The following is a 56,200-nucleotide window of genomic DNA, read 5'->3' as shown; positions in this document are numbered from 1 at the left end:
TCCGACGCCAGTCCGGAGATCTCGGCGAGTCCGGATTCCGTCGGTGTGCAGAGCGTTTCGAAACTCGCGTCCACGGCATCGGATCCACTCGCCGAACCGCTCGACCCGACCGATCCCTGTGCGAATGCAGGTGCCGCCGTGAGGATCGACGACCCGACGACGGTCATCGCGAGGACGGCCCAGCGGCGCAGCGCAGGCGTGGTCGATCCGGTCATCGTCGGGGACTCCTCTGCCGTGGGCGGCGCGCACCGCGCCTCTGCCCGGACAGTCTGCCTTCCGGCTCGTGTGACGACCCGGGAATTCGATGATTCGCATGGATACCCCGCCACTCACCAGTGGAATGGAGCAGACACCGCCGCGGGAAGCCGCGTGTGCGCGTCACCCCGCGCGGCCGCGATCTGGGGTTGCGTCAGATACAACGAGGCAGACAGGTCGGCGCCGGCCATCCGCGCGTCGCGTAGGTCCGCGCCGAGCAGGTCGACCGCGGTGAGATCGCTTTCGCGGAGGTCGGCACCGATGAGAACCGCGCCGCGCAGGTCGGCGCCGCACAGCCGGGTGCGACGCAGGTCGCATCCGGCGAGGTCGGCGCCGGGCCCGATTCGCGGATCGAGACCGCCGTCGTCGGCGAAGTACGAACCGCGGACCTCCGCACTGACCTCGACGAGGAGCGTCCGCACCGACGCGTGCACGCTGCCCATGTCGGCCGACCGCAGGTGCTCCACATTTCCGCGCGACAACGATTCGAGCGATTCCGTGAGGTCACGCACCTGCTGCCGGATGCCTGCGTCGTACGTTCGCTCCTGAGCCTCGGCGAGGTACCAGATCATCTCGTGCACCTGCTTCAGGACGCCGAACGCCGCGAACATGCGGTGTCGGGTGTCGGGGCGTTCCCGCCAGCTCACCCCCGAGAACAGTCGCTGCGAGACGGCCTGTCCCGCGCCGAAGCAGTCGAAGGCGGTGCATCCGCGAAATCCCCTGTCGCGCAGCACGGTATGGATGGTGCACGAATGCCGCTCGTCGAGGTGGCGGCACGGTGATCCTGCGGGTTTGTCCTCCGCGAAATCTGCCGATCGCGCGAAGCCGAATGCCGTACAGCACAGAGCGAAACAGCGGTCGCAGTCGGCGCGGAGCGCACTGCGCCGAAGGGACGGGTTTGTCGATGAGGTGACCACGTGATCTCCACGAGTTGATTCCGATGTAGGCGGAAGCCGGGGAACCCGACGACGGGTTCCCCCTCGAGGCGCACGGAATCACCGCCGCGCGCAGGCGCGGCTGACGGGTAGCGCGAAGGGTCTGGGTCACAGACGCGATGTGATGGTCACTGCCACGCAACCTACCAGGAGGTTCAAAGTGCAGTTCCGAGGAGGTGTGACGGCCACACCCTGCCCGGCGCGACAAGCCGGCCCGTGGGTACGTCAGTCCCGACGGCGCCGCACCAGGAGCAGCACTCCACCCAGCACGACCGCAACTCCTGCCGCCACCACGACAGCGCTGGTGACGTCGATCTGGATGGCGACGGACGAGGCGCCCTCGCCGTCGGGCATCGGTACGAGATCCGTTGCACCGCGGACGATCCGGATCGGCGCCAACGCACCCCCGTTGGACTCCGAGGCCGTCAGCAGGTCGCCGGTGTCGGTGAACGCGATGGCCTCGCCCTGCGGTTCGTTCGGCAGCGGGACCCGGATCGGTGTCGACTCGGTGAGCGCCGCCACGACGTCACCGTCGGGTGCCGCGAACAGGTAGGCGTCGGTGTAGGTGCGCAGCGCGACGACCCGGCCGTCGACGCTGACGGCTCCGCCCGTCACGAGAGACGAACCGACGGTCGGGAGTGGCCCGCCCGGGGTGTCCGTCGGACCGACGCCGATCGCGCCCGCTCGCCGCAACGGAGTCGGCCCCGGGCTCGGCAGATCGTCCACCGGAACGTCGGACACGTAGATGCCGGATTCCCCGAGAACGGTTTTCGAGACGATCACCGGACGTCCGTCGGCACCGATGAGCAACGCCTCGGCGTCCTGCGCGGTGTCGGGATAGGTCAGGCGGTGCAGTCCGCCTGCGCCCGACCCGGCATCCATCGACGTCAACGCGACCGTCTCCCGCCGATGATCGTTGTCGCCGGTGTCCGAGAGCCACAGCCCGCCGTCATGGACGGCGAGGTCTTCGACGTCGTACGAGTCGACCGGCACTGGCAGTGTCCCCGTCACCGCGCAGTCCCGATCGAGCACCCACACCGTCTGGTCGGCGCCGCTGTCGCCGATCGCGAAGATCCGGTCGCCGTCCACCGCCAGCCCCGACACCTCCGCGAGGCCCGGTTCGGTTGGCGTACACAGCGTCTCGATCTGGGCCTCGACCACGACCGGTGTCGACTCCTGCGCACCCGCGGGCGCTGCCCCGAGGACGGAAACCCCGACCGCGGCGATCGCCCCCACGGTGCGACGCCGCACCCCTCCCCCTGTCACCAAGTCAGACTGCGCTGTGCCGGTACTCGTCGAGCGCGGCTGCCAGCGCAGGCGGCACCTTCGCGCGGACCAGCGTGCCGTCCGCCTCGTGGGACGAGTCGAGGAGGCGTCCGTCCGCGTGGATCCGCGCGACCAGGTCGCCCCGGCTGTACGGCACCAGCACCTCGATCTCCAGTTCCGGCGGGCTCACCAGTTCGGCGAGCGTGGCCCGAAGCTCCTCGATGCCCTCGCCGGTGTGCGCGGACACGAACTCGGCGTCCGTCAGCAGGGCTCGCAGCTGCGTCAGCGTCACCGGATCCGCCGCGTCGATCTTGTTGACCACCAACAGCTCCGGCGGCGCCGGGGCATCCGACTCCCGCAGGACGTCGACGATGACCTCGCGCACCGCCTTGATCTGCTCGGTCGGCAGCGGATCGGACCCGTCCACCACGTGCAGGAGCAGGTCCGCGTCCGCGACCTCCTCCAGAGTCGACCGGAACGCCTCGATCAACTGCGTCGGCAGGTGCCGCACGAAACCGACGGTGTCGGTGAGCACGTACTGGCGACCGTCCGGGAACTCGGCCTTGCGGGTCGTCGGGTCCAACGTCGCGAACAGGGCGTCCTGCACCAGGACACCGGCACCGGTGAGCGCGTTGAGCAGGCTCGACTTGCCGGCGTTCGTGTAGCCGACGATCGCGACCGACGGGGTGTCGCTGCGCAGTCGGCGCGTGCGCTTGGTGTCGCGGGCGGCCTTCATGCCCTTGATCTCGCGGCGGAGCTTCGCCATCCGCTCACGAATACGGCGCCGGTCGGTCTCGATCTTCGTCTCACCCGGACCACGCAGGCCCACGCCGCCGTTGCTGCCGGCTCGACCACCGGCCTGCCGGGACATCGACTCACCCCAGCCGCGCAGCCGAGGCAGCATGTACTCCATCTGGGCTAGCGCGACCTGCGCCTTGCCCTCGCTGGACGTGGCGTGCTGAGCGAAGATGTCGAGGATCAACGCCGTCCGGTCGATCACCTTGACCTTGACGACCTTCTCCAACGCGGTCAGCTGCGCGGGCGTCAGTTCGCCGTCGCAGACCACGGTGTCGGCACCCGTCGCCAACACCACTTCACGCAGTTCCTCGGCCTTGCCGGAGCCGATGTAGGTGGCGGCATCCGGCTTGTCGCGGCGCTGCACCAGGCCTTCGAGCACCTCGGAACCCGCCGTCTCCGCAAGAGCGGCGAGTTCGGTCATGCTGGCCTCGGCCTGCGCGGCGGTTCCGGAGGTCCACACCCCCACCAGCACCACCCGTTCGAGGCGCAGCTGCCGGTACTCGACCTCGGTGACGTCGGTGAGTTCGGTGGACAGTCCGGCAACACGGCGCAGAGCGCTGCGATCGTCGAGTTGCAGTTCACCGACCGAGGGATCGTGACCGCTTCGGTCGAAGTCGGGCTCCCCGCGGTCGGCGCGGGACATGTCGGTCATTTCGTCTGATTTCGTCATACACCGCCATGATCCCACGCCCGGCCGCCGGGATGCACCCCCATTAACGCTCCGGGTGGCCAACTACCCGAGCGACGACCACCAGGACTCGTCGAGACTTCCCGACGCGACGAGCACCGACGGACCCCGGAGCGTCGCCATATCGTCGTCGATCGTCACCACGACCTCGCCGCCCGGCACCCGAACCCGCACCTCGCCCTCGGTTCGGCCATCGGCATGCAGCGCGGCCGCTGCCGCCGCGACGGTACCGGTGCCGCAGGAACGGGTCTCCCCGACGCCGCGTTCGTACACACGCATGTCGACTCCGCCGTCCCGGATCGGAGTCAGGATCTCGACGTTCACGCCGTGCTTGAAGAACGACGCGTCGAACTCCGGTGCCACGGTCAGGTCCAGCTCCGCCAACGCCTCGGCGGTCAGATCGTCCACGACACAGGCGAGATGCGGATTACCGACGTCGATCCCGATGCCGGTGAACTCACGACCGCCGACGGTCGCGGTCGACGGGCCCCGGTCCTTCACCTTCCCCATCTCGACGGTGACATCCGCGGTCGCACCCGTCACCGAATGGACGGTCACCGGGCGGGCGCCGGCACGCGATCCCACCACGAACTCGGACTCGAACTCCAGGCCCGACGCACGCAGGAAGTGCGCGAACACCCGGACGCCGTTGCCGCACATTTCCGCGATCGAGCCGTCGGCGTTGCGGTAGTCCATGAACCAGTGCTCGGCCTCGACACCCTTGGGCAGGGCATCGAGCACTCCCGCCTCCTTCAGGACCCCGGCCCGCGCGACGCGCAAGACGCCGTCCGCGCCGATGCCCCGTTTGCGGTCGCACAGCGCGGACACTCGAGCCTCGGTCAGGTCGATCGTCGCGTCGAGGTCCGGCAGCAGAACGAAGTCGTTCTCCGTGCCGTGACCCTTCCCGAACTGCATGGCAACCATGCTAGGCGCGCTGCTCATCGACGCCTCGGCGGCGCTGCGCATCGATGCCGCGACGCCGAACAGGCTCATCCGTGCGGCCAGGTGGTCGGCGAGGCTCATCGCGCACCACCCGTCGTCGCCCCGGCGCGCTGCCGCGTGACCTCGTACAGACAGACCGCACCCGCGGACGGCGCACCCAGCGAACTCGCCGCACCACCGATGGGAATGCTCACGGTCGCGTCACAGGCTCCTCGCCAGGCAGCACTCATGCCGCGCGTCTCGTTGCCGATCACCAGGATCGTTCCACCTCTCAAGTCGTGATCGAAAATCGTGGCGTCACCGTCCTCGTCGGTACCCACGATCTGGAGGTCCCTGCTCTGGCGGTCACGGAACGCAACCACCTCGCCGGGGTCGGCGGCGGTGAACACCGGCACCGCGAACAGTGAACCAGTGGACGCCCGCACGCACTGCGGATCGAACGGGTCGGCTGCGTGACCGGTCACGATCACGGCATCCGCTCCGAACGCGTCCGCACTGCGGATGAGGGTACCGAGATTGCCCGGAGATGACGGGCGGTCGAACACGAGAACCAAAGGTTCCTGCTCCCCGCGTCGCAGCGTCAGTCCCGCCAACGAGCGGGTACGGGCCTTCGCGACGGCGATCAACTCGGGAGCGGACTCCGACCGCTCACCCAGTTCGGCGAGCAGTTCGCCCGCGACACCGATCTTCTCACCGGCCCAGCCGTCGACGATTCCCCGCGCCCACTCCGACAGGACCGGACCGTCGACGCGGTACAGGATGGTCTCGATCGGCCAATCGTGTTCCAACGCCAATGTCAGCGGGCGCACACCCTGGATCAGGAACCGGCCGGCCTTGGTCCGCTTGGCCCGCGTGGTCAGGTACGACTGCCACTGCTGGAACCGCGCATTCCGCACCGTCACCTTCGGCACGCCACCCGCCGGCCGATGCGTACTCCGCTTCGTCACTGTTCCTCCACCGTTCCGCGCGCCACCGCGCTGCATGCCACCTCGACCAGATCCTCACGTGCCGCGTCCAACCAGTGCACGCGGGCATCGCGCCGGAACCACGACCGCTGCCTCCGCACATAGCGACGGGTTCCGATGAACGTCCGCTCCCGCGCCTCGGCCATGTCGTACTCACCGTCGAACGCCGCCAGCACCTGCGCGTACCCGATGGCGCGCGGCGCTGTGACACCGTCCCGCAGCCCCGCCGCCACCAGGGACTCGACCTCCTCGACGAGACCCGACTCGAACATGAGCCGCGTCCGGAGCTCGATCCGCTCGTCCAGTTCGGTGGTGTCGCGGTCGACACCGAGGATCACGGTTCCCCACCGCGCCTCCCCGATCGTCGGGGCGGACGCCGCGAACGGCCGACCCGTCAACTCCACGACCTCCAGCGCCCGCACCATCCGCCGTCCGTCGGTGGGCAGGATCGTTGCTGCCGCCTGCGGATCGACGCGTGTCAACTCCTCGTGAACACCGGCGACGCCACGCTCGGCAAGCACGGCCTCCCACTTCGCCCGCACGTCCGGATCGGTCGCCGGGAAGGACCAGTCGTCGAGCAGGGACTGCACGTACATCATCGATCCGCCGACGATCACCGGCACCGCGCCGCGAGCCGCGATCATCTCGACGTCGGCGCGCGCCGACTCCTGGTAACGCGCGACCGTCGCGGTCTCGGTGACGTCCAGGACGTCGAGTTGATGGTGCGGGATCCCGCGACGCTCCTCGACCGGCAGTTTCGCCGTGCCGATGTCCATGCCCCGGTACTGCTGCATGGCGTCGATGTTGACGATCTCGCCGCCCAACCGTTCGGCCAGCGAGAGCCCGAGGTCGGACTTGCCGCTCGCGGTGGGACCGACCACGGCGATCGGCCGGATCGCTGCCGTCACGGGAGCCACGTCCCGACGTGGTAGGCGACGCCGAACGGTGCGCCCTGATAGAGGGTCGTGGTCTGTCCCGGAGTGTCACCGAACAGCCCGGCGAGCACCTGCCAGGCCGCCCTGCCCTCGATGCCGAGCGACTCGCACTGCGCCGGGTCCAACTGACGCAGGTACTCGAGGTCGCCCGCGCCCAGGGCGCCGTCGAGCGCGGCCTGCACCTGCGGGGCGCGTTCGTCGAACGCACCGGGAGCCTTGGCCGTCAGTGTGTTCGCACCGTCCGCGACGACCAGGACGCCGTGCGGCTCGGCCTCCGCGTCGAGTTGTTTCCGCAGGTCTGCGCCGATGTCCGCACACTGCGCCGGCGCAGTGTCCGACGCGACGACGAGGCCGTCCGCGACCACCTCCCCCGGGCAGGCGCCACGCAACCACCCCCCGATCAGGATCGGCAGCGGCAGGTCCGGATCGACGGCAGTGCCGTCGGGTCCGCCGAGCCCGACACGGACATCCGCCCCGAATCCGACGAAACTGCCCAGCGTGTCCGGACCGAACACGCGGTCCCCAGCGCCGACACCCACGATCGTCCACCGGCTCGCCGACTCCGCCAGCCGGGCCGCCACCTGCGTCGACGCCTCACGCAGGTCGGCAGTTTCCAGCGCCGCAGCACCCGCCAGCTGGGGAATCAGCAGGGGTGGGCAGGAAACGAGGGCCGCAGCGGTGAACACACCGAGCAACGGTAGTCGCCGGGCAGCGGGACCCGTCACGAGGCACTCGCCCAGCGGCACGGGCCGCGCAATCCCAACTCTCATGGTCCAAGCTGTTTCAATGGTCGGAACACTTCGTTCCGGGTTGAATGGGACCAACGCGTGCCGATCCGGCGTGCGACGAACGAAGAGCGGCAGCCGTGACGCGCGGCAGAGATGAGGAATCATGACCGACAGCAGTGCACCCAAGCCCGGAGCTCCGAAGCCGGGCGCGCCCAAGCCCGGTGCCCCGAAGCCGGGCGCGCCGAAGCCCGGTGCCCCCAAGCCGGGCGCCGTCACCCCCTCTGCCGCCGCTGCCGTGCACCCACCGGCCGTTACCCCGCCAAGTGATCCCAGCCTGTTCGGCCGCGTCGACGACGACGGCACCGCCTGGGTGAAGACCGCCGACGGCGAACACCAGATCGGATCGTGGCAGGCAGGCGACGCCGCCGAGGGCCTCGCGCACTTCGGTCGCCGCTACGACGACCTGGCCACCGAGGTCGGGCTGCTCGAGGCACGTCTGACCTCGGGCACCGGCGACGCGCGCCGTACCCGCACCGCGGCCCTCGCCCTCGCGGAGTCGCTGCCGACGGCGGCGGTCATCGGCGACATCGACGCCCTCTCCGCCCGACTCGACGCCATCATCGCCAGCTCCGAGCAGGCGGCCGAGGCCGAGAAGGTCGAGCGCGAACACGAGCGCGAGGAGCACACCCACCGCAAGGAAGAGCTGGCCGCCGAGGCCGAGCAGATCGGTGCCGAGTCGACGCAATGGAAGGTGGCAGGCGACAGGCTCCGCGAGATCCTCGACGAGTGGAAGACCATCCGCGGTGTCGACCGGAAGCTGGACGACGCGCTGTGGAAGCGCTACTCGAAGGCTCGTGAGGCCTTCAACCGCCGACGTGGGGCGCACTTCGCCGAACTCGACCGGGAACGCGCCGCCGCGAAGACCCGCAAGGAAGAGTTGTGCGAACGCGCCGAGGAACTGCAGAACTCCACCGATTGGGGTCCGACCGCGGGCGCCTTCCGTGACCTGCTCGCCGAGTGGAAGGCAGCGGGCCGCGCACCGCGCGAAGCCGACGATGCGCTGTGGAAGCGGTTCAAGGCGGCGCAGGACGTGTTCTTCGGCGCCCGCAACGCCGCCTCGTCCGAGCGGGACGCCGAGTTCGAGAGCAACGCGACAGCAAAGGAGAAGCTGCTCGACGGTATCGACATCGATCCGTCGAAGGGCCTCGACTCGGCGCGCGCCGCACTGCGCGACCTCCAGGAGAAGTGGGACGAGATCGGCAAGGTCCCCCGCGACAAGATGCACGACCTCGAGGGTCGCCTGCACTCGATCGAGAAGAAGGTCCGGGACGCCGCCGACTCGCAGTGGCGCCGCACCGACCCCGAGGCGACCGCGCGCGCCGCACAGTTCCGTGAGCGCGTCGCCCAGTTCGAGGACCAGGCCGCGAAGGCAACCGCCGCGGGCAAGACGAAGGACGCCGAGAAGGCACTCGCCCAGGCCAAGCAGTGGCGCGAATGGGCCGACGCCGCCGAGGGTGCCGTCGAAGACAGGTGAGCGACTTCCGTCGCCGGGCGCACAGGCCCGGCGACGGTCGTCTACTGTCTGCGCGGTGACGGCTGACACGACTCGAATCGACCTCCGCACCCGGGTGGGTCACGACGAGGCCTTCGCCCGCGGCCAGGCACTACGTGACCTGGTTCCCACGTCTGCGCACCACCACGACCCGGCCGGCACAGCACGGCCGGACGTGCTCGAGTTCGTCGCGGCGAGCAACAGTGGCCGGCTCGGCCACCTCGTTCCACTGCGCATCGGGCGCATGATCGACTCCCCGTTCGCCTTCTTCCGTGGAGCGGCGGGCCTCATGGCAGCCGATCTCGCGGGCACGCCCGTCACCGGTATCACTGCACAGTTGTGCGGGGACGCGCACGCCGCGAACTTCGGGCTCTACGGCACGCCCGACGGCGAGATCGTCATGGACGTCAACGACTTCGACGAGACGGTGCCCGGCCCGTGGGAGTGGGATCTGAAACGACTGGCTGCGAGCCTGGTGCTCGCCGGACGCGAGGGCGGCGTGTCCGAAAGCGCCTGCGTCGAGGCCGCCGAGGACACCGTGCGTTCCTACCGGCGCACGATCCGGGAGCTCGCCGAGTTGCCATTCCTGGCGTCGTGGAACGCGCTGCCGGACAAGGCCGCGATCACGCGGGCCAAAGCCGACGAGTTGCTCGACGACTTCGACAAGGCGGCCCGGAAGGCGCGGCGCAACACCAGCGCGAAGGTCGCGGCGAAGTGGACCGAGCACCTCGACGACCACGTGACCGGGGTGCGTCAGCGCCGCTTCGTCGAGAACGCGCCGATCCTCACCCGAGTCGACGACGCCACCGCAGACGCGGTCGTCGACGGACTCGAATGCTATGTCGACACACTGCGGGAATCCCGCCGGACCTTGCTCGGGCGCTTCTCCGTCGCGGATGTCGCGTTCCGGATCGTGGGTACCGGCAGTGTGGGCCTGCGCAGCTACGTCGCGCTGCTGCTCGGCAACGGCGACGAGTCGCTGGTCCTGCAGATCAAGCAGGCGCAACCGTCTGCCCTCGCGCCATACCTGGATGCCGGCACGTTCCGCCCCGACGCCTTCGAGCACCAGGGCGAGCGGATCGTGCACGGGGCGCGACTCGTGCAGGCGGAGACGGACATCCTGCTCGGCTGGACCACGATCGAAGGGCAGCCGTACATCGTGCGGCAGTTCCGCAATCTGAAGGGCGACATCGACCCGACCGCGCTGGACGGCGACCACCTCGACGACTACGGCCGGCTCGCCGGAGCGCTGCTCGCCCGTGCGCACACCCGTTCACTCGACCCGCGACTGCTGGCCGGCTACTTCGAAGGGGACGGCGACCTCGATGAGGCGATCGGGAGGTACGCGGTCCGATACGCGGATCGCACCGAGGCCGACCACGAGGACCTGGAGCGTGCGGTCCGAACGGGCCTGATCGACGCCGTCGGCACCTGAGGAAGCGAGACGCCGGTCAGGCCCGCCGCACGGCGGCCACCAATCGTCGCGCGGAGGCGACGAGCATGATCGTGCCGACGAGGACCGCCGGCCACACCAGGATCCGGCCGATCGAGTGGAGGACCTCGAGTCCGGTTGCGGTGCCGACAGTCATGGCCGAGACCGCGGTCATACCCATCGGAAACACCGTCGACCATCGGCGGAGGTCGAACTGCAATCTCGGCTTCCACACCTCGCAGCACACCAGCAGCACATAGGCAGCGAGTTCGACGACCTCGATCATGGCCGCGACGTGTGGCAGGTATTCGGCCCAGCCGGTCCATCCGTCGGCGGCGACAGCGAGCACGATCCGCCCGGCCGCGAGCGCACTGATGGCCAACGCCCCTGCCGAGACCCAGTGGTCACCTGCGCCCACCACCAGTTGGTTCGGCGAGAATCGCATCAGCACCGCGGCATAACATCCGATGCCGATCACGAAGAAGCCCATCGACGGGACGATCAGCCACGACCAGGCCGCGGACGCGGCGACAGTCGCGCCGAGCACGGCCACCCCCTGCGTCGCGACGCACAGCAGGAAACCCGCGCCCACGGTCGGAGCGGTCCATCCTCGGATCACCGACGGCATCAGGAGCAGCCACACCGCCACCGCACCGCCGAGTGCGACCAGCGCGACCGCGGTCCAGCCGAGCAGTGCCAGTCGCGTCCCGAGGACCGTGGTCGCAGCAACGCCGGTCAGCGCGGCTGGCGTACGCGATTCGTGGAGCAGGCGTGGTCGGTCCAGTGCGAACCGGCCAAGGACGACCGCCGCCAGCGCGAGCCACGTGACGACTCCCAGCACAAGCCAGGCGAGCGAGAACAGCTCGAATCCGACCAGGTGCAGACCGATCGACACGATGCCGAACGACATCGCCGCCGCGCCCATGACAGGGCGCACCGAGTGAGCGACGCGGATCGCGGTCACCCACCCCGGTCGAATCAGCGATCACCCCAGAGGAGTCGACCTTCGGTCTCGGCGGTGCGCTGCCTGCGCTCCTCCTCCGCGGCCAGCTGGATGGCCGTTCGCTGCCACACCACGTGCAGCCAGTGGAACGTCAGGACCATGATCAGGATCCATCCCAGGATCAATCCGAGTCCGGGTCCGGCGCCCGGCGAGCCCGCGTCGAGTGTTTGCCGCGACCAGATCGCCAGCATCCCGAAGACGCTCGCGACGGCCGAACCGGCAACCGCGATCCACGCGAGTGCCCACCGCCGGGTGGCGAGCGCGAGCATGCCGATGACGATGCCGAACACCAACGTCAGCCATACGAACACCCGTGACGGCAGCGCGATGTCCTCGGCGAGCGCCACGTCGTTGCCGACCAGCACGTCCCACCCCGTCGCGTCCCCCGTGTGCGGCAGCGCGAACGTCCCGACCAACGCCAGCATGCCGATCGCGACGACGAGTGCGCGCAGCCCGGGATCGATCTCGCGGGCGACCTTCTTCTCGGCGGCGTCGATGTCCTTGCGGTACTGCTCGAGGGAATCTTCGGGCTTGTAGGTGCTCATACTCCACATCCGGTGACGGTGGGCAGCGGTGCGGGTGCACCGATCTGCGGGAGACCGAGACCGACGCCGATCGGCGGGGTCTTCGGGGTGATGCCGCGTTCGTGGGAGTCGCCGGCGCGGGTCCTGCGGTGCGTCAGCACCGGCCCGTCGGCGATGAGGTGGTGGGGCGCGGCACCGGTGACGACGGCGGTGATCACGTCACCGGGCCGGACGTCGCCGTCCAGCCTGCCCTCGGGCCGGAAGTGCACGAGCCTGCCGTCGCGGGCCCGGCCGCTCATTCGCCGCGTCTCGGCGTTCTTGCGTCCCTCGCCCGCCGCGACCAGCAACTCGACCTCGGTGCCGACCAGCTTGCGATTCTCGTCGAGGGTGATCTCCTCCTGCAGCGCGATCAGCCGGTCGTAGCGTTCCTGCACGACCTCCTTCGGGAGCTGATCGGGCAGGTCGGCGGCAGGCGTGCCGGGCCGCTTCGAGTACTGGAACGTGAACGCGCTGGTGAACCGCGCCTGCCGGACCACGTCGAGGGTGGCCTGGAAGTCCTCCTCGGTCTCGCCGGGGAAACCGACGATGATGTCGGTGGTGATGGCGGCGTGCGGCATCGCGGCGCGCACCTTCTCGATGATGCCGAGGAACTTGGTGCTGCGATACGACCGGCGCATCTCCTTCAGGAGGCGATCCGACCCGGACTGCAGCGGCATGTGCAGCTGCGGGCACACGTTCGGTGTCGCGGCCATCGCCTCGATCACGTCGTCGGTGAACTCGGCCGGGTGCGGCGACGTGAACCGGACCCGCTCGAGTCCGTCGATCTCGCCGCACGCGCGCAGCAGCTTCGCGAACGCGCCGCGGTCGCGGGGCAGTTCGGGGTCGGCGAAGGACACGCCGTAGGAGTTGACGTTCTGTCCGAGCAGGGTCACCTCGAGGACACCCTCGTTCACGAGCGCCTGCACCTCGGCGAGGATGTCGCCGGGCCTGCGGTCGACCTCCTTGCCGCGAAGCGACGGCACGATGCAGAACGTGCAGGTGTTGTTGCAGCCGACCGAGATCGACACCCATCCCGCATAGGCCGATTCCCGCTTCGCGGGCAGCGTCGACGGGAACGCCTCGAGGGAGTCGAGGATCTCGACCTGGGCTTCCTCGTTGTGCCGCGCACGCTCGAGGAGCACCGGCAGCGAACCGATGTTGTGCGTACCGAAGACCACGTCCACCCACGGCGCCTTCTTGACGACGGTGTCGCGGTCCTTCTGCGCGAGGCAGCCGCCGACGGCGATCTGCATGCCCGGATTCGTGTCCTTCGTGGGACGCAGATTGCCGAGTGTCCCGTACAGCTTGTTGTCCGCGTTCTCGCGGACCGCGCAGGTGTTGAACACCAGCAGGTCGGGGTCGGCGCCGGGCGTGGCCTTCGTGTAACCCGCCTCCTCGAGGAGCCCCGAGAGTCGCTCCGAGTCGTGCACGTTCATCTGACACCCGAAGGTGCGTACCTCGTAGCTGCGTGTACCCGCATTGGGGAGCGCGGCCGAGGTCTCGGGGTCTATCGTATCCACCCCACCAGCGTACGGCCCCGCCGAGAGTGCCCTTCACCACGTTCCGGCACCGCGCATGGGCCGGGGTTCAGAACGGATTCCACCACCGGACGAATGCGGCGTACAGGTTGGTCGGGAAGAACATCTCCCAGTCCAGTCCGCCGGACGGCAGGTCGGGCAGGTGTCCTTGCATACGTCGCCTCCTCGCGTCAGTCCCCGGACCCGGCCGGGACCTGCACCGAGGCGTGGCCCCGTCCAGCGTGCGACTCTGCGCGCAGCCGGTCGTGCATGTGCGGGTAGTGCAGTTCGAACGCGGGGCGCTCGGACCGGATGCGGGGCAGCTCGGTGAAGTTGTGGCGCGGCGGCGGGCAGGTCGTCGCCCACTCAAGTGAGTTGCCGTAACCCCATGGGTCGTCGACCGTGACGACCTCGCCGTAGCGGTAGCTCTTGAAGACGTTCCAGAGGAACGGCAGCGTCGACGCGCCGAGAACGAACGCGCCGATCGTGGAGACCGTGTTCAGCGTGGTGAACCCGTCGGACGGCAGGTAGTCGGCGTAGCGACGCGGCATGCCCTCGTTACCGAGCCAGTGCTGCACCAGGAATGTGGTGTGGAAACCGATGAAAGTGGTCCAGAAGTGCCACTTCGCGAGGCGCTCGTCCATCATTCGTCCGGTCATCTTCGGGAACCAGAAGTAGATGCCCGCGTAGGTGGCGAACACGATGGTGCCGAAGAGCACGTAGTGGAAGTGCGCGACGACGAAGTACGAGTCGGTGACGTGGAAGTCGAGCGGCGGGCTGGCGAGCAGGACGCCGGACAGGCCACCGAAGAGGAAGGTGATGATGAAGCCGACCGAGAACAGCATCGGCGACTCGAACGTGAGCTGCCCCTTCCACATGGTGCCGATCCAGTTGAAGAACTTCACCCCGGTCGGGATGGCGATGAGGAACGTCATGAACGAGAAGAACGGCAGCAGGATCGCGCCGGTGGCGTACATGTGGTGTGCCCACACCGCCATCGACAGCGCCGCGATCGACATCGTCGCGTACACCATGCCGCTGTACCCGAACAGCGGTTTGCGGCTGAACACCGGGATCACCTCGGTGATGATCCCGAAGAACGGCAACGCGACGATGTACACCTCGGGGTGACCGAAGAACCAGAACAGGTGCTGCCACAGCATGTTTCCACCGTTGGCGGGGTCGAAGAGGTGGGCACCGAGGTGACGGTCGACGAACACCCCCAGCAACGCCGCGGTCAGGATCGGGAACGCCAGCAGCACCAGGATCATCGTGATGAAGATGTTCCAGGTGAAGATCGGCATCCGGAACATCGTCATACCGGGGGCGCGCAGACACACGACGGTGGTGATCATGTTGACGCCGCCGAGGATCGTCCCGACACCGGCGACGGCGAGGCCCATGATCCACAGGTCCGCGCCGACGCCCGGCGTGTGCACGGCGTCGGTCAGCGGACTGTAGGCGGTCCACCCGAAGTCGGCGGCTCCGCCCGGGGTGACGAACCCGGCCATCACGACCAGAGCCCCGAACAGGTACAGCCAGTAGCTCAGCGCATTCAATCGCGGGAACGCGACGTCGGGGGCGCCGATCTGCAGCGGCATCACATAGTTCGCGAACCCGAACACGATCGGCGTCGCGTACAGCAGCAACATCACCGTGCCGTGCATCGTGAACAGCTGATTGAACTGCTCGTTCGACAGGAACTGCATGCCGGGTAGCGCCAGTTCGGCGCGCATCAGCAGTGCCATCAACCCACCGGCGAGGAAGAACGCGAACGACGTCACCAGATACATCACGCCGAGCATCTTCGGGTCGGTCGTCGTGACCATCCTGTAGACGGCCGAACCCTTGGGCCCCAGCCTGGCGGGGAACGGCCGCCTCGCCTCGACGCCGGGCTTCGGGGACACCGCAGTCATGCCCACCACCCCGCCCGGTGGACCCGGTCACACGTCGACATCGCGTACGTCATGGAGCCCCCTCGGCAGGCTGCGGTCGAACCCATCCAGTAAACACCCGGCCCGGCGTCCCGGCTCCGCTTCCAGCCCACCGCAGCCATTCCGTTGACTTGGTAAAGGTTCCGTTACGTCGACTGGCCGATGACGCGCAATGAACAGGATTCCCCCGGTCCAGCACCTAGGGTCGACGACTATGACGAACGCGGGTGAATCCGGCGCTGGTGCGTCGACCGCCACCACCACATCGATGATCTCCATGACCGGGGTCCAGAAACACTTCGGCGAGCTCCACGTCCTGCGCGACATCACGCTCGACGTCCCCGTCGGTCAGGTCGTGATCGTGGTGGGCCCGTCCGGCTCCGGGAAGTCGACGCTGTGTCGCACCATCAACCGACTCGAACCGGTCGACGAGGGCGTGATCACGGTCGACGGACGGGCACTGCCCGCCGAGGGCAAGGCGCTGGCCGCCCTGCGCGCCGACGTCGGCATGGTGTTCCAGTCGTTCAACCTGTTCGCCCACAAGACGATCCTCGAGAACGTCATGCTCGCCCCCGTCAAGGTCCGCAAGATGAGCAAATCCGATGCGAAGGCACGAGCCCTCGAACTCCTCGACCGGGTGGGCATCGCCAATCAGGCCGACAAGTACCCGGCGCAGCTGTCGGGTGGGCAGCAGCAGCGCGTCGCGATCGCCCGCGCGTTGGCGATGAACCCGAAGGTGATGCTGTTCGACGAACCCACCTCCGCGCTCGACCCGGAGATGGTCAGCGAGGTCCTCGACGTCATGACGTCACTCGCCAAGGAGGGCATGACGATGCTCGTCGTCACCCACGAGATGGGATTCGCCCGCAAGGCGGGCGACCGGGTGTTGTTCATGGCGGACGGCCAGATCGTCGAGGACACCGAACCCGATACCTTCTTCACCGCGCCGAAATCGGATCGAGCGAAGGACTTCCTCGGGAAGATCCTCGGCCACTGACCCCACCGAGCCCCCGCCAACGAGAGGAACACCATGAGGATCACCCGAGCGCTGCGAGCCGGGATCGGCCTGGTCGCAGTCGCCGTCGTTGCCACCGCCTGCGGAGGCGACGAGACCAAGAGCGCCAGCGAGAGCGCCGAGTCCGGCACGCTGACCGTCGGCATCAAGTTCGACCAGCCCGGCCTCGGCCTGCGCAACCCGGACGGCACGTTCAGCGGCTTCGACGTCGCCGTCGCCACCTACGTCGCAGAGAAGCTGGGCGTTCCGGAGTCCGGGATCACCTTCAAGGAGTCGCCGTCGGCGCAGCGCGAGACGCTGATCCAGAACGGTGAGGTCGACTACGTCGTCGCGACGTACTCGATCACCGACGCGCGCAAGGAGAAGGTCGACTTCGCGGGCCCGTACCTGACGACGGGGCAGTCGCTGCTGGTGCGGTCCGACAACACGGACATCACCGGACCGGAGTCGCTCAACGGGGGCAAGAAGTTGTGCTCGGTGACCGGTTCGACGCCGGCCCAGAAGGTCAAGGACACGTACGCGAACGACGTCCAGCTTCAGGAGTTCGACACCTACTCCGCTTGTGTCGAGGCGCTGCGCAACGGTGCGGTGGACGCGGTCACCACCGACGCCGTCATCCTCGCCGGTTACGCCTCGCAGTACCCGGGTGAGATGAAGGTCGTCGGTGAGCCGTTCACGGTCGAGAACTACGGCATCGGACTCGCCAAGGGCGACGACGAGACCCGCGCCAAGATCAACGACGCGATCGAGGCGATGATCGCGGACGGGTCGTGGCAGGCCGCCCTCGAGGAGAACGTCGGACCGTCCGGGTACCAGATCCCGGCGCCTCCGACCGTCGATCGCTACTAGGCGCGCTTCGCGCGCGTGAGTGATTGTCACCCCCGGTCGGGGTGGCAATCACTCACGGCGGCCGAGCCGCAGGAGGATTCCGTGGACCTGATCAACGAGTACGGGGACCAACTGATCTCCGCGTTCTGGACGACGATCCAGCTGACCGCACTGTCGGCGATCGGTGCGCTCGTCATCGGCACCGTGCTGGCCGGCATGCGGGTCTCCCCCGTGCCCGTCGCGCGGTGGCTCGGCGCGGGCTACGTGACGATCTTCCGGAACACTCCCCTGACGTTGATCATCATCTTCTGCTCGTTCGGTCTCTACCAGACGATGGGTGTCCACCTGGCTCCCGAAGACTCACCGACATTCCTGGTGGACAACAACTTCCGGCTGGCCGTCCTCGGCCTCAGCGTGTACACGGCGGCATTCGTGTGCGAGTCCCTGCGGTCCGGGATCAACACGGTGCACGTCGGGCAGGCGGAGGCCGGTCGATCACTGGGCCTGACCTTCGGCCAGAACCTTCGACTCATCGTGCTGCCCCAAGCCTTCCGCGCGGTGATCGCCCCGCTCGGCAGCGTCCTGATCGCCCTCACCAAGAACACCACCATCGCCTCGGTGATCGGCGTGGCGGAGGCGTCACTGCTGATGAAGACGATGATCGAGAACGAGGCCGCCATCTTCGCGATCGGCGGGATCTTCGCACTCGGCTTCGTGATCCTGACCCTGCCGATGGGTCTGCTCTTCGGCTATCTCGGCAAGCGGATGGAGGTCGCCCGATGAGCGCCGAGGCAACAGTCCTCTACGACGCCCCCGGCCCTCGCGCCCGAGCGATCTACCGCGTCGCCTCCGTCGCCGTCGCACTGCTCCTCCTCGCCGTCGGCTACCTGGTGTTCCAGGCACTCGACGACAAGGGCCAGCTGACCGCAGCGAAGTGGGATCCGTTCCTGGAGTCCACCTCGTGGACGACCTACCTGATTCCCGGCATCCGCGGCACCCTCGTCGCGGCCGCGATCTCGATCGTCCTCGCACTGATCCTGGGCGGACTGCTCGGCATCGGCCGTCTGTCCGATCACCGCGCCATCCGGATGGTGTCGGGTTTCGTCGTCGAACTGTTCCGCGCGATCCCGGTGCTGATCCTGATGATCTTCACCTACCAGGTGTACGCCGAGTACCAGGTGTTCAAGTCGACCTACCTCGCCCTGGCGGCGGTGGTGACGGGCCTGACGCTGTACAACGGCTCGGTGATTGCCGAGATCGTCCGCGCGGGCATCGTGTCGCTCCCGAAGGGCCAGACCGAGGCCGCGCAGGCGTTGGGTCTGCGCAAGAGCCAGCTCATGTTCACGATCCTGCTGCCACAGGCCGTCACGGCGATGCTGCCCGCGATCATCTCCCAGATGGTGGTGGCGCTGAAGGACTCGGCGCTCGGCTACGTCATCGGCTACGTCGAAGTGGTGCGCTCGGGCCAGCAACTCGGCGCGTTCTACGGCAACTACCTGCCCGCTCTGCTCGTCGTCGCGGCGATCATGATCGTCCTGAACTCCTCGCTGTCCGCGCTCGCCACCTACGTCGAGAAGCGTTTGCGCAGTGGGCGGAAGGGGCGCGCCGTACCGATCGTGCCTGCGGTGCCGCCGGCAGCGCCGGGTATGGACCTGACCGCAGGTGCATGACCCGCACGTGACGGTGCACACCGGTGCGCCCCGCTGGTGGCGTGCGACGACCGGGATCGCCGTTCCGTGCCTCGTTGCCGCCGCCTGTGGGGTGATGCTCTGGTCGTCCGCGGCCCCGGTCGTGGACTTCGTGTACTTCATGCTCGCCGGGTGGGCACTGGTGCTGCTCGGCATTGCCTGGCTCGTTCTCGTGGTGATCGGGTGGTTCCGCTACCGCACCGTGCGACGAACTCTGCTCGCGCCCGCGGTCGTCGCTCCCGCGTTCGTACTCGTCACCGCGGCGCTGGTCGTGGTGCAGGCACCGTTCCGACTCGGATTCCTGGTGTCGAAGCCCGCGCTGGCCGACGCCGCGGCCGATTGCACCTACTCCCTCGAGCACCGTCGAATCGGTGTCTACTCGGTGCGGTCGACACGGGAATTCGACGGCGGATGCCTGTTCTTCACGCAGGGCGGACTCATCGACTCCGTCGGTATCGCGTACCTACCGGAAGGCGTGCCACATCTCGGCGCACCCCGCCACGACGGGGACATCGGGTACGACCACATCGGCGGCGACTGGTACCGATTCGTGGAGCGGTTCTGAGCGCGACTGCTCAGTCGAGAAGTTCGTCGATCTCCGAGCCCGCTTGAGCGAGTTCGGTTTTCACGACGTCGAACGACATGCCCTGCGGGTAGCCGCGGCGGGCGAGCATCGACACCAGGCGGCGCACGAGGCGGTCCCGCTCGCTGCTCCGCCCACCCGGGCCGTCGACCTCGAAGTCCAGTGACGCGGTCCTGAGCTTGCGCCGTACCAACTCGGTGGCGCGGGCACGCTCGTCGTCGCCGTCGATCTCGTCCAACGCAGTGGCCGCCACCTCCGGCGCGACACCCTTGGTGCGCAACTCCATTGCCAGCGCGCGTTTGCCCTTGCCGGAATACGTGTGCCGTGAGTGGACCCACTGCGAGGCGAACGCGACGTCGTCGACCAGCTTCACCTCGGCGAGGCGATCCAGGACCCGGACGATCACATCGGGGGCGAACCCCTTGTCCGTCAACTTCTTCGACAGTTCCGCGCGACTGCGTGCGCGGTCCGTCAGGAGGCGCAGGCACAGGTCCTTGGCCTGCGCCTCCTGCTCGGCCGGAGCGAGGGAACCGACGTCGACGCCACGCCGCGGCTCGCGGCGGCGCTGCTCGCCTCCGTCATCGACACGGCGACGCGCCGGCCGGGAACGGTCGTCCGGTTCCATGCCGAGACCTAGAAGTCGACGGGCTCGTCGTCGGTGCCCTCGACGGTCACGTCGGCACCGATGCCCAGCTTCTCCTTGATCTTCTTCTCGATCTCGTCGCGAATGTCGGTGTTCTCCAGCAGGAACTTGCGGGCGTTCTCCTTGCCCTGCCCCAGCTGGTCGCCCTCATAGGTGAACCAGGAACCCGACTTGCGGATGAACCCGTGCTCGACACCCATGTCGATGAGCGAGCCCTCCTTCGAGATGCCCTGACCGTAGAGGATGTCGAACTCGGCCTGCTTGAACGGCGGGGACACCTTGTTCTTGACGACCTTGACGCGCGTGCGGTTGCCGACCGCGTCGCCGCCGTCCTTCAGGGTCTCGATACGCCGCACGTCCAGGCGCACCGAGGAGTAGAACTTGAGCGCCTTACCGCCGGTGGTGGTCTCCGGCGAACCGAACATCACGCCGATCTTCTCGCGCAGCTGGTTGATGAAGATGGCCGTGGTGCCCGAGTTGTTCAGGGCGCCCGTCATCTTCCGGAGTGCCTGGCTCATCAACCGGGCCTGCAGGCCGACGTGGCTGTCACCCATCTCGCCCTCGATCTCCGCGCGCGGCACGAGCGCGGCGACGGAGTCGATGACGATGATGTCGAGCGCACCGGAGCGGATCAGCATGTCGGCGATCTCGAGCGCCTGCTCACCGGTGTCGGGCTGGGAGACGAGGAGCGCATCGGTGTCGACACCGAGCTTGCGTGCGTACTCCGGGTCGAGTGCGTGCTCGGCGTCGATGAACGCGGCGATGCCGCCTGCCGCCTGTGCGTTCGCGACGGCGTGCAGCGCGACCGTCGTCTTACCCGAGGACTCCGGACCGTAGATCTCGACGACGCGGCCGCGCGGCAGACCGCCGATACCGAGTGCCACGTCCAGCGCGATGGAGCCGGTGGGGATCACCGAGATGGGCTGGCGAGCCTCCTCACCGAGACGCATCACGGAACCCTTGCCGAAGTTCTTGTCGATCTGCGCCAGTGCGAGCTCGAGCGCCTTGTCGCGATCGTGTGCCTGCGGTGCCATCGGTTCTCCTTAGTCAGCTGCTCGTGTCGAGTGACTCGCGAATCGAGCGGGTCTCACGGTGTTGTCGTCACCGTAGAGGGGGGCACCGACAAACTTTGCCGACGCGCTGGACGGGTACCCCCACAGCATAAGCGAACACCTGTTCGAGTCAATCGAGTGGGGCGGCGTGTCGGACACCGGAACGCCTGGTCCGCGCCCCTTCCGCGCCGACTACCAGCGGGATCGCGGGACGTCGAAATCGGCGCACAGCGCCCGCCACACCTCACGGGGCTCGTAGCCGGCCTCGATCGCCTGGGCAGCAGTTTTGCCGCCCAGGCTCAGCAGTACGTGGTCCACGAGCAGGGAGTCGCCATAGAGCCGGCCGAACTCGCCGTGTACCAGTTCGTTGAACTCGGTCAGTCGCACACGGCCACGGTAGTCGGGGCGACGGCGGCGACGTCAATCCAACGACGGCCGTGCCGTCCATCTACTCGACGGCGGTGCCGTCAGTTCCAGTTCCGGCGATCAGGACAGCGCGGCTGCGGCCACGGCCCGGCACACCGCCACGGGATCCTCGACGTCCGGGGCGGTCTGTGCCGCGCGCTGCGCCGCCTGCGCGAAGGACGGGTCACCGAGCACCTGCTGCACCGCGTCACGCAGCGCGTCCCGGCTCAGCGGCCGCACGACCACCGCGCTGCCCTGCCGGGCCGCCCGGTTGGCCAGCTCCCACTGATCGCCGCCACCGGGCACCGCGACCACGGGGACGCCGGCCAGGAGCGCCTTCGCGAGCATTCCGTGCCCTGCGCCGCACACGACGACCGACGCCGAGGCGAGCAGCGCGTCCTGGCGTCCGAGTCCGGCCCGCGCCCACGATGGCAGGTCGGCGGGCGGTGTGTCGAGCATGGAGGCGACGACCCGCACGCCGGCTCCGTCGAGTGCCGCCAGCGCGGTCTCGAGCATGCCTTCGGCTCCGGTGTGCGCGGTGGACGGCGCGATCATCACCAGCGGTTCGTCACCCGGCGGCACGTCGAGGAGGTCGGTGGTCGGTTCCCACAGCAGCGGCCCGACGACGTGCGCGTTCTCGGGCCAGTCGGGGCGGGGCACCTCGAGTGCGGGCAGCGTCGCGATCAGCCGGGCAGCCGGGCCGGGGTCCAGCGCGGGCAGGCCGACTCCGACCCGCGCTTCGGACCGTTGCCGCAGTCCCTGCCTGATCGACCGGCCGGTTGCCGCGCGCATCATGGAGTCACGCAGCCTGCCGCGCACGCCCTCACCCGGCGCGAGGCCGCTGCCGATCGGTGGGAGACCCACCGACGGTGAGTACAGCGGATGCGGGGACAGTTCCACCCAGGGGACGTCGAGACGTTCCGCGGCCATGCCGCCGCCTGCGGTGAGGATGTCGGAAACCACCAGCTCGGGCAGCATCGCGCTCAGGTCAGGCAGGATCTCGGTCGAGATGTAGGCGGCGCGGGAGTGGATTCGTGCGCCCGCGTCGAGGTCGTCGTCCTCCGGCCTGGGGGCGAGGCCCTTCAGCTTCCGGACGGAGATCCCCGCCTCACGGGCCGGGTCGAGCCAGCGGTCGCCGGTGAACAACACCGGATCATCGCCCGCGGCACCGAGTTTCAGGCACAGGGCGATGGCGGGGATGGCATGGCCGGGATCGGGTCCGGCGACAACGGCGACGCGCATCCGACCAGGGTGCCACACCCGCCGATCAGCCGGACACGAGTGGCCCGAGTGTGCGTCCGGCCAGTTCGACCATCCCGGGCTGGTGACCGTTGGTGACGAGGTTGATCACGACCCCGTCCACACCCTGGTCGAGGACGCGGCGCTGGATCTGCTCGGCGACGTCGTCCGGCGTCCCGACGAACTGGCGGTCGGTGGCGGCGGCTCGGGCGTCGTCCGAGAGCACATCGAGATCGATGCCGCGCGAGAGGAGGAACTCGCGCTGCGACTGCCTGGCCCGGTCGCCGTCTTCGTCGAGCATCACGAATGCCAGGAAGCTGGTGTCGAGAGTCGCTCGGTCGCGGCCGGCTTCCTCGCAGCGCTGAGCGAGGGCATCGAGTTTGCGTGGCAGTTCCGACGCGTTGCAGATGATGTTGAGATGGTCGGCGTACCGCGCGGCGTAGCCGAACGTCTTGCGTTCCCCGCCGCCCCCGAGCAGGACCGGAAGGGTGTCGCGGATCCGGGGCTCGTTGATCGCACCCTCCGCGCGATACCAGCGTCCGTCGACCGTGGGCCGCTGCCCGCGGAGCATCGGCACGATGATCTCGAGAGCCTCCCCGAGCCGGTCGAACCGATCGGTGAAGGTACCGAACTCGAATCCGAGTTGCCGATGCTCGAGTTCGAACCAGCCCGCACCGATCCCGAGAACGGCGCGACCCCCGCTGACGACGTCGAGGGTGGTGACGGTCTTCGCGAGCATCGCCGGGTTGCGATACGTGTTGCCGGTGACGAGTGCCGACAGCGCGATGTCGGTGGTGGCCATCGCCAGCGCGGACAGCGTGGTGTACGCCTCGAGCATCGGCTCGTCGGGTTCACCGATGCCGGGCAGTTGATAGAAATGGTCCATCACGAACGCGGTGTCGAAGCCCGCCGCCTCCGCCTCGCGGACCTGGGCGACGACGGTCGGGAACAACTCCCGCACCGGGGTTCCGTACGTGAAGTTGGGGATCTGGTATCCGAGGCGAATGCTCATGTCGCCCAAAGGTACTCCCGCGCGCCCGACCGCACTTCCCGCGCCGCGACGTATGCGAGGAATGTCCGGTCAGAACTCCATACCGGCGTCCGCGCCCATCTGCATGGTGGTGTTCGCGCCGTCGAGACTCTCTCGGATGATGTCCGCATGCCCCGCGTGCTGCGCGGTCTCCCGCAGCACGTGCATGAGGATCTTGCGAGCACTCCACCATTCCCGCTCCGGAGCCCACGGCGCCGTCGGCAGGGGGACGGCCAGGTCGAGGTCGAGGTCCGCGAGCAGCGCGTCGGTCTCCATCGCAACGGTCGCGTAGCCCGCCGTCAGCGACTCGACGGTGTCGTCCTCACCGACCGTCCACGACGCCATACCTTCCGCCATGTCGAACTGCGCGTTCTCGTCGCATTCACGGATGGTGCGCATCCAGTTGCGTTCGGTGAAGGACACGTGCTTGAGCAGCGCGATCAGCGTCAGTTCGCTTGCCGTGGTTCGGGACCGCGCGCCGACCTCGTCGAGTCCGCGGTACGCGATGAGGAACGTGCGACGCTGCTCGGCGAGCAGATCGAGGATGTCGGACTTCGCACTGCTGGAACGAGCAGCGCCGTTGGAAGAACTTGCGACCATGATGTGAACTCCCGAATGGGTCGGTGCAGCCTGGTGTACCGGACTCCCCCACACTACGACCGACCCCCGACAGGTTTCTCGGTCAGCCGAGCGCCTCCCGCGCCGCGTCGAGCGCACGCTCGCGATCCTGGGGGACGAGTCCGATCCGGGTTCGCCGATCGAGCAGGTCGTCGACGTCGAGCGCACCCTCGTGCGTGACCGCGAACGCGAGTTCGGCCCGGGTGACGTCGATTCCGTCGGCCACCGCTACGAGCTCCCCCGACTTCGCGACCGCCGCGGATTCGCCGCCGTAGCGGGCACGAAGCGACTGCGGCAGTCCGGCGGGCTCGGGACGGGTTCCGGCACCGACGAGCGGCAGGTTGGTCGTGACGCACGGTCCCGAGGTCAGTCCGCCGACTCGGACTGCGGTGTCGACCGCATCCTGGGCCATCTTCCGGTAGGTGGTCAGCTTGCCTCCGACGACACTGATGACCCCGCGGTCCGACGTCAGGACCGCGTGATTGCGGGACAGGTCGGCGGTGGCGCCGTCGCCGGTGTCGAGCAGTGGGCGCAGTCCCGCGTAGGTGGCGAGGACGTCGGTGCGGGTCAGTTCGACACCGAGCGCGGTGTTGACGGTCGTCAACAGGAAGTCGATCTCCGACTCGGTGGCAACCGGGACGTCGGGGATCTCCCCGGGCGCCGCCTCGTCCGTCAACCCCAGGTAGACGCGACCCAATTGCGCGGGCAGCGCGAACACGAAGCGGTTCGTCTCCCCCGGGATCGGGACGGTGAGTGCCGCCCGCGGATTGCCGAGCCGCTCCGAGTCCAGGACCAGGTGGGTCCCGCGACTCGGCTTGAGTGCGATGCTCGGGTCGACCTGCCCGGCCCACACGCCGGACGCGTTCACCACGGCGCGGGGACGCACGGTCGTCTCCTCGCCCGTCAACTCGTCCCGCAGTCGGACGGAGTCGCCGGTCACGTCGTATGCCCCGACCCGGGTGAGGATGCGCGCGCCGTGCCCGGCCGCGGTCCGCGCGATCGCGACAACGAGCCGCGCGTCGTCGATCAACTGTCCGTCGTACGCGAGCAGTCCCCCGCGCAGGCCGTCGCGCCGCACGGCGGGTGCGAGGTCGATCGTTTCAGCGGCGCCGATCCGGCGCGATCGCGGAAGCACCGACGACGAGGTCCGTGCCGTCGCACGCAACGCGTCCCCCGCGAGGAAACCCGTTCGCACCAGAGCCTTCTCGAATCGTCCGACGGACGGCAGCAGCGGAACCAGCTGCGGTAGGGCACGGATGAGGTGAGGCGCGGTTCGCGTCATGAGGATGCCGCGTTCGACGGCGCTCTCCCGGGCGATGCCGACGTTCCCGGTCGCGAGGTAGCGCAGACCGCCGTGCGCCAGTTTGGAACTCCACCGGCTGGTGCCGAACGCCAGATCACGGCGCTCGACGAGAACCGTCCGCAGGCCACGGGACGCGGCGTCGAGTGCCGCTCCGACTCCGGTGATACCGCCGCCGATCACCAGGACGTCGATCGGGTCTCCGTCTCCGAGACCGGACAGTTCCCGGGCGCGGCGGGTGGCGTCGAGCGCGGTCGGGGCGTGGGCGTGCACGGTGAGCTCCTAGTGGGTCAGGCGGACGGGGTCAGGTAGGCGTCGACGGCGGCGACGAACTCGACGAGGAGCGCCTCCGGCGCGACGAGTTCGGCGACCATTCCGGCGGACTGCACCGCGGACTGCATCATGAGCAGCACCGTGGCGCCGATCGCGACGGGGTCGCCGACGCGGATCGATCCGTCGGCCTGGCCCGCTTCGACAGCGGGCACCAGGTGGTCGAGGATCGCACGCTGGCTCGCGCCGAGCCGGCCGACGATGTAGGTGACGAGCAGTTCGGGGTCCGATCGCAGGATCTTCTCGAACAGCGGGTGGGTGCGGACGGTCTCCGACATCCCCGCGACCACCGCAACCAGCTGGGCGCGGGCACTGCCTCCGCCGGACGGCTGCGGCATCGCCGTACCGATCTCCCGGGTGAGGAGGTCGGCGACGATTGCCCCGGTGTCGGGCCAGCGCCGGTACACCGTCGGCCTGCTGACTCCTGCCCGACGCGCGATCTCGGCGAGGGTGGTGCGCCGCACACCGAACTCGACGACACAGGTGCGTGCCGCGTCGAGAATCTGGTCGTCGACGCTGCGCGCGGAGCTCTGCGCCCCGGAGGATTCTTCGTTACGGATAGACATCGTATGTAAGACTGTAACGCATGGAGACCATCGGATCACCCGAACGGCCGGCCACTGCGGCCCCGACCATGGAGTGGGACGCCTGGGGGCTCGGCGAGCACCGCAAGCAGCTCTCACCCCAGATTCTCGGCCTGCTGCGGGCCGCGCTCGGCGTCGACGCCGAGCAGACCGCGCCGCCCAGCGAATCGGACGTCACCCTGCGCCCGAGCGCCCTGACGGACGCGCACCGCGACGCCCTGGCATGGCTGCTCGGCGCAGACAACGTCCACACGGACGACGCCACACGCCTGCGCCGCGCCGGCGGAAAGTCGACCCCGGACCTGCTGCGCCGCAAGGCAACCGAGCCACAGGACGCACCGGACGCCGTTGTCATGCCCGCCTCGCACGACGAGGTTCTGGCGCTGCTGGAGTGGTGTGCCCGCACCGGCGTCGCCGTGGTTCCGTTCGGCGGAGGCACCTCAGTCGTGGGCGGGCTCGATCCGGTCCGCGGCGGCTTCGACGCCGTACTGGCGCTGGACCTGCGCCGCCTGGACGCCCTGGTCGACCTGGACCCGGTGTCCGGAATCGCCGTCCTGCAGGCCGGACTGACCGGCCCCCAGGCCGAGGCGCTCCTCGGCGCCCACGGCTTCTCGATCGGCCACTTCCCGCAGAGCTTCCAGTTCGCCACGATCGGCGGATTCGCCGCCACCCGCTCGTCCGGGCAGGCGTCCGCGGGCTACGGCCGCTTCGACGACATGGTCCAGCGACTGCGCGTCGCCACCCCGTCCGGTTCGCTGGACCTCGGACGCGGCCCGGCCTCGGCTGCAGGTCCCGACCTCCGGGAACTGTTCGTCGGATCGGAGGGCACCTTCGGCGTCATCACCGAGGTCGCGGTGCGCGTGCACCCGGTGCCCGAGACGACCGCGTACCGCGCATGGTCGTTCCCCGACTTCGAAACCGGCGCTGCCGCGCTTCGCACCGTCGTACAGACGGGCGCGGCACCGACCGTCATGCGACTGTCCGACGAGGCGGAAACCGGTCTCAACCTCGCACTGGCCGGCGACATCGGCGGCGACAGCCCGGCCGCCGGCTGCCTGGCGATCACCACCGTCGAGGGCACTGCGGCGCACGTCCGTGCGCGATCCGACGAGGCCAACGAGCTGCTCGCCGCGGCGGGCGGCACCGATCTCGGCGACGCCCCCGCGCTCTCCTGGGAGCACGGCCGCTTCGACGCTCCGTACCAGCGCGACGCCCTGCTCAACGCCGGGGCGATCGTCGAGACCCTGGAGACGGCGACCGAGTGGTCGAACCTGTCGGCGCTCCGCGGCGCCGTCACCACTGCCCTGACCGAATCCCTTGCAGCACAGGGCACGCCGCCGCTCGTGATGTGCCACATCTCGCACACCTACGCCACCGGCGCTTCGCTGTACTTCACGGTCGTCTGCGCGCAGACGGCGGATCCGCTGGCCCAGTGGGCGGCGGCGAAGCAGGCTGCCGGTGACGCGATCGTCGCGACGGGCGGAACCATCACCCACCACCACGCCGTGGGCCGCGACCACCGACCGTGGATGTCAGCGGAGATCGGAGATCTCGGAGCCTCGGTGTTGCGGTCGGTCAAGGACGCACTCGACCCGTCCGGGATCCTCAACCCTGGCAAGCTGATCCCATGAAATCGGTGACGGTGCTGACCAATCCCCACGCGGGCGGCGGACACCCCCGTGAGGTGGCTGCCGCAGCGACCGCGCGGCTGCGCGACCGCAGACTCGAGGTCACCTCCATCGAGGGCACGACCGCGGACGATGCGCTGACCGTGGCCCGCGCCGCGGTCGCCGCGGGCACCGACGCCCTCGTCGCGGTCGGGGGCGACGGGCTGATCAACATCGCGTGGCAGGCCATCGCAGGAACCGGCGTTCCGCTGGGCATCATCCCCGGCGGCACCGGCAACGACCACGCGCGCCTCTTCCACGTCCCGGTCGACGACCCCGTCGCCGCCGCGGACGTCATCGCGGACGGCACCGTCGCCGACGTCGACCTCGGTCGGGTCACCCGCGGCGACGGCAGCACCCACTGGTTCGGCACCGTCCTGGCCAGTGGTTTCGACTCGCTCGTGACGGACCGGGCGAACCGGATGCAGTGGCCCCGCGGACCGATGCGATACAACCTCGCGATGATCGCGGAACTGGCGAGCCTGCGGTCGATCCCGTACCGCATCGTTCTCGACGACCGCACCCTCGAGGTCGACGCGGCGATGGTGTCGCTCGGAAACGGCACCTCCTACGGCGGCGGCATGCTGATCGCACCCGGGGCCGAACTGACCGACGGCAAGCTCGACGTCGTGATCGTCGCTCCCGGTAGCCGCACCAAACTGGTGCGCCTGTTCCCCACCGTCTACAAGGGCACACACGTCGACCTCGACGAGGTCCAGGTGTTCCGGTCGCGCACCGTGCGATTGGAGGCCGCAGGCATCGTCGCGTATGCGGACGGCGAACGGATCGCGCCGCTACCGATCGACGTCGAGGTGGTCCCTGGCGCCGGTCGGGTACTCATCGGAGCACCGGTGCGCTGACACCGGGACGCCGTCAGAACGTGTAGAGCTCGAATCCGACTGCACGTTCGGCGGCGAATCCGGCCTTCGGTCCGGTCGCCATCGCAATCTGGGCGGCGGCCTGTTCCTCGACCGGGGTGTCGGAGAGCGCGGTCAGGTAGCGCGCGTGCTCGGTGAGCGACGCGACGGCGGCCGCGACACTGTCGGTGACGTCGACGGCGTGGGTGTACCCGATCATGACGTTCAGCGCGGCCAGCCGTACGCCCGTCCATCGCGGTTCGGGCAGGTCCGGAAAGATCCACTCGTTCGCGGCGTCCGAGACCGCGTCGAGTGCGGCCTGCCCGACCGCACGGTGGTCGGCACTGTTGCGCAGTCCCGGCGCCCACGTCTCGCGGTGATTCATGGTGACGACCATGTCGGGCCGGTGCCGCCGAATCGCACCGGCGAGGGAGCGGCGCAGTTCCAGTCCGTACTCGAGGCGGCCGTCGGGGTGGCCGAGGAACTCCACTTCGTGCACTCCGACGAGGGCCGCCGACCGCTGCTCCTCGGCCTCGCGAAGTGGGCCGCACTCGGCCGGCGCGAGGCCCTCGATGCCCGCCTCCCCGCTCGTCGCGAGGACGTAGCGAATGTCCTTGCCCTGCGCGGTCCACCGCGCGACGGCGGCCGCGCACCCGTATTCGATGTCGTCCGGATGCGCGACGATCACGATGCCGCGGTTCCAGTCCTCGGGTACGGGTTCCACGGTTGCGTGCTCCATGTCGTCAGCATGCCTGCCGTACCGCGACGGCGCGCGACGCGACACGCAGATCCAACGCCCACACCGCGACCGCGACCACCGCGAGCACCAACCCGAGCACGCAGACGCCGGCCCAGCCGTGCGTCGACCATGCCACCGATCCGAGCGCGGAACCTGTTGCGCCGCCGACGAAATAGGACGTCATGTACACCGACGTCACACGGGATCGGGCATGCGGCGCCAGCTCGTAGATCACACTCTGGTTGCTCACGTGCACACACTGCAGCGCCATGTCCGCGATCACCATCGCGGCGAGGAACGCGATCAGGAGGTGCCCACCGAGAGCGAACAGCCCCCACGACGCGCACAGCAACACCGTCCCGACGCCGGTCGTGGCCTGAACGAGGCCACGGTCGGCGAGGCGCCCGGTCGCGTTGGCCATCACAGCACCTGCGACGCCCGCGAGTCCGACCAGTCCGATCGCGACGTCGTCGAGGCCGAACGGCTCGCCCGCCAGCAGGAACGCCATCGACGCGAACACCACGCCCATCGACGCGAAGCTCACCGCGCCGAGGACGCTGCGGGTGCGCAGTCGCGGCTCGTCCCGGAGCAGCCGCCCCATCGACGCGAGTATTCCCCGGTACCTGAGCCCGAGATGCTCCTGCGAACTCGGCAGCGCACGCCACAATGCCGCCGCGACCACCACCATCACGACCGCCGAGACCCGGTACACGGTCTGCCAGCCTCCGAGCCCCGACAACAGACCCGCGACACTGCGGGCCAACAGGATGCCGACCAGCAGTCCGCTCATGACAGTCCCGACGGCGGTCGCGCGGCGTTCCGGTGCGGCAAGGGTGGCAGCGAACGGGACGAGCACCTGCGCTGCCACCGAGAACAGGCCGGCCATCGCCGTGCCGATCATCAGCCACCCGATCGACGGCGCGAACCCGCTGATCGCCTGACCGGTCGCCGCCAGCACCATCAGTCCGACGGCCAGGCGACGCCGGTCCAGGAGGTCGCCGAGCGGGACCAGGAACAGCAGTCCGATGCCGTACGACACCTGCGCGACGGTGACCGTCACGGCTGCCGCGGACTGCCCGACTCCGAGCGCGTCGGCGATCGAGTCGAGCAGCGGCTGGTTGAAGTAGTTGCCACCCGCGCACAATCCCGTCGCGACGGCCATCAGCAGAAGCAGCGGCCGGGTGAGAACGGTATGAGGGGCGGTCACCCCTCCACTGTCCTCGCCGCAGGCGTCATCGGCTCACCGGGACGTCGCCGGCGTCACACCCGGGTGATGTCGTTGGAGTCGCTGTCCGAGAACGCCTTCACCAGGAGGTACACACCGAATACGACGGCGCTGATCGCGAGGATCCAGAACAGTCCCTTCACGAGGACCCCGACCAGGGCCAACGCGATCCAGACGAGCGCCACGATTCCGAGAATCTTCCAGAACACGACAACATCTCCGTTCCGTTCGGGCCGCCACCTGTTGGTTGCCCGTGACCACAAGACTGGCACGGCGCGGCGGACAAATCACCAGCTCAGACGCAAGATCAGGGAAAGATCAGGGTGAACCCGGAGTGCGCGGGGACCTGGCCCCGGGACGGTGGCCCACCAGCCCGTGACCTCGCTGTCCTATTCTCGCTGGGGGCCGGCCCACACCTGAGCGCCGCGCCACCTCACGTCACCCGCACTAGGAGTACACCCGTGTCTGCCCGCCTCTCCGGGACCTCCCCGCTGACTTCCCGCGACCTCGCGCACATCGCCGTGTTCGCCGCCCTGATCATCGCCCTCGGGCTTCCGGGCACCATCAACATCGGCGGATCGGCCGTGCCGATCACCCTGCAGTCGCTCGGTGTGATCCTCGCCGGGGCGCTCCTCGGCCCACGCAAGGGCGTGCTCGCGGTCCTCACCGTCATCGTGCTCGGTCTCGCGCTGCCCGTCCTCGCGGGCGGACGCACCTCGCTCACGTCGCTCTCCGGCGCGACGGCCGGTTTCCTCATCGGCTGGATTCCCACGGTCGCGGTCATCGGCTGGCTGACCGTGAAGATGCTGCCGAACTACTCGGTGGTCAAGGGCACGCTGATCAACGTCCTCGGCGGCGTCGTCGTGCTGTACCTGTGCGGGACCGTCGGCATGCTGCTGCGCGGGCTGTCGTTCGGAACGGCGATGAGCTCGAACCTGACGTACCTGCCGGGCGACCTCATCAAGGCCGTGCTCGCCGCCGTCGTCGCCGCCCAGGTCCACCGCGCCTACCCGATGCTGCTGACCGACAGGGCGACGCGACGCACGCCCGCCGCGGAACCGGACGCCGCAGCCTAGTCATGGTCGCGATCCGGTTCGAGAACGTCCGCCACTCGTACGGCGAACGCAGCGTCCTCGGCGGCGTCGATCTGACGCTGACCGAGCGCCGGATCGGCGTCGTCGGCGCCAACGGCAGCGGCAAGTCGACGCTCGCCCGCACGATCAACGGCCTCGTCGTTCCCACGTCGGGCCACGTCCGCGTCGACGGCCTCGACACCGCGAAGGACGGGCGGGCGGTGCGCCGGAAGGTCGGATTCGTGTTCACCGACCCCGATCACCAGATCATCATGCCGACGGTCGCCGAGGACATCGAGTTCTCGTTGCGACGTAGCGGACTCGACGCGGACGGCCGCGCCGCACGCGTGCGGTCCGTGCTGGACCAGTTCGGCCTCGCCGGGCACGCCGACCACCCCACGCATCTGCTCTCGGGCGGACAGAAGCAGCTGCTGGCCCTGGCGGCGGTGATGGTCACCGATCCCGAGGTGATCGTCGCGGATGAGCCGACCACCCTGCTCGACCTCCGCAACGCTCGCCTCGTCGCGGACACGCTGCGTGGCCTCACCCAGCAGGTCGTGGTCGTGACGCATCACCTGGACCTGCTCGCGGACTTCGACCGTGTCCTCGTCGTCGACGGGGGCGTCGTGGTCGCCGACGGCGCACCGGCCGAATCCATCGCCCACTACATGAAGATCGCCGGATGACGATGCTCGGGCAGTATGTGCCGGGCGCCTCGCTCGTGCACCGGATGCCGCCGATCGCGAAGCTCGCGATCCTCGTCGTGGCGCTCCTGACCATGGCGATCGCGGTCCGGCAGCCGTGGCATCTGGTGCCCGCCGCAGCGCTGACCGTCATCGCCTACGGGCTGTCCCGCATCGGTCCCCGCGCCGCCCTGAACCAGTTGCGTCCGGCGGTGTGGATGCTGCTGTTCGTCGGCGCGTTCCAGTGGCTGTTCACGGGCTGGCAGCGCGCGCTCGTCGTGTGCGGCGTGCTCGGACTGTCCGTCGCCTGGGCCGCGCTGGTGTCTCTCACCACGCGCGTACTCGACATGCTCGACGCGATCCACACCCTGCTCGGCCCGCTGCGCCGGTTCGGCGTCAACACGGACCGTGTCGGACTTGTCCTCGCCATGACCATCCGCTGCATTCCGCTGATCAGCGGGCTGGTCGCCGACGTCACGGAGGCCCGCAAGGCCCGTGGCCTCGGGTTCTCGATCCGTGCACTGGCCGTCCCGGTCGTGATCGGTGCGCTGCGCACCGCCGACGCGATGGGCGAGGCTCTGGCCGCCCGCGGCGTCGACGACTGACCCCACGGAATGCACCAGGGCCCGCCCGGAGGTCATCCGGGCGGGCCCTGCTTCGTGTCTGACCAGTACTTCGTGTCCGGCCAGTGCGTTGGTGCTACTGAGCGGTCGGGTTCTCCGGCTTCGGGGCGGCCGCAGGGGTGGCCGGTGCGGCCGACGGGGCCGCTGCGCCGCCCGAGGGCAGTACGTCACCCTTCATCGAGGCCCGGATCTGCTCCAGACGGCTGTGACCTGCCATCTGGACGCTCGCCTGCTGGACCTCCATCATGCGGCCCTGAACCGAGTTCTGCGCCAGCTCGGCCGAGCCGAGCGCGTTGGCGTAGCGACGCTCGATCTTGTCGCGGACAGCGTCGAGGCTCGGGGTGTTGCCGGGCGCGGACAGCGTCGCGTCCATCGACCGCAGCGAGTCGCTGACCTGCTCCTGCATCTTCGCCTGCTCGAGCTGGCTGAGCAGCTTGGTGCGCTCGGCCACCTTGGCCTGCAGCGTCATCGCGTTCTGCTCGACGGCCTTCTTCGCCTGAGCCGCGGCCTGCAGCGACTGGTCGTGCAGGACCTTCAGGTCCTCGACCGACTGCTCGGCGGTGACGAGCTGCGCGGCGAACGCCTCGGCAGCATTCGTGTACTGGATCGCCTTCTCGTTGTCCCCCGCAGTCGCAGCCTGGTCGGCGAGCGTGACGGCCTGACGGGCGTTGGCGTTGAGCTTCTCGATCTCGTCGAGCTGACGGCTCAGCTTCATCTCCAGCTGACGCTGGTTGCCGATGACCGATGCAGCCTGCTGCGACAGCGCCTGGTGCTGACGCTGCGCGTCCTCGATTGCCTGCTGAATCTGAACCTTCGGGTCCGCCTTCTCGTCGATCTTCGAGTTGAAGAGCGCCATCAGGTACTTCCAGCCCTTGACGAACGGGTTTGCCATTGGTTTGATCCTGCCTCCGTCTGAATGCCGCGCCAATCGCGACTCGGTGCGCGACCGTCGCGCACCGACGTTGGGCAACTGCCCTCTGCCTGCTGCTCGCGTCCACCCCACGCGGTGGTCCGAGGTCGAATCTACAACGCTCCGCGCCCCCCGCGCCCACCTCGACGGCCGACAGGCAGCCAGGACGGATCGGACGTCACGCAGCGGCCAACGCGGCCGAAGGCGCCGGGATCACCATCAGGGTGTCCTCGTCGATCCGAGGAGCCGAGGACGCCGCCTCCAGGGACACCTGCGGGGTACCCGGAATGGTCGCGGACGACGCGCGGGACCGCGAACGGTCCTCCACCGAATCCGACAGGGTCTCGCTCACCTCGTACAGAACCGTCGACAGTGGGACCTCGAGGGCGTCACAAATGGCGGCGAGCAGCTCACTGGAGGCTTCCTTGCGGCCTCGCTCCACCTCGGACAGATACCCGAGGCTCACCCGCGCGGAACTCGACACCTCACGCAGTGTGCGACTCTGGGACACCCGCGTGCGCCGCAGACTGTCCCCGAGCGCTTCTCGCAACAACACGCTCATCTGGCACCTCCATCATGTGCACCCGATCCGGTCACGCTTCCCGTCTACCTTGGTTCAACGAGTCGACACGTCGAGTTGGTTCCCGACCCTATCCCGCCGTGCCGGAACGCACGCGACCGAGGAGGTCCGACACCGCCGCGGCGACCGCTGCGCGGCGGATCTCCCAGCGACCCCCGGGCAACACGAGCTCGCGAACCCGGACGCCATCCGGCCCCGCAACCCCGAGAAACACGGTTCCGACGGGCTTTCCGTCCTGCGGGTCGGGTCCGGCGACCCCGGTCAGTCCGACACCCCAGTCGGCCCCGCATCGCGCCGCCGCACCCGTCGCGAGTTCGGCGGCCGTCGACGCCGCGACAGGTCCGTCGACGGCCAACGTGGCCTCGGCGACACCGGCGAGCCCGGCCTTGAGATCGGTCGCGTACACGATCAGGCCGCCGCGCAGGACGATGCTCGCGCCCGGCACCCCCGCAATCGTCGCGGCCAGCAGTCCCGCCGTCAGTGACTCCGCTGTCGCGACCGTCTGGCGGCTGCGCGTCAGTTCCTCCACCAGGGAGGCGACGTCGGTGCCGTCGACCAGCGGGTCGCTCACCGCGCCGCGTGATGGACGCCGGCGCGCAACCGGATCGACTGCACCACGTAGTCCAGCCCGGTGACGACGGTGAGGAACACCGCCACTCCCATCACGACCGCGGCCGCGGTGGCCCACACGCCGGACAGCGGCAGCAGGTAGAGGCCGATGGCCAACGACTGCACCAATGTCTTCACCTTCCCACCGCGGCTGGCCGGGATCACGCCGTGTCGCAGGACCGCGAAGCGCAGGAGGGTGATTCCGATCTCGCGCGCGGCGATGATGCCGGTCACCCACCAGCTGAGGTCGCCCAGGATGGACAGCCCGACAAGTGCTGCACCGATCAGCGCCTTGTCGGCGATGGGGTCGGCGAGCTTGCCGAAGTCGGTCACCAGCCCGTACTTGCGCGCCAACTGCCCGTCGATCCGGTCGGTGATGGCGGCGACCGCGAACACGACCGTTGCCGCGATCCGCCACTGGGTCTCGTGTCCGTCGCCGACGAACAGCACGACCAGGAACACCGGGACCAGGAGGATTCTCAGAACCGTCAGCACGTTGGCGATGTTCAGCACGGGCACCGGCCGCGCGGGTGCCGCGTCGGGCAGGTCCCCCTCGGGCGCCCCGAGCATCCCTCCCGCGACACTCACACGCGTGCCCTTGTCGGGGCGGTCGGAGGCAGGTGGGGACGACACACGGCTCAGAATATCGTTTGATGCCACGACTACTGTGCACCCCATGACCTCAGGCTCCGACAGCCCCGCCGCGGACGCGCCCCGTGTGCGCCGCGCACGCACGTCCGACGTCACGGACATCAAGCGCCTGATCGACATCTACGCCGGCCGAATCCTCCTCGAGAAGAACCTCGTGACGCTCTACGAGGCGGTTCAGGAGTTCTGGGTCGCGGAGGTGGATGGGGAGGTCGTCGGGTGCGGCGCCCTGCACGTCCTGTGGTCCGATCTCGGCGAGATCCGTACCGTCGCGGTCGATCCGAAGGTCAAGGGCCGCGGCGTAGGGCACCTGGTGGTGGGTCGGCTCGTCGAGGTCGCGCGCGAACTCGAACTGGAACGCGTGTTCGTGCTCACGTTCGAGGTCGACTTCTTCGGCAGGCACGGCTTCGCCGAGATCGAAGGCACGCCGGTGACCGCCGAGGTGTACGCCGAGATGTGTCGCTCGTACGACACCGGTGTGGCCGAGTTCCTCGACCTGAGCTACGTCAAACCGAACACGCTCGGCAACACGCGGATGCTCCTCACGCTCTGAGCATCCACACCGCCCGAGAGACACACCGCCCGAGGCTCCGCCGAGAGGCGTCTGCCACACCCATCGAATGCCGGCATCCGCTGGTGAACAGAAAGAAAGCGAGCCCGACGTGCCCGTCATCGCCGTGGAGTACACCTACAGCTCCGAAACCGCCGCCGCCCGTGACGAAGTCCGCCCCGATCACCGGGCCTGGTTGTCCGGACTGGTCGACGCCGGCACGGTGCTGAGTACCGGTCCGTACGCAGACGGTAGCGGCGCCCTGATCCTGGTGTCCGCAGCCGACGAGAACGCTGCCCGTGCACTCTTCGAAGCGGACCCGTTCGCGCGCGCCGGGCTGATCGACGGTGCCCGATTCACCGAATGGCGGCCGATCATGGGCGCATTCGTGTCGTCCTGACGTCGCGCAACCCGACCGAGAAGACACACGGCTATCTCGGTATCACGACGCAGGCGGGGTCGAGCGCATAGAATCTACTGCCTGGTATCTATTCGATTCCATCCGGTTTCGGTTAAGGCAAGTGGAAGCGAGTGGCCATGTCGTTCATCGCTGTCGAGTACGTGTACCGCGACGGGTCGGTGCCCGACCGCGACGTACACCGGCCCGCCCACCTGAGCTGGCTCGGTGAACTCATCGACCAGGGCCACGTACTGACGGCAGGCCCTTACCTGAACAACAGTGGCGCACTCCTGATCCTGGCGACCCCGGACGCCGATGCCGCCGCAAAGCTGCTGGCGGACGACCCGTTCATTCACGCAGGCATCGTCATCGACATCCACTACACCGAGTGGAGGCCCGTGCTCGGAACGTTCTCCGAGCACGGACCCACCTCGATCACGCCGACGTCGTCGAGTTCCGCTCGCCTCGGGTCTTGAGGAGGCTGGCCACCGTCGTCACGACGAGCACGCCGATGATCACGGTCAGTGACATCGCGATGCTCACCTCCGGCACGCTCACGTGCTCGCCACCGTTGATGAACGGCAGGGTGTTCTCGTGGAGGGCGTGCAGCACGAGCTTGACGCCGATGAACGCGAGGATGATCGACAGTCCGTACGACAGGTACACCAAACGTTCGAGCAGCCCGCCGATGAGGAAGAAGAGCTGCCGCAGACCCATCAGCGCGAACGCGTTCGCGGTGAAGACGATGTACGGCTCCTTCGTCAGGCCGTAGATCGCGGGGATCGAGTCGAGTGCGAACAGGACGTCGGTGAACCCGATCGCGATGAGCGCGAGCAGCAGCGGTGTGACGAACCGCTTCCCATCGATCTTCGTGACGAGCTTGTCACCGTCGTACTCGTCCGTGGTCGGGACGAACTTGCGGACGATCGAGACCATCCGGTTCTCGCGCTTCTCCTCGGCTTCCGCTTCGTCGCCGTGGTCCTTGACCAGCTTGATCGCGGTGTAGACGAGGAAGAACCCGAAGAGGTAGAAGACCCAGCTGTACGCGTTGATGGCGGCGGCACCGACGGCGATGAACAGTCCGCGCAGAACCAGCGCCATGACGATGCCGATCAACAGCACCTTCTGCTGGTACTCGCGGGGTACCGCGAAGCTCGACATGATGATGACGAACACGAACAGGTTGTCCACCGAGAGCGCCTTCTCGGTGATGTAGCCGGCGTAGTACTCGCCACCTGCTCCGGTACCCCATTGCCAGATCACGAAAAGGCCGAAGAGGACCGCGATGCCGATGTACACCGCGGACCAGAACCCGGATTCACGCAGTGTCGGCGCGTGCGGAGTGCGCACGTGGGCGAAGAAGTCGAAAACGAAGAGGCCGAGGATCACCAGACAGGTGATGATCCAGACCATCGGGGTGATGTGCACAGGCAATCCTCCGGTAGTCGATCAGGACACCGGAGGTCTCTCCCGCCGCGCTCTCCGGCGACACGGGATGCGTGTCGTACCGGCTCGCTCGACCGGCAACCCCGGAGCGGCGATTGCGCCGATCGTGTTGACGAGGTTGCCGCGAAACAGTGGGGATACTCCCCTCCAAAGCCTCCTCATTCAATCACAGCATCGGCGCATCGCCGCCAATCAGCAGGTCACTCCTCGGATTCCGATTCGTCCGGATCGCCGCCGCGAATCGACCACAGCAGCCCGTCCAGTTCGTCCGGTTTGATCAGAACCTCGCGTGCCTTCGACCCCTCGCTCGGACCGACGACCCCACGCGTCTCCATCAGGTCCATCAACCGGCCCGCCTTGGCGAAACCGACACGCAACTTGCGCTGCAGCATCGACGTCGAACCGAACTGGCTGGTCACGACCAGCTCGACGGCCTGCAGCAGGACGTCCATGTCATCGCCGATGTCGGGATCGACATCCTTCTTCTCCGCGGCCTTGGCAGTGGTGACGCCCTCGGTGTACTCCGGCTCGGCCTGGTTCTTGGTGAAGTCGACGACGGCCGCGATCTCCTCGTCGGTGATGAACGCGCCCTGCATACGGGTCGGTTTGCCTGCACCCATCGGCAGGAACAAGCCGTCGCCCATACCGATCAGCTTCTCGGCGCCGGGCTGGTCGAGGATGACCCGCGAGTCCGTCAGGGACGACGTCGCGAACGCGAGCCGCGAGGGCACGTTCGTCTTGATCAGGCCCGTCACGACATCCACCGACGGCCGCTGGGTCGCGAGCACCAGGTGAATGCCCGCAGCACGCGCCTTCTGCGTGATGCGGACGATCGCCTCCTCGACGTCCCGCGGAGCCGTCATCATCAGGTCGGCCAGCTCGTCGACGATCGCCAGGATGTACGGGTACGGCCGGTACACCCGTTCGCTGCCCAGTGGGGCGGTGATCTCGCCGGACCGGACCTTCTTGTTGAAGTCGTCGATGTGCCGGACCTTGTTGGCCTGCATGTCCTGGTAGCGCTGCTCCATCTCCTCGACCAGCCACGCCAGGGCCGCGGCGGCCTTCTTCGGCTGGGTGATGATGGGCGTGATGAGGTGCGGGATGCCCTCGTACGGCGTCAGTTCGACCATCTTCGGGTCGATCAGGATCATCCGAACCTCGTCCGGCGTCGCCCGCTGCAGCAGCGATACCAGCATCGAGTTGACGAAGCTGGACTTACCCGAGCCGGTGGAACCGGCAACCAGCAGGTGCGGCATCTTCGCCAGATTGGCGCTGACGAAGTCGCCCTCGATGTCCTTGCCGAGGCCGATGACCAGCGGGTGGCGGTCCTTCCGTGTCGACGGGGCGGACAGGACGTCGGCGAGGCGGACCATCTCGCGGTCGCTGTTGGGCACCTCGATGCCGACCGCGGACTTGCCGGGGATCGGCGCGAGCAGGCGAACGTTGTCGGTGGCGACTGCGTAGGCGATGTTGCGGGCGAGTGCCGTGATCTTCTCGACCTTGACGCCGGGGCCGAGTTCGACCTCGTATCGAGTGACCGTCGGGCCGCGGGTGTACCCGGTGACCGCGGCATCGATCTTGAACTGCTCGAGGACCTCGGTGATGGCCTCGATCATCGCCTGGTTCGCAGAACTGCCGGTCTTCGGCGGATCGCCCTCGATCAGCAGCCCGGCGGGGGGAAGGGTGTAGTCGCCCTCGATCACCCGGTCCGGGATCAGCATTTCCGGCTCGTCGGCGGGCTTCGGGGCGGGAGCGGGCTTGACCGGCTTCGCCTTGGCCCGAGGCCGCGGCTGTGCGGGTTCCGGTGCGGGCTCGGCGGCGAGGACCTCGGTCGGCACGGAATCGTCGAACTCGTCGAGCGGGTAGTTCGACGTCGGATCGTGTGCGGGACGACCACCGCTCGCAGGCTGCGCGTCGTCAACCGGGTATCCGTCCGCGTCGAACAGCGCCGGGTCGTAGTCGGCATCGTCACGCGACGCACGACGGCGCGAGGGCCGCAGGTTTCGCAGGCCGCGAAGCTGGTCGTGTTCGTCGTCGTGGTCCGAGTCGTCGAAGTCGTGGTCGGACTCCTGGTCGTACGGCTCGTAGTCGTCGTCGTGGCGCGGCGATCCGAGCAGGGCGCGGACGCGGGCCGGGACCTCACGGACCGTGGTTCCCGTCAACAACAGGACGCCGAAACCCATCGCGAGCAACAGCAGCGGCACCGACAGCCAGAAGGTCACGCCGTCGGTCAGCGGGCCACCGGCCACGAAGCCGACGAACCCGGCACCCGCTGCGCGCCCCTCGGCGTCGCGGGGCTCACCGCTGATCACGTGGAAGATGCCCAGCGCGGGCACGGCGACGAGCAGCGACCCGAGCACCAGGCGCGGCCGGATCTCCGGGTTCGGCTCGGATCTCATCAGGATGACCGCGACCACGACACCGATCACCGCGAGCAACGCCGCGGCACCGCCGAACAGGGCACGTACTCCGGTTTCGATCCATCCACCCACGGGGCCGCCGGCACCGAACCACATCGCTGCCGCGATCACCGCGCTGACAGCGATCAGACCGAGTGCGATCCCGTCCCGCCGGTGTCCGTGCTCGATATCGCCTGCACGCCCGACGGTCCGTGTGGCCGCGCCCACCCCCCGAGCCATCAGCGTCCAGCCGCGACCGAGTGCCGCACCGACGCTGTGCAGCGCGCCACCACTCGACTTCCGCGCGGCGGGCCGCCTGGTCGCCGGCCGGGGCGCGGTGGGCTTGCGGGGTGTCGACACCGTGCGGGTGGTGCGACTGCGAGGTGCCGATCCGCCCGACTTCGCCCCACCCGACGATCCGGTGCGCCCCGACGATCGGGGCGCACTCGCGGTGGTTCGGGTTCCGGACTTACCAGCCATGATGCCCAGGCTAGTCGCTTCGGCCCCATCGAGACCATCTGCAACACGTGTCCCAGCGGACTCAGACGCCGCGCGGAAGTGCCTTCACCGCCGCCACCGCGTCGTCCGGTCCGTCGAACCCGACATGTACCGCATCGCGTCCGAACACGTACAGCAGCAGTTCTGTGGGTGTCCCGGTCAGGATCACCTCGCCGGCTCCCGACGCGCGGCGCGGGGTCACTGTGCGCCCCTCCCCCGCGTCGAGGACCACCGTGCAGGGCGCCTTCCGGAACACCATGCGACCCAGCTGCCGGGCCAGGGACCACAGCGCACCGTCCCACTCGTCGCTGAGATCCCGCGGCTCCCATCCCGGACCCGACCGCCGGACGTCCTCGTGGTGGACGAACATCTCTCCGAGATTCGCCTTGGCGTCGACCAACCACAGGGGCGACCAGATCGGAGGGCCGGTCCGGACCAACTCCAGCAATTCCTCGTACGGGCGGGCCGCGTACTCGACGCGAACCTTCTCGGTGTGCGGCGCGAGCGGCTTGATCACGATTCCGGGTGATGCGTCGAGACGCCGTTCCCGCACCACGAGATGCGCCGCGAGGTCGCGAGTCGTCCAGTCCCCGCACAGCGTTGGCGCATCGGGTCCGACAGCGGTCATCGTCGCCACCAGAGCGTGGCGTTCGTCACGGGCGAGGGTCATGCCGCGCAGGCTACCGCGCCCCGCGTTCCGGCGAGCACCTCGACGTCGCTAGCGTCGCGCGTGTGTCCCCCCTCGAGATGATCGTCATCGCCATGGCCGGGTTCTGTGCAGGTGGCATCAACGCGATCGTCGGATCCGGAACGCTCGTGACCTTCCCGACGCTCGTCGCCTTCGGGTATCCACCCGTGGTCGCGACGATGTCGAACGCGGTCGGACTGGTCGCGGGCGGCGTGTCCGGGACCTGGGGGTACCGGCGGGAACTGGGCGGCCAGTGGGATCGACTGCGCTGGCAGATCCCCGCTTCCCTTCTCGGCGCCGCGCTGGGCGCATGGCTGCTGCTGCACCTGCCGGACAAGGCGTTCACGACGATCGTGCCGATCCTGCTGGTGGGCGCACTGATCCTGGTCGTCACCGGCCCTCGCATCCAGTCGTGGGCGCGGGCTCGGGCCGAAGCCGAGGGACGCACGCCGGACCACGTCGGGACGGGACGGATGGTCGCCCTCACGGCGGGCACCTTCGCGGTCGGGGTCTACGGCGGGTACTTCACTGCCGCGCAGGGCATCCTGCTCATCGGCGTGATGGGAGCGCTGCTCCCCGAGTCGATGCAGCGGATGAACGCGGCGAAGAACCTGCTGTCACTGCTGGTGAACGTTGTCGCCGCGACCGCATACACGGTGGTCGCGTTCGATCGAATCGACTGGGCGGCGGCGGGGCTGATCGCGGTCGGCTCGCTGATCGGCGGTTCGGTCGGCGCCCGATACGGCAGGCGCCTGTCCCCGACCGCACTGCGCGCCGCCATCGTCGCACTCGGCCTGATCGGGCTGTGGCGCCTCCTCACGGCCTGACCACAGCGACAGGCAACGCCCCCGCATGCGTAAACGGACCGTTCAGACCCTCAGAGGGCCCGAACGGTCCGTTGACGACCGGAGAAAAGGAGTGCGCTAGACGCCGATGACGGTCGGCACGATCATCGGGCGACGGCGGTACTTGTCGGCGACCCAGCGTCCGACGACGCGGCGCACGGCCTGCGCGATCCGGTGGGTGTCGGTGACACCCTCACCCGCGAGCCTCGCCAACTCCGACTCGACGAGGACCGCGGCCTCCTTGAGCGCGGCCGGGTCGTCGGAGAAGCCTCGACCCGACACCTGCGGGGTGCTGACGGCCTTGCCGGTGTGCTGGTCGACGGCGAGCGAGATCGAGATGAAGCCGCCCTCACCGAGGACCAACCGGTCCGAGAGGGTCGAGTCGCCGACGTCGCCAACGGAGTTGCCGTCCACGTAGACCATCCCGACGGGGACCCGACCGACGATCTCGGCGAGCCCGTCGACCATGTCGACGACGACGCCGTCCTCGGCGAGCACGATCCGCTCCTCGGGGACGCCGGTGGCCTTGGCCAGCGCGGCGTTGGCGCGAAGGTGACGCCACTCGCCGTGCACGGGCATGGCGTTCGTGGGCCGCACCGCGTTGTACAGGTACAGCAGCTCACCTGCGGACGCGTGACCGGAGACGTGGACCTTCGCGCTCTGCTGCGTGACGACGGTCGCGCCACGCTTGGCGAGCCCGTTGACCACCGCGAACACGGAGTTCTCGTTGCCGGGGATGAGGGACGACGCGAGCACGACCAGATCGTTGGCCTGGATGTTGATCTGGCGATGCTCGCCGCGGGCCATCCGGGACAGTGCAGACAGCGGCTCGCCCTGCGAGCCGGTGGAGATGAGCACGAGCCGGTCGTCGGGCAGGTTCGCGGCCGTGTCGACGTCGACGATCACACCGTCCGGGACGGTGAGGTAGCCGAGATCCTGCGCGATCTGCATGTTCCGGACCATCGAGCGGCCGACGAAGGCGATCCTGCGGTTGTAGCGCACCGCGACGTCGACGACCTGCTGGATGCGGTGCACGTGACTGGCGAACGACGCGACGATCACGCGCTGCTTCGCCTTGCCGATGACGCCGTCGAGGACGCCGCCGATCTCACGTTCGGGGGTGACGAAGCCCGGGACCTCGGCGTTGGTCGAGTCAACGAGGAACAGGTCGACGCCCTCGTCCCCGAGCCGGGAGAAGCCGGCGAGGTCGGTGAGCCTGCCGTCGAGCGGCAGCTGGTCGAGCTTGATGTCACCGGTGTGCAGTGCGACGCCGGCGGACGTCTTGATGGCGACCGCGATGGCGTCGGGGATGGAGTGGTTGACCGCGAAGTACTCGCATTCGAACGGCCCGTGGGTCGTGATCTGCCCTTCGACGACCTCGACGAGGTTGGGCCGCTGCCGGTGCTCGCGGCACTTGGCCGCAACCAGCGCGAGGGTGAAGCGGGATCCGATCACCGGAACGTCGGGTCGCAGGCGCAACAGGAACGGCACCGCGCCGATGTGGTCCTCGTGGCCGTGGGTCAGGACGACGGCGACGACGTCCTCCATCCGGTCCTCGATGTGGGCGAAGTCCGGGAGGATCAGGTCGACGCCCGGCTGCTGGTCCTCGGGGAACAGGACACCGCAGTCGACGATCAGCAGCTTGCCCTGGTGTTCGAAGACCGTCATGTTGCGGCCGATCTCGCCGATGCCGCCGAGCGCGACCACGCGGAGCCCGTCCTTCGGCGCTTTCGGCGGCAGTCCGAGACGCTCGGTCGGGTCGACGCCGGTGATGCCGTCGGGGCGGTTCTTCGGCTGCCGCTGCGGGCGGTTCGATCCGCCCTGCGGCTTCCGCCGCCTGCCCGACTTCTCGCCGCTCGCCTTTTCTGCGCCCGCGTTCCGAGTGCCCGCGTTCCGGGTGCCCGACTGGTCGGCGGCAGACTTCGCCGGGGCCGCCTTGGCTCCCCCGGACCGCCTGCTCGACGTCTTCGCCTCAGGCGCCTTCGGCGCAGTTTCCTGAGGTGCAGCTGCCTTCGGCGCTGCTTCCTGGGGTGCAGCTGCCTTCGGCGCTGCGGTCTCGGTCGGCGTCACCGGAGCGGGGGCGCTCGGCGGCCCCGCCTGACGGCGTGCGCTGCGGCGGCGATTCGGCCCGGTCATGACAGTGCTCCCGCTGCGCGAAGGTCTGCTGCCAGCATCTCCAGATCGGCCGGTTCCGGAGCGACCTGTGGCAACCGTGGATCACCGACTTCGATGCCCTGCAGTCTCAAACCTGCTTTCGACGCGCTGACGCCACCGAGTCGGCCGGTCGCCCGCATCACCGGGAGCAGTCCGGCGTTGATCTCGCGGGCACGCGCCACGTCGCCTGCTTCGTAGGCGGTGAGCAACTCTCGTAGTTTTCCGGGAACGAGATGTCCGATGACACTGACGAACCCGACGGCACCGACCGAAAGCCACGGCAGGTTGAGCGGGTCGTCGCCCGAGTAGAAGGCGAGGTCGGTGTTGGCGATCAGTTCGGCGCCCGCGGCGAGGTCGCCCTTCGCGTCCTTGACCGCCTTGATCCGCGGATGCTCGGCGAGCCGGTAGATCGTCTCGGTGGCGATGGGAACGACCGAACGGGGCGGGATGTCGTACAGCATCACCGGGAGGTCCGTGGCGTCGGCGACTGCGGTGAAGTGCGCCAAGAGTCCGGCCTGCGGCGGCTTCGAGTAGTAGGGGGTGACGACGAGGAGTCCGTCGGCGCCCGCCTTGGCTGCGTCGCGGGCGAGATCGACGCTGTGCGCGGTGTCGTTGCTGCCTGCGCCTGCGACGATCGTGGCGCGGTCGCCGACGGCGTCGATCACGGCGCGCATGAGTTCGAGCTTTTCCGACTCGGTGGTCGTGGGCGACTCGCCCGTGGTGCCTGCGAGGACCAGCCCGTCGCATCCGCCGTCCACCAGGTGGGCGGCCAGCCGCACGCCCGCATCCACGTCCAGCTTCCCGTCGGCTGTGAACGGGGTCACCATCGCGGTCAGGATGGTGCCGAACGGGCGCTCGACTGGTGCGGATTCAGCATGGGTCATGGTTGTCAAGGTTACCCGGTAACGCAGCCCTCACCGCACACCGATCACGCCTTACCGGGGTCACCCGGTCAAGCACCGGCGTCGAACTCGGTGACCGCCACCTCGGTTCCGTCGGACAGTTCGGCGATCTCGAAGTCGCCGAACACATTTGGCGCTGCCGCGCGGAGCTGCCGCAGGCACTCGACGGCGAGGCCACGAATCTCCACGTCGGCGTGCTCGGTTGCCCGCATCGCGATGAAGTGTCGCCAGGCCCGATAGTTGCCGGTCACGACCAGTCTGGTCTCGGTTGCGTTGGGCAGGACCGAGCGTGCGGCCTGCCGCGCCTGGCGGCCCCGCAGTGACCCGTTGGGGACGTCGGCGAGCCTGGTTTCCAGCGCGTCGAGGAGTTCCGAATAGGCCGACCGGCTGGCGTCGGTCGCGGCGGTGAACAGCGCCTCGAGTTCCGGATCGCCCGCGACCGCGGGAGGCACGACGACCTTCGCCTCGCGTTCGGAGACCGAACGCTGCGAGAGCTGCGAGAAGGAGAGGTGCCGGTGCCGGATGAACTCGTGAGTGCAGGAGCGGGAAATCCCGGTCACGTAGAAGCTGACGCTGCCGTGTTCGAGAACCGAGTCGTGCCCGACTTCGAGCAGATGCCGCAGATACCCGGCATTGGTGGCGGTGCGGGGATTGGGCTTGCTCCAACTCTGGTAGCACGCGCGGCCTGCGAACTCGACGAGGGCTTCACCGCCGTCGGCATCGGTCTCCCACGGCACGTCGTCGGGCACGAAGAACTCGGTCTTCGCGATGAGTTGCACCTTCAGGGACACCGCTCGCTGCACTGCACACCCTCCTCGGACCCGACCGGGATCGTGTCCGAACACTAGCGGGCGGGCCCCGAATACGGCGTGAACGGACCGTTCGACCCCGCAGGCGGCCTGGACGGTCCGCTCACGGCTGCGGCGGTTGACCGAACGCAAGGAGTGACACCATTGGTGACATCACTCTTCATTGACAGACGCCACCAGTGGCGCCACACTGACGTCATGGAGATTTCGGAGTACACCCAGACCCTGCGTCGCGACCTGGCGGCAGCGGCAGCGCTCGGCGACGAGAACACCCGCCGGATCGCAGAGGCGCTCGCCGACGCGGCCGAGAACTCGGCGCGACTGATGCTCATCAGCGCGCTGTCCGATCTCGCCTCGGAGATTTCGACTGCACTCGGCGACCGGACGGTGCACGTCCGACTCCGCGGTTCCGAGGCCACCGTCGAGGTCACGGGCGCCGAACGCGCCGCAGGCGCCTCCGAGGCGCCCCGATCTGCCGACGAAACAACGCGGCCTGCTTCGGAATTCGACGATCTGAGCGGAGACATCTCCCGCGTGACCCTGCGCCTGGTCGAGCAGGTGAAGTCGAAGGCCGAGGAAGCGGCCGCCCAGAACGGCGTGTCACTGAACTCGTGGGTGGCGCAGGCCGTGCAGGGCGCACTGAGCGATCAGATGCGACGCAGCCGCGAGAACACGAAGTTCGGCCTGTAACTGACTCGACGGTAAGATCGCCACGTCTGGTAGGGATCTACTGACGAACCACGTCTCTCAACAAGCGCGAAGGGGTGACTCATGGCGGTATCCGGGTCCAAGGAGTTCGACGTCAAGGCAGATCCGGCAACGGTGATGGCGGCACTCGTCGCGGTTGAACGTCTGCCCGAGTGGTCGTCGGCGCACAAGACGGTCACCGTCGAGTCCACCTACGACGACGGCCGCCCACTCCGGGTGCGGATGACCGCCTCCGTCGTCGGCATCACCGACGAGCAGGTCGTCGACTACTCCTACGACGGCGACAAGAAGCTGGAGTGGACGCTCGTGTCGAGCACGCAGCAGAAGCAGCAGGACGGCAGCTACATCCTGACGCCCAACGCGACCGGCGGCACCCACGTCGAGTTCTCCCTCACCATCGACCCGAAGATCCCCGTTCCGGGCTTCCTGGTGAAGAAGGCCCAGAAGATGGCCCTCGACACCGCATCGAAGGGCCTGACGAAGTTCGTCGAGGGCTGACGTCCACGCCGACGTGACGGCACCAGATCCGAGCAACGGGCCCGACCACCGTCGGGCCCGTTGGTCGTGGCGGGACACCGCCGTGGTCGCGGCGATCATCGCGACCGGAGTCGGTGCCGCATGGGCGCTCCCGCACGACACGCCCGACATCACGCCCGAGTCCGGGGTCGAGCCGAGCGACCACGTCACCGAACCCGTGACGTATCCGGTCGACATCCCGGGTTGCGACGAAGTGGGACCGCCACCGGGTCCCGGTAGGAACGTCTACTGGGCGCCCTACGGCCCGGCGCGGGAGGGCTACGACGACCCGGCGTATCCGTGGTTGACCGCGGCGAAGGCCACTGCGATGTCCGACGCCCTGGCCGCGGCGATCCCCGATGACGTCGAGATCCGGTTCGGCGCGCCCAACCGGATGCTCCAGTTTCAGCCCGTCTGGCACGTCGACCCGGAGGGACTACCCGAGGATGTCGACCCCGCCAGCGTCAACGGCGACAGCGACGCGACGGGCTTCCTGACCCGTCCCGGTGCCTCGGGACGCCTGCGGGTGGCGGTCCGGGAAGAGCACTCCGGTGTCCCCCCGTGCGTCGCGGGGCGGCTCGACGAACGACGTTCGCTGCCCGACGGCACTGTTGTCGATGCCGTCGATACCTGGTCCGAGGACGACGGAATCCGGACGTTGAAGCGCACCGCGGTGGCATACGCGCCGGACGGATCCCGGGTGTCGGTGCGGGTGGACGACGAGACCGGCTACGGCGAGGACGCACGTAGCGGCGCGCTCCCGATGACCGTCGACGAGCTGGCCACGATCGCCGCGGACCCCGGATTGCGTTCCGGTACGGCAGTTCCCGCGGGCACGGCGCCTGCCCGGCCGGGGTGCGGCGAGTGGGTCGAACCGATGGGCGGCGTCCTGAGCCGCGACGACGTCAACCGACTGGACGGCGCACTGACCGCCGCATGGGCCGGTCTCGGCCCGGTGGCGGTGACACCCGATCGGCCGATCGGATCCCTCACGCTCGCGAGATCATCCAGCGGCGCCGCGTGTGTCGACGTGTCGCTCACCGGCTCCGGGGCCCCGGCCGAGTTGAGCGTGACCCTGTCCGAGGACACCTCCGCCCCCGAGGAGTGGACCGACGACCATGTCCGGGACGACGGCACTCGGGTCAGGTCGAGTGTCCACGACGATGCGACCTATGTGACCGCAGTGCGTCCGTCGGGAACATCGGTGGAGCTCACGCAGACCGGACCCGGCCTCACCGTCGACCAGTTGGTCGCGCTGGCAACCGCGACCGGACTCGATCTGTAGCCACCGGGCACAATCGTCCATGCCCGCCCGAGCAGCGGCCCGAACACCGATCGACCCCGGAGGTACCCCCATGAGTGAGCGCGACATCCCCGAGACCGGCTACGACGCGGGACTCGCGGTCCGGCGGGCGGTGATGAGTGACGAGTTCGTCGATCGGGCACTGGACCGCACCCGCGGCACCGATTCGGAGGCCCTGCAGGAGCACGTCACCGCGACGGTGTGGGGCGGGGTGTGGACACGGCCCGGCCTGGAACGCCGCGACCGGAGCCTGCTCAACATCGGGATGCTGATCGCGCTGCGCGCGCACGAGGAACTCGAAGGTCACGTGCGGGCCGCGTTGACGAACGGGCTGACGCGCACCGAGATCACCGAGGCCGTCATCCACTCGTCCGGCTATTGCGGGGCGCCGGCCGCACTGTCCGCCATGAAGGTGGTGCAGCGGGTGTTCGACGCCGAGTTGGGTCCGCTCGCCGACTCCTGACGTCACACCGCGGCAGCGAGGTCCTCGGCGAGGTCGCCGCGGTCCCCGACCACGACGTCGGACAGACCGAGCCATGTTGCCATCGAACGCAATTCGACGGCGAGCGTCTCGGCGACCTCGCCGCGGTGGCGTCCGTCCTCGGTGAAGGCCGCGGGTACGCGGAGTGCGTCGGCGGCGCGGTCGGCCTTGATGTCGACCCGCCCGACGAGTTCGCCGCGGTGCAGGAACGGGAAGACGTAGTACCCGTGCACCCGCTTGTGCGCGGGGGTGTAGATCTCGATGCGGTACCGGAACCCGAAGACACGTTCGGTGCGCGGCCGGAAGAACACCAGCGGGTCGAACGGGCACAGCAGCGCGGTGCCCGCCGCGCGGCGCGGAACCCGGGCGCCCGCGGCCAGGTAAGCGGGCGCGTCCCACCCGCGCACCGTCACGGGGACGAGTGCGCCGTCGTCGACGAGGTCGGCGATGGCAGGAGTCGCCTGCGCGACGGAAAGACGGTGGTAGTCGCGCAGATCCGCGGCGGTGGCGACTCCGAGTGCGCGGCCCGCCCGGCGGATCAGTTCGCGGATGGCGTCCGGCTCGGGGACGTCCCGGGCGGCGACCTCGGCGGGCAGAACACGATCGGCGAGGTCGTAGTGGCGAACGAAACCCACGCGGCGGTCCACCGACAGCGCCCCCGAGGCGAAGAGTTGTTCGCAGATCACCTTCGTGTCGCTGCGCCCCCACCACGGACCACGTTCACCTGTGGAGTCGATCTGCAGGTGTCGTTCCACCTCGCCCGCCGACGACGGCCCGACTTCGGTCACGACGTCGAGCACGTCCTTGCCGAGGGTGGGGTTGCGGTCGAGGACGCGTCGCTCACCCGCCCAGCGTCCACCCTCGTATCGCCGCATCCGCCACCGCATCAACGGCCAGTCCGCGACGGGGATCAACGCGGCCTCGTGGGCCCAGTACTCGACCAGGGCACGGGGTTTCGTCGCGGAATCCCGCCAGGCCGCGGCGTCGAGGAGGTCGCGGTCGTAGCCACCGATCCGACTGAAGACCGGCATGTAGTGCGCACGGACGGCGACCGACACCGAGTCGATCTGGAGCAGACCGGTCCGGTCGACGGTCGCGAGCACTCGCCGCCTCGTGGCGGGTGACGCGGGCCGACGGTCGGTGAACCCCTGTGCGGCGACCGCGGCGCGCCTCGCCGCCGCAGCGGTCATCTCCAGCATGACTCCAGGGTGCCACCGACCACCGACAGGTTCGGGTCACGCGCTCGCGACGTACTCCGTGACGATCGGTTCGAGCTCCGAGGGGGTCGAACCGTGCATGATCACGCCGTCACATCCGAGGTCGAGCTGGTGTCGGATCCCCGCGACGCACTGCGCCGGGGTCCCGGTCGCGGCATAGGACAGCCACTCGTCGGGAAGCAGTGACGCGGCGTGCTCGAGCTGGTCGGTCGTGCCCACGACGTCGAGTCCGGCGACGGTGCCCATCATCGGGTCGGACAGGAACCGCTGCAGCACCGCGGGGTCCCATCCGTTGGTGTCCACCAGCAGTTGCCCGTAGCCCTGCAGGTAGGTCCCGAGCCTGCCGACCGTCTTGCGGAGTCGGTCGACTTCGGAGACGTGGTCTCCGACGGTGGCGAGGCACGACCATACCTTCACGGCATCCGGATCGCGGCCCGCTTCCTCGGCGGCGGACTTGACCAGTTCGACGCATGTCGTCGTGGCCTCGTCGGTGAAGTAGGTGTGCAGCACGACCTCGTCGAACATTTTGCCCCCGAGTTTCAGGGTGTTCGGCCCGAATGCCACGAGCCCGAGAGGCAGGTACTCGTCGAGGGTCGAGTCCAGGTACAGCACCGGATAGTTGCCGGACGGTCCGTCGTGGCCGACGATCGTTTCGCCGCGGAACAGTCGCCGCATCAGCTGCGCGAAGTCGGCCATCTGTGCCGTCGTGATCGGGGGAATCCCGTACGCGCCCTGGAGAAGTGGTATTCCGCGTCCGATCCCGAGGGTGAACCGGCCGCCGCTGAGGTCGCGGAGTGTTCGCGTCATTCCGGCGGTCACCATCGGGTGTCTGGTGTTGTGGTTGGTCGCCGCGGTGCACAGCTGAATGCCAGCGCTGGCGGCGGCTGCAGCGCCGGACAGTGCCGCGATCTCCTTCTTGTTGTAACGCTCGGAGAGGAAGGCGGTTCCGATGCCCAGCCGCTCCGCGTCCGCCACCTCGTCGAGAATGTCCCGCGCAGAACGAGGTTGGCCCGCAAGGAGGTAGCAGCCCAGTTCGTCGAGTACTCGTGTCGCGGTCACAGCTGCCCCCGGATCAGGTCGAGGGAGCCGAGGTCGCGGATAGCGGCGCAGCCCCGCTCGAGCATCGTCACGATCATGTCGTCGCCTCGTTCGGTGGCGGCGGCAAACGCGAAGCCGAGCGTGGTGATCATCGGTATCTGCAGGACGGCGATCCGGTAGTCGTCCCAGCACTCGTCGAAGGAGTAGTCGGTGACGCCGTGCTCGGTCAGCACGCGATGGTAGGCGTCGACCAGCTCCCGTTCGTATTTCGCCCGCACCGACGGCTCGAAGCTGGTTCCGATGAAGTAGGCGAGGTCGCGGGCGGGCAGGCCCACCGCCAAGGTCTGCCAGTCGACGACGGTCACCCGATCGCCGTCGGGGTGGAACAGCAGGTTGTCGAGGCGGTAGTCGCCGTGCAGGATGCCGAAGCGGTCGGGACGCAGGAGCAGCCATGCGCCGACGAGGTCCGCCGCCTCGCGCAGGAGGGCGACGTCCTCGTCGCCCAGTCGTCCGGCGAGTGTGTCGATCGTGGTGGCTGTCGCCATCGCGGTGATGTCGCCCAACCCTGTGGCCGACGCGGAGTCCGCGGGCTTCGGCATGACGGTGCCCGTGAAGCTCGCCCACCGCGGGTCGCACCAGCGCGGGCCGTGCAGGCCGGCCAGTGCCTCGACGGCCAACCGCGCCTGCGCCGTGCCGCACCCGCGGATCTGGTCGCCCTGCGACGCGGGCGAGAGGTCTTCGAGAAGGAGCACGAATTCCCTTCCCTCGTCAGCGATCTCGCAGTGGAAGCAACGCGGCACCGGGATCTGCACCGAATCGGCGACCTGCGTGTAGAACGCGTGCTCCGACCGGTAGCCGAGGGCGACGCGGTCGCGGACCGCGAGGTCCTGGGAGGGCAGTTTGAGGACGAAGGTGTCGGGTAGGTCGGGTCCGCGACGTCGGTACCGGATCGTCAGCCGATAGGTCGCGGCCGTCTGTCCCGTGCCGACGGGCGTGATGTCGAACCCGTCGACGATCACCTGGTCGTCGGTGTCGGACAGGACGGTACCGAGCCAGTCGGCCGTCACCTCCGACGGCGATCCCGGTAGTCGCCGCTCGGACACCGCGGCGGCGTCTCCACTGCTGCTCATTCGCACCCCTCCATCGCACGTGAAGGGGACCATACACCTGAATCAAATGTGTATGGCCAGGTTCGGCGACATCGGTTTCACCTGACCAGGGCCCGATACACTGCCGTTCATGACGGGCGGGCGATGAGGACACACGGCTGGGCGGGATCACCCCCGGACTCGGACGACGAGGCGGTCGCCCGGATCGTCGCGGCAGCACTCGAGGTCGTGGAGCAGCGCGGGACGGACATCACCGTCGCCGATGTCGCACGTCTGCTCGGCGTCACCCGGCAGACGGTGTACCGCTATTTCGATGGCACCGACGCCCTGCTCATGGCGGCCGCCACCGCCGCTGCGACCGACTTCCTGGACACCGTGCGCGCCCGTGTCGGCACCGAGGATCGCCCCGCCGAGGCCGTGGTCGACGCGATCGCGCACACCCTCGAACTGCTCCCCCACCGCAAGCCGCTGCACCTGCTGATCGACCCCGCCCAACGCGGCCGGTTCACCGCCGGAATCACCTCCGACACGGCACGCGCCTTCGCCCGCGCGATGCTCGTCAACCTTCCCGTCGACTGGCGTGGCGCCGGATTCGACGACACCACGATGGACGAGCTGGTCGAGTTCGTGCTGCGCGTCATCCAGTCCTATGTGGTGGATCCGGGAGATCCACCGAGCACCGGCACCGAGTTGCGGGCATTCCTGCAACGCTGGGTCGCACCAGCGGTGAGTGCCGCCGCTGTCGTACCCGGCGGGTGACACTCGACCCGGTCGCTCAACCCATCAACTGCGCGGCGACGGTCGCGCCCAGCTCCCAGCACGCCTGCAGGGCGTCCTTGCTCGGCTTGCCCGAGACCACCACGTACTCCGCTGCTTTCGTCCAGCCGAGCCCGGTGGTGATGGAGTCGACGCCGCGCTCGGCACCTTCGGTGCCCTCGTTGCCATGGAAGTACGCACCGAACGGGCGTCCCCTAGTGCTGTCGAGGCACGGGTAGTAGCAGACATCGAACGCGTGTTTGAGGGCGCCGCTCATGTAGCCCAGGTTGGCCGGCGTGCCCAGCAGGTAGCCGTCCGCCTCCAGCATGTCCGACGGCGTCACTGCGAGCGCGGCGCGCCGCACGACCTCGACACCCTCGATCTCGGGATCGGTCGCGCCGGACACCACGGCCTCGAACATCGCCTGACAGTGCGGAGAAGGGGTGTGATGAATGATCAGCAGGCGTGAACTCGGCATCGCTCTCCTTGGTTCGGTGACAGAGCATTACACAACGCGTCTTTCGCGCGGTTCAACAGACCGGATTCCGGCGTACGGTCCGTCCGAGTGAGAGGTACTACGACGGAGGCCCCGGCCACCGGTGGTCGAGACTGACGACGCTCACGATCTCGGTCACGAGGTTCCACACGCCCAGCGGGTCGACGTTCGAATTGACCAGCACCACCATCGTTTTGCCCTCGGAGGGAAGGCGATAGGCATACGCCTGGTAGCCCGCGATGCTCCCGTTGTGGCCGATCCAACCGTTCTGGTACTCGACGCCGAGGCCGTACAGAGAACCCGATCCTTCCGACGGCGCGGGCTGAAATTCTTCCCGTTCGTGCTGAGTGACCGGCGTGAGCAGGGTTCCGTCGGCCAGGACCCGCGCCCAGACGCTCAGATCGTCGAGTGTGGAGATCATGTTTCCCGCTCCGTATCCCCAGGACGGGTTCCAGTCGGTCGCGTCCACCGTCTCACCGTCGGATGTTCGGGTGTATCCCCGGGCGTGCGGTGCCGAAAACGCCGCGGTGTCTCCGACCGACGTGTGGTCGAGTGCCTCGGGTCCCGTGATGTGGTCGGCGATGTAGTCGGCCAGCGGCTGACCGGAGGCCTTCTCGACGACGAGACCGAGGAGCACGGTGTTGGTGTTCGAGTAGTCGAACGCGGTGCCCGGCGGGAACAGCGGTGGGGTGCTGAAACCGATCTCGAGCAACTCTCGAGGCGTCCACTGGCGCTGGGGCTGACTCGGGAGCAACGGGATCACCACCTCCCCGTAGTCGGCGAGTCCGCTACGCATGGCTGCCAGTTGGCGGATGGTGATCGTGTCACCGTTGGGGACGCCCGGCACGTACACGTCGATCGAATCGTCGAGGCCGACCCTGCCCTGATCGACCAGTTGCAGGACGGCAGTGGTGGTGAACGTCTTGGTCACGCTGCCGACTCGCATGAACAGGTCCGTCGACATGGCCTCGCCGGTGGACGTGTCGCGGACCCCGAACGCCTCCACGTAGGGCGCGGCGCCGTCCTGCCAGACACCGACGATCGCCCCGGGAACCGAGGCGTGCTCCATCGCCATCGGAATCGTCTCCGTGAGCTGTGCATCCGGCAGGACCGGTGGAGCGTCTCCCGAGTCACCGCATCCGACCAGTGCCGCCGTCGCGATCGACAGGGCAGCGACGAGCCGCCGCACCGAGGAGGTCCGTGCCACCGAAGTCTCCGAACCGCACCCCGCGCGTCGTCCCGTTCGACGCGCGAAGTGCGGGTTCGACGGAAAGTGCAGAGCCTCCGCGATCATCGCCTCTCCCACCGGAACGGAAGGAACAACCGATGCGGCCCGGGCATACGAGCGTGGGCGCCATGACCATTATGGGCCGCCGTCCGGACGCAGCGGGGCTGATCGCGTCTAACGCTCCCGGTCCACGGCCTCCAGCGCGACCGCGCGTT

General features: G+C 68.7%; 60 protein-coding genes (2 of these 60 only partly in view). 21 read left to right on the top strand and 39 right to left on the bottom strand.

The annotated features are described in order from the left end of the window. From FFS72_RS06415 to FFS72_RS06380, 8 genes are all read right to left on the bottom strand, one after another. Positions 1-215 carry the start of a hypothetical protein gene (locus tag FFS72_RS06415; RefSeq protein WP_137873159.1) on the bottom strand. 730 nt of this gene lie to the left of the window's left edge, so the window shows 215 of its 945 coding nt (coding positions 1-215); the start codon lies at positions 213-215; its stop codon lies beyond the left edge, outside the window. A 114-nt stretch (positions 216-329) separates the two neighbouring features. Beyond that, positions 330-989 carry a pentapeptide repeat-containing protein gene (locus FFS72_RS06410; RefSeq protein WP_249353154.1) on the bottom strand — a complete coding sequence of 220 codons (660 nt, stop codon included), beginning with the start codon at positions 987-989 and terminating at the stop codon, positions 330-332. A gap of 426 nt (positions 990-1,415) precedes the next feature. Next, positions 1,416-2,456 carry a hypothetical protein gene (locus FFS72_RS06405; RefSeq protein WP_249353153.1) on the bottom strand — a complete coding sequence of 347 codons (1,041 nt, stop codon included), beginning with the start codon at positions 2,454-2,456 and terminating at the stop codon, positions 1,416-1,418. A gap of 4 nt (positions 2,457-2,460) precedes the next feature. Further along, positions 2,461-3,906 (bottom strand): GTPase HflX, encoded by a 1,446-nt coding sequence (hflX, locus tag FFS72_RS06400; protein WP_249353170.1) that lies wholly within the window; start codon positions 3,904-3,906, stop codon positions 2,461-2,463. An 81-nt stretch (positions 3,907-3,987) separates the two neighbouring features. Beyond that, positions 3,988-4,857, bottom strand: a complete 870-nt coding sequence (gene dapF, locus FFS72_RS06395; RefSeq protein WP_137873252.1) for a diaminopimelate epimerase — start codon at positions 4,855-4,857, stop codon at positions 3,988-3,990. A gap of 104 nt (positions 4,858-4,961) precedes the next feature. Then, positions 4,962-5,831, bottom strand: a complete 870-nt coding sequence (locus tag FFS72_RS06390; RefSeq protein WP_249353152.1) for a TrmH family RNA methyltransferase — start codon at positions 5,829-5,831, stop codon at positions 4,962-4,964. Further along, a complete protein-coding gene (gene miaA / locus FFS72_RS06385; RefSeq protein WP_137873155.1) occupies positions 5,828-6,766 on the bottom strand; it encodes a tRNA (adenosine(37)-N6)-dimethylallyltransferase MiaA in 939 nt (312 codons plus the stop codon). The genes FFS72_RS06390 and miaA overlap by 4 nt, the downstream gene beginning before the upstream one ends. Then, complete coding sequence (locus tag FFS72_RS06380) at positions 6,754-7,470, bottom strand: class III extradiol dioxygenase subunit B-like domain-containing protein (RefSeq protein ID WP_137873154.1); 717 nt, start codon at positions 7,468-7,470, stop codon at positions 6,754-6,756. Before FFS72_RS06380 ends, miaA begins: the two co-directional genes overlap by 13 nt. 205 nt (positions 7,471-7,675) lie before the next feature. Here FFS72_RS06380 and FFS72_RS06375 point away from each other — a divergent pair, with 205 nt between their 5' ends. Together FFS72_RS06375 and FFS72_RS06370 are read left to right on the top strand one after the other, a co-directional pair. Beyond that, positions 7,676-9,046, top strand: coding sequence for a DUF349 domain-containing protein (locus tag FFS72_RS06375; protein WP_137873153.1), 1,371 nt, complete (start codon positions 7,676-7,678; stop codon positions 9,044-9,046). Positions 9,047-9,101: 55 nt separating this feature from the next. Further along, positions 9,102-10,499, top strand: a complete 1,398-nt coding sequence (locus FFS72_RS06370; RefSeq protein WP_137873152.1) for a DUF2252 domain-containing protein — start codon at positions 9,102-9,104, stop codon at positions 10,497-10,499. 16 nt (positions 10,500-10,515) lie between these two features. Here the strand turns inward: FFS72_RS06370 and FFS72_RS06365 are convergent, their stop codons facing one another. The 4 genes from FFS72_RS06365 to ctaD form a co-directional block, all read right to left on the bottom strand. Continuing rightward, on the bottom strand, positions 10,516-11,460 hold the full coding sequence (locus tag FFS72_RS06365; RefSeq protein ID WP_249353151.1) for a tellurite resistance/C4-dicarboxylate transporter family protein: 945 nt from the start codon (positions 11,458-11,460) through the stop codon (positions 10,516-10,518). A 14-nt stretch (positions 11,461-11,474) separates the two neighbouring features. Further along, on the bottom strand, positions 11,475-12,044 hold the full coding sequence (locus FFS72_RS06360) for an Rv2732c family membrane protein (protein WP_137873151.1): 570 nt from the start codon (positions 12,042-12,044) through the stop codon (positions 11,475-11,477). Beyond that, positions 12,041-13,573, bottom strand: a complete 1,533-nt coding sequence (gene miaB / locus FFS72_RS06355; RefSeq protein WP_137873250.1) for a tRNA (N6-isopentenyl adenosine(37)-C2)-methylthiotransferase MiaB — start codon at positions 13,571-13,573, stop codon at positions 12,041-12,043. Before miaB ends, FFS72_RS06360 begins: the two co-directional genes overlap by 4 nt. Positions 13,574-13,770: 197 nt before the next feature. Further along, positions 13,771-15,495, bottom strand: coding sequence for an aa3-type cytochrome oxidase subunit I (gene ctaD / locus FFS72_RS06350; protein ID WP_137873150.1), 1,725 nt, complete (start codon positions 15,493-15,495; stop codon positions 13,771-13,773). Between the two features lie 286 nt (positions 15,496-15,781). On the opposite strand from ctaD, the gene gluA reads away from it, so the two are divergent. From gluA to FFS72_RS06325, 5 genes are all read left to right on the top strand, one after another. Continuing rightward, a complete protein-coding gene (gene gluA, locus FFS72_RS06345) occupies positions 15,782-16,510 on the top strand; it encodes a glutamate ABC transporter ATP-binding protein GluA (RefSeq protein ID WP_171018584.1) in 729 nt (242 codons plus the stop codon). Between the two features lie 33 nt (positions 16,511-16,543). Beyond that, a complete protein-coding gene (locus tag FFS72_RS06340) occupies positions 16,544-17,377 on the top strand; it encodes a glutamate ABC transporter substrate-binding protein (protein WP_050066164.1) in 834 nt (277 codons plus the stop codon). 81 nt (positions 17,378-17,458) lie between these two features. Continuing rightward, positions 17,459-18,139 carry an amino acid ABC transporter permease gene (locus tag FFS72_RS06335; RefSeq protein WP_137873148.1) on the top strand — a complete coding sequence of 227 codons (681 nt, stop codon included), beginning with the start codon at positions 17,459-17,461 and terminating at the stop codon, positions 18,137-18,139. Further along, positions 18,136-19,026, top strand: a complete 891-nt coding sequence (locus FFS72_RS06330) for an amino acid ABC transporter permease (protein WP_137873147.1) — start codon at positions 18,136-18,138, stop codon at positions 19,024-19,026. Before FFS72_RS06335 ends, FFS72_RS06330 begins: the two co-directional genes overlap by 4 nt. A 7-nt stretch (positions 19,027-19,033) precedes the next feature. Next, a complete protein-coding gene (locus tag FFS72_RS06325; protein WP_249353150.1) occupies positions 19,034-19,609 on the top strand; it encodes a hypothetical protein in 576 nt (191 codons plus the stop codon). 10 nt (positions 19,610-19,619) lie between these two features. Here FFS72_RS06325 and recX read toward each other — a convergent pair whose 3' ends face one another. The 8 genes from recX to FFS72_RS06285 all read right to left on the bottom strand — a co-directional run bounded on the left by recX (position 19,620) and on the right by FFS72_RS06285 (position 26,810). Continuing rightward, positions 19,620-20,252: a recombination regulator RecX gene (gene recX, locus FFS72_RS06320; protein ID WP_137873145.1), complete on the bottom strand. Its 633-nt coding sequence runs from the start codon at positions 20,250-20,252 to the stop codon at positions 19,620-19,622. Positions 20,253-20,260: 8 nt separating this feature from the next. Next, positions 20,261-21,304 carry a recombinase RecA gene (gene recA / locus FFS72_RS06315; protein WP_050066167.1) on the bottom strand — a complete coding sequence of 348 codons (1,044 nt, stop codon included), beginning with the start codon at positions 21,302-21,304 and terminating at the stop codon, positions 20,261-20,263. Between the two features lie 210 nt (positions 21,305-21,514). After that, positions 21,515-21,709: a DUF3046 domain-containing protein gene (locus FFS72_RS06310; protein ID WP_050066168.1), complete on the bottom strand. Its 195-nt coding sequence runs from the start codon at positions 21,707-21,709 to the stop codon at positions 21,515-21,517. Between the two features lie 99 nt (positions 21,710-21,808). Beyond that, complete coding sequence (locus tag FFS72_RS06305) at positions 21,809-22,969, bottom strand: glycosyltransferase (protein WP_137873144.1); 1,161 nt, start codon at positions 22,967-22,969, stop codon at positions 21,809-21,811. 25 nt (positions 22,970-22,994) lie between these two features. Next, the gene (locus FFS72_RS06300; protein ID WP_137873143.1) at positions 22,995-23,978 is read right to left on the bottom strand and encodes an LLM class F420-dependent oxidoreductase; all 984 of its coding nucleotides are present in this window, start codon (positions 23,976-23,978) and stop codon (positions 22,995-22,997) included. Positions 23,979-24,047: 69 nt separating this feature from the next. Then, positions 24,048-24,596: a DinB family protein gene (locus FFS72_RS06295; protein ID WP_137873142.1), complete on the bottom strand. Its 549-nt coding sequence runs from the start codon at positions 24,594-24,596 to the stop codon at positions 24,048-24,050. 82 nt (positions 24,597-24,678) lie between these two features. After that, complete coding sequence (locus tag FFS72_RS06290; RefSeq protein WP_137873141.1) at positions 24,679-26,187, bottom strand: glycerol-3-phosphate dehydrogenase/oxidase; 1,509 nt, start codon at positions 26,185-26,187, stop codon at positions 24,679-24,681. 17 nt (positions 26,188-26,204) lie between these two features. Then, positions 26,205-26,810 carry a TetR/AcrR family transcriptional regulator gene (locus FFS72_RS06285; protein WP_137873140.1) on the bottom strand — a complete coding sequence of 202 codons (606 nt, stop codon included), beginning with the start codon at positions 26,808-26,810 and terminating at the stop codon, positions 26,205-26,207. A 68-nt stretch (positions 26,811-26,878) separates the two neighbouring features. On the opposite strand from FFS72_RS06285, the gene FFS72_RS06280 reads away from it, so the two are divergent. Further along, a complete protein-coding gene (locus FFS72_RS06280) occupies positions 26,879-28,459 on the top strand; it encodes an FAD-binding oxidoreductase (protein WP_171018582.1) in 1,581 nt (526 codons plus the stop codon). Further along, complete coding sequence (locus tag FFS72_RS06275) at positions 28,456-29,355, top strand: diacylglycerol kinase (RefSeq protein WP_137873138.1); 900 nt, start codon at positions 28,456-28,458, stop codon at positions 29,353-29,355. The genes FFS72_RS06280 and FFS72_RS06275 overlap by 4 nt, the downstream gene beginning before the upstream one ends. 13 nt (positions 29,356-29,368) lie before the next feature. Here FFS72_RS06275 and FFS72_RS06270 read toward each other — a convergent pair whose 3' ends face one another. The 3 genes from FFS72_RS06270 to FFS72_RS26360 are packed head-to-tail and all read right to left on the bottom strand — an operon-like array spanning position 29,369 to position 31,525. Continuing rightward, positions 29,369-30,076: a PIG-L deacetylase family protein gene (locus tag FFS72_RS06270; RefSeq protein WP_137873249.1), complete on the bottom strand. Its 708-nt coding sequence runs from the start codon at positions 30,074-30,076 to the stop codon at positions 29,369-29,371. Between the two features lie 19 nt (positions 30,077-30,095). After that, on the bottom strand, positions 30,096-31,298 hold the full coding sequence (locus tag FFS72_RS06265) for an MFS transporter (protein WP_502704082.1): 1,203 nt from the start codon (positions 31,296-31,298) through the stop codon (positions 30,096-30,098). A 53-nt stretch (positions 31,299-31,351) separates the two neighbouring features. After that, a complete protein-coding gene (locus FFS72_RS26360; protein WP_171018574.1) occupies positions 31,352-31,525 on the bottom strand; it encodes a hypothetical protein in 174 nt (57 codons plus the stop codon). A 252-nt stretch (positions 31,526-31,777) separates the two neighbouring features. Here FFS72_RS26360 and FFS72_RS06260 point away from each other — a divergent pair, with 252 nt between their 5' ends. From FFS72_RS06260 to FFS72_RS06250, 3 genes are read left to right on the top strand one after another with little or no spacing between them, the layout of a single operon-like run. Further along, the gene (locus tag FFS72_RS06260; RefSeq protein ID WP_137873137.1) at positions 31,778-32,392 is read left to right on the top strand and encodes a biotin transporter BioY; all 615 of its coding nucleotides are present in this window, start codon (positions 31,778-31,780) and stop codon (positions 32,390-32,392) included. Positions 32,393-32,394: 2 nt separating this feature from the next. Next, positions 32,395-33,075, top strand: a complete 681-nt coding sequence (locus FFS72_RS06255) for an energy-coupling factor ABC transporter ATP-binding protein (protein WP_137873136.1) — start codon at positions 32,395-32,397, stop codon at positions 33,073-33,075. Continuing rightward, positions 33,072-33,677: an energy-coupling factor transporter transmembrane component T family protein gene (locus FFS72_RS06250; RefSeq protein WP_137873135.1), complete on the top strand. Its 606-nt coding sequence runs from the start codon at positions 33,072-33,074 to the stop codon at positions 33,675-33,677. Before FFS72_RS06255 ends, FFS72_RS06250 begins: the two co-directional genes overlap by 4 nt. Positions 33,678-33,771: 94 nt before the next feature. Here the strand turns inward: FFS72_RS06250 and FFS72_RS06245 are convergent, their stop codons facing one another. The 4 genes from FFS72_RS06245 to pgsA form a co-directional block, all read right to left on the bottom strand. Next, positions 33,772-34,587, bottom strand: coding sequence for a PspA/IM30 family protein (locus FFS72_RS06245; RefSeq protein ID WP_137873134.1), 816 nt, complete (start codon positions 34,585-34,587; stop codon positions 33,772-33,774). A 196-nt stretch (positions 34,588-34,783) separates the two neighbouring features. Further along, the gene (locus tag FFS72_RS06240) at positions 34,784-35,167 is read right to left on the bottom strand and encodes a helix-turn-helix domain-containing protein (protein ID WP_137873133.1); all 384 of its coding nucleotides are present in this window, start codon (positions 35,165-35,167) and stop codon (positions 34,784-34,786) included. Positions 35,168-35,255: 88 nt separating this feature from the next. After that, entirely contained in the window at positions 35,256-35,756 is a 501-nt protein-coding gene (locus tag FFS72_RS06235; protein WP_137873132.1) for a CinA family protein, read from the bottom strand. Next, positions 35,753-36,364: a CDP-diacylglycerol--glycerol-3-phosphate 3-phosphatidyltransferase gene (gene pgsA / locus FFS72_RS06230; RefSeq protein ID WP_137873247.1), complete on the bottom strand. Its 612-nt coding sequence runs from the start codon at positions 36,362-36,364 to the stop codon at positions 35,753-35,755. Before pgsA ends, FFS72_RS06235 begins: the two co-directional genes overlap by 4 nt. Before the next feature lie 106 nt (positions 36,365-36,470). Here pgsA and FFS72_RS06225 point away from each other — a divergent pair, with 106 nt between their 5' ends. From FFS72_RS06225 to FFS72_RS06215, 3 genes are all read left to right on the top strand, one after another. Then, a complete protein-coding gene (locus FFS72_RS06225) occupies positions 36,471-36,995 on the top strand; it encodes an amino-acid N-acetyltransferase (protein WP_137873131.1) in 525 nt (174 codons plus the stop codon). 109 nt (positions 36,996-37,104) lie between these two features. Beyond that, positions 37,105-37,392, top strand: coding sequence for a YciI family protein (locus FFS72_RS06220; protein WP_137873130.1), 288 nt, complete (start codon positions 37,105-37,107; stop codon positions 37,390-37,392). A gap of 137 nt (positions 37,393-37,529) precedes the next feature. Next, complete coding sequence (locus FFS72_RS06215) at positions 37,530-37,868, top strand: YciI family protein (RefSeq protein ID WP_137873129.1); 339 nt, start codon at positions 37,530-37,532, stop codon at positions 37,866-37,868. Here the strand turns inward: FFS72_RS06215 and FFS72_RS06210 are convergent. The 3 genes from FFS72_RS06210 to FFS72_RS06200 form a co-directional block, all read right to left on the bottom strand. After that, positions 37,828-38,820 carry a TerC family protein gene (locus FFS72_RS06210; protein ID WP_137873128.1) on the bottom strand — a complete coding sequence of 331 codons (993 nt, stop codon included), beginning with the start codon at positions 38,818-38,820 and terminating at the stop codon, positions 37,828-37,830. The two genes, FFS72_RS06215 and FFS72_RS06210, sit on opposite strands and share 41 nt — an antisense overlap. A gap of 218 nt (positions 38,821-39,038) precedes the next feature. Next, entirely contained in the window at positions 39,039-41,717 is a 2,679-nt protein-coding gene (locus FFS72_RS06205) for a DNA translocase FtsK (protein WP_137873127.1), read from the bottom strand. A gap of 61 nt (positions 41,718-41,778) precedes the next feature. After that, positions 41,779-42,405: a TIGR03085 family metal-binding protein gene (locus tag FFS72_RS06200; protein WP_137873126.1), complete on the bottom strand. Its 627-nt coding sequence runs from the start codon at positions 42,403-42,405 to the stop codon at positions 41,779-41,781. 62 nt (positions 42,406-42,467) lie between these two features. Here FFS72_RS06200 and FFS72_RS06195 point away from each other — a divergent pair, with 62 nt between their 5' ends. After that, the gene (locus FFS72_RS06195) at positions 42,468-43,250 is read left to right on the top strand and encodes a sulfite exporter TauE/SafE family protein (RefSeq protein ID WP_137873125.1); all 783 of its coding nucleotides are present in this window, start codon (positions 42,468-42,470) and stop codon (positions 43,248-43,250) included. Positions 43,251-43,346: 96 nt separating this feature from the next. On the opposite strand, the gene FFS72_RS06190 is transcribed toward FFS72_RS06195, so the two are convergent. From FFS72_RS06190 to thyX, 3 genes are all read right to left on the bottom strand, one after another. Then, positions 43,347-45,404, bottom strand: coding sequence for a ribonuclease J (locus tag FFS72_RS06190; protein ID WP_137873124.1), 2,058 nt, complete (start codon positions 45,402-45,404; stop codon positions 43,347-43,349). Then, positions 45,401-46,306: a 4-hydroxy-tetrahydrodipicolinate synthase gene (gene dapA / locus FFS72_RS06185; protein ID WP_137873123.1), complete on the bottom strand. Its 906-nt coding sequence runs from the start codon at positions 46,304-46,306 to the stop codon at positions 45,401-45,403. Before dapA ends, FFS72_RS06190 begins: the two co-directional genes overlap by 4 nt. 68 nt (positions 46,307-46,374) lie before the next feature. After that, positions 46,375-47,127, bottom strand: a complete 753-nt coding sequence (thyX, locus tag FFS72_RS06180; protein ID WP_137873122.1) for an FAD-dependent thymidylate synthase — start codon at positions 47,125-47,127, stop codon at positions 46,375-46,377. Positions 47,128-47,331: 204 nt separating this feature from the next. Between thyX and FFS72_RS06175 the strand changes: the two genes are divergently transcribed. The 4 genes from FFS72_RS06175 (at position 47,332) to FFS72_RS06160 (ending at position 50,123) form a co-directional block, all read left to right on the top strand. Further along, positions 47,332-47,823: a toxin-antitoxin system HicB family antitoxin gene (locus tag FFS72_RS06175; RefSeq protein ID WP_137873121.1), complete on the top strand. Its 492-nt coding sequence runs from the start codon at positions 47,332-47,334 to the stop codon at positions 47,821-47,823. Positions 47,824-47,904: 81 nt separating this feature from the next. Beyond that, the gene (locus FFS72_RS06170) at positions 47,905-48,339 is read left to right on the top strand and encodes an SRPBCC family protein (protein WP_137873120.1); all 435 of its coding nucleotides are present in this window, start codon (positions 47,905-47,907) and stop codon (positions 48,337-48,339) included. A gap of 13 nt (positions 48,340-48,352) precedes the next feature. Next, positions 48,353-49,642, top strand: a complete 1,290-nt coding sequence (locus FFS72_RS06165; protein WP_137873119.1) for a hypothetical protein — start codon at positions 48,353-48,355, stop codon at positions 49,640-49,642. A gap of 70 nt (positions 49,643-49,712) precedes the next feature. Next, the gene (locus tag FFS72_RS06160; RefSeq protein ID WP_137873118.1) at positions 49,713-50,123 is read left to right on the top strand and encodes a carboxymuconolactone decarboxylase family protein; all 411 of its coding nucleotides are present in this window, start codon (positions 49,713-49,715) and stop codon (positions 50,121-50,123) included. Between the two features lie 2 nt (positions 50,124-50,125). Here FFS72_RS06160 and FFS72_RS06155 read toward each other — a convergent pair whose 3' ends face one another. Genes FFS72_RS06155 through FFS72_RS06145 form a run of 3 tightly spaced genes read right to left on the bottom strand, consistent with a single transcriptional unit; the run spans position 50,126 to position 53,526 of the window. Beyond that, positions 50,126-51,340, bottom strand: coding sequence for a winged helix-turn-helix domain-containing protein (locus FFS72_RS06155; RefSeq protein WP_137873117.1), 1,215 nt, complete (start codon positions 51,338-51,340; stop codon positions 50,126-50,128). 36 nt (positions 51,341-51,376) lie between these two features. Then, positions 51,377-52,417, bottom strand: coding sequence for a TIGR03857 family LLM class F420-dependent oxidoreductase (locus FFS72_RS06150; RefSeq protein ID WP_137873116.1), 1,041 nt, complete (start codon positions 52,415-52,417; stop codon positions 51,377-51,379). Then, positions 52,414-53,526, bottom strand: a complete 1,113-nt coding sequence (locus tag FFS72_RS06145) for a phosphotransferase family protein (protein ID WP_137873115.1) — start codon at positions 53,524-53,526, stop codon at positions 52,414-52,416. The genes FFS72_RS06150 and FFS72_RS06145 overlap by 4 nt, the downstream gene beginning before the upstream one ends. Positions 53,527-53,649: 123 nt before the next feature. Here FFS72_RS06145 and FFS72_RS06140 point away from each other — a divergent pair, with 123 nt between their 5' ends. Further along, the gene (locus FFS72_RS06140) at positions 53,650-54,264 is read left to right on the top strand and encodes a TetR/AcrR family transcriptional regulator (protein ID WP_137873114.1); all 615 of its coding nucleotides are present in this window, start codon (positions 53,650-53,652) and stop codon (positions 54,262-54,264) included. A gap of 16 nt (positions 54,265-54,280) precedes the next feature. On the opposite strand, the gene FFS72_RS06135 is transcribed toward FFS72_RS06140, so the two are convergent. From FFS72_RS06135 to FFS72_RS06125, 3 genes are all read right to left on the bottom strand, one after another. Continuing rightward, positions 54,281-54,739, bottom strand: coding sequence for a flavodoxin family protein (locus FFS72_RS06135; RefSeq protein ID WP_137873113.1), 459 nt, complete (start codon positions 54,737-54,739; stop codon positions 54,281-54,283). Between the two features lie 97 nt (positions 54,740-54,836). Next, positions 54,837-55,964, bottom strand: coding sequence for a serine hydrolase domain-containing protein (locus FFS72_RS06130; protein WP_249353149.1), 1,128 nt, complete (start codon positions 55,962-55,964; stop codon positions 54,837-54,839). A 195-nt stretch (positions 55,965-56,159) separates the two neighbouring features. Next, positions 56,160-56,200: the end of a tetratricopeptide repeat protein gene (locus FFS72_RS06125; RefSeq protein WP_137873111.1), read on the bottom strand. The gene runs 427 nt beyond the window's last position; the window shows 41 of its 468 coding nt (coding positions 428-468); the start codon falls outside the window, past its right edge; the stop codon is at positions 56,160-56,162.

Origin of the sequence: Rhodococcus sp. Q (genome assembly GCF_005503035.1) — a bacterium.
In the GTDB taxonomy this organism is placed as follows: domain Bacteria; phylum Actinomycetota; class Actinomycetes; order Mycobacteriales; family Mycobacteriaceae; genus Rhodococcus_G.
This window is presented reverse-complemented; position numbering and strand designations above follow the sequence as displayed.

Coding starts and splice junctions, on each gene's coding strand:
- FFS72_RS06215 (WP_137873129.1), top strand. CDS start 37,530: ATGTCGTTCATCGCTGTCGAGTACGTGTACCGCGACGGGTCGGTGCCC.
- FFS72_RS06250 (WP_137873135.1), top strand. CDS start 33,072: ATGACGATGCTCGGGCAGTATGTGCCGGGCGCCTCGCTCGTGCACCGG.
- FFS72_RS06285 (WP_137873140.1), bottom strand. CDS start 26,810: ATGTCTATCCGTAACGAAGAATCCTCCGGGGCGCAGAGCTCCGCGCGC.
- pgsA (WP_137873247.1), bottom strand. CDS start 36,364: ATGCTCGGGGCGCCCGAGGGGGACCTGCCCGACGCGGCACCCGCGCGG.
- FFS72_RS06175 (WP_137873121.1), top strand. CDS start 47,332: ATGGAGATTTCGGAGTACACCCAGACCCTGCGTCGCGACCTGGCGGCA.
- FFS72_RS06360 (WP_137873151.1), bottom strand. CDS start 12,044: ATGAGCACCTACAAGCCCGAAGATTCCCTCGAGCAGTACCGCAAGGAC.
- FFS72_RS06190 (WP_137873124.1), bottom strand. CDS start 45,404: ATGACCGGGCCGAATCGCCGCCGCAGCGCACGCCGTCAGGCGGGGCCG.
- FFS72_RS06305 (WP_137873144.1), bottom strand. CDS start 22,969: ATGCGCGTCGCCGTTGTCGCCGGACCCGATCCCGGCCATGCCATCCCC.
- FFS72_RS06280 (WP_171018582.1), top strand. CDS start 26,879: ATGGAGTGGGACGCCTGGGGGCTCGGCGAGCACCGCAAGCAGCTCTCA.
- FFS72_RS06140 (WP_137873114.1), top strand. CDS start 53,650: ATGAGGACACACGGCTGGGCGGGATCACCCCCGGACTCGGACGACGAG.
- FFS72_RS06135 (WP_137873113.1), bottom strand. CDS start 54,739: ATGCCGAGTTCACGCCTGCTGATCATTCATCACACCCCTTCTCCGCAC.
- FFS72_RS06245 (WP_137873134.1), bottom strand. CDS start 34,587: ATGGCAAACCCGTTCGTCAAGGGCTGGAAGTACCTGATGGCGCTCTTC.
- FFS72_RS06240 (WP_137873133.1), bottom strand. CDS start 35,167: ATGAGCGTGTTGTTGCGAGAAGCGCTCGGGGACAGTCTGCGGCGCACG.
- FFS72_RS06205 (WP_137873127.1), bottom strand. CDS start 41,717: ATGGCTGGTAAGTCCGGAACCCGAACCACCGCGAGTGCGCCCCGATCG.
- FFS72_RS06170 (WP_137873120.1), top strand. CDS start 47,905: ATGGCGGTATCCGGGTCCAAGGAGTTCGACGTCAAGGCAGATCCGGCA.
- FFS72_RS06155 (WP_137873117.1), bottom strand. CDS start 51,340: ATGCTGGAGATGACCGCTGCGGCGGCGAGGCGCGCCGCGGTCGCCGCA.
- ctaD (WP_137873150.1), bottom strand. CDS start 15,495: ATGACTGCGGTGTCCCCGAAGCCCGGCGTCGAGGCGAGGCGGCCGTTC.
- FFS72_RS06340 (WP_050066164.1), top strand. CDS start 16,544: ATGAGGATCACCCGAGCGCTGCGAGCCGGGATCGGCCTGGTCGCAGTC.
- recX (WP_137873145.1), bottom strand. CDS start 20,252: ATGGAACCGGACGACCGTTCCCGGCCGGCGCGTCGCCGTGTCGATGAC.
- FFS72_RS06200 (WP_137873126.1), bottom strand. CDS start 42,405: ATGACCCTCGCCCGTGACGAACGCCACGCTCTGGTGGCGACGATGACC.
- FFS72_RS06225 (WP_137873131.1), top strand. CDS start 36,471: ATGACCTCAGGCTCCGACAGCCCCGCCGCGGACGCGCCCCGTGTGCGC.
- dapA (WP_137873123.1), bottom strand. CDS start 46,306: ATGACCCATGCTGAATCCGCACCAGTCGAGCGCCCGTTCGGCACCATC.
- gluA (WP_171018584.1), top strand. CDS start 15,782: ATGATCTCCATGACCGGGGTCCAGAAACACTTCGGCGAGCTCCACGTC.
- FFS72_RS06275 (WP_137873138.1), top strand. CDS start 28,456: ATGAAATCGGTGACGGTGCTGACCAATCCCCACGCGGGCGGCGGACAC.
- FFS72_RS06160 (WP_137873118.1), top strand. CDS start 49,713: ATGAGTGAGCGCGACATCCCCGAGACCGGCTACGACGCGGGACTCGCG.
- hflX (WP_249353170.1), bottom strand. CDS start 3,906: ATGACCGACATGTCCCGCGCCGACCGCGGGGAGCCCGACTTCGACCGA.
- FFS72_RS06255 (WP_137873136.1), top strand. CDS start 32,395: ATGGTCGCGATCCGGTTCGAGAACGTCCGCCACTCGTACGGCGAACGC.
- dapF (WP_137873252.1), bottom strand. CDS start 4,857: ATGCAGTTCGGGAAGGGTCACGGCACGGAGAACGACTTCGTTCTGCTG.
- recA (WP_050066167.1), bottom strand. CDS start 21,304: ATGGCACCGCAGGCACACGATCGCGACAAGGCGCTCGAGCTCGCACTG.
- FFS72_RS06145 (WP_137873115.1), bottom strand. CDS start 53,526: ATGAGCAGCAGTGGAGACGCCGCCGCGGTGTCCGAGCGGCGACTACCG.
- FFS72_RS06300 (WP_137873143.1), bottom strand. CDS start 23,978: ATGAGCATTCGCCTCGGATACCAGATCCCCAACTTCACGTACGGAACC.
- FFS72_RS06330 (WP_137873147.1), top strand. CDS start 18,136: ATGAGCGCCGAGGCAACAGTCCTCTACGACGCCCCCGGCCCTCGCGCC.
- FFS72_RS06295 (WP_137873142.1), bottom strand. CDS start 24,596: ATGGTCGCAAGTTCTTCCAACGGCGCTGCTCGTTCCAGCAGTGCGAAG.
- FFS72_RS06375 (WP_137873153.1), top strand. CDS start 7,676: ATGACCGACAGCAGTGCACCCAAGCCCGGAGCTCCGAAGCCGGGCGCG.